This window comes from Bacteroidota bacterium, from assembly GCA_016183775.1.
Lineage (GTDB): Bacteria > Bacteroidota > Bacteroidia > JABDFU01 > JABDFU01 > JABDFU01.
Map to the genome: position 1 here is coordinate 1 of JACPDY010000126.1, position 50247 is coordinate 50247.

General features: G+C 40.1%; 45 protein-coding genes. 27 read left to right on the forward strand and 18 right to left on the reverse strand.

Annotation, left to right across the window (positions count from 1 at the left end; genetic code table 11):
- The first annotated feature begins 53 nt into the window (after nucleotides 1–53).
- The 4 genes from HYU69_14790 (at nucleotide 54) to lpxD (ending at nucleotide 3882) form a co-directional block, all read left to right on the forward strand.
- Entirely contained in the window at nucleotides 54–671 is a 618-nt protein-coding gene (locus HYU69_14790; GenBank protein ID MBI2271608.1) for a CBS domain-containing protein, read from the forward strand.
- A 110-nt stretch (nucleotides 672–781) separates the two neighbouring features.
- Nucleotides 782–1705: a hypothetical protein gene (locus HYU69_14795; protein MBI2271609.1), complete on the forward strand. Its 924-nt coding sequence runs from the start codon at nucleotides 782–784 to the stop codon at nucleotides 1703–1705.
- Nucleotides 1706–1737: 32 nt separating this feature from the next.
- Nucleotides 1738–2745, forward strand: coding sequence for an alpha/beta hydrolase (locus HYU69_14800; GenBank protein ID MBI2271610.1), 1008 nt, complete (start codon nucleotides 1738–1740; stop codon nucleotides 2743–2745).
- A gap of 114 nt (nucleotides 2746–2859) precedes the next feature.
- On the forward strand, nucleotides 2860–3882 hold the full coding sequence (gene lpxD / locus HYU69_14805; protein MBI2271611.1) for a UDP-3-O-(3-hydroxymyristoyl)glucosamine N-acyltransferase: 1023 nt from the start codon (nucleotides 2860–2862) through the stop codon (nucleotides 3880–3882).
- 31 nt (nucleotides 3883–3913) lie between these two features.
- On the opposite strand, the gene HYU69_14810 is transcribed toward lpxD, so the two are convergent.
- On the reverse strand, nucleotides 3914–4945 hold the full coding sequence (locus HYU69_14810; GenBank protein ID MBI2271612.1) for a hypothetical protein: 1032 nt from the start codon (nucleotides 4943–4945) through the stop codon (nucleotides 3914–3916).
- Nucleotides 4946–5200: 255 nt separating this feature from the next.
- Between HYU69_14810 and HYU69_14815 the strand changes: the two genes are divergently transcribed.
- The 3 genes from HYU69_14815 to HYU69_14825 all read left to right on the forward strand — a co-directional run bounded on the left by HYU69_14815 (nucleotide 5201) and on the right by HYU69_14825 (nucleotide 8901).
- Nucleotides 5201–6730 (forward strand): gliding motility-associated C-terminal domain-containing protein, encoded by a 1530-nt coding sequence (locus HYU69_14815; GenBank protein ID MBI2271613.1) that lies wholly within the window; start codon nucleotides 5201–5203, stop codon nucleotides 6728–6730.
- 69 nt (nucleotides 6731–6799) lie between these two features.
- Nucleotides 6800–7270 carry a dCMP deaminase family protein gene (locus tag HYU69_14820; GenBank protein MBI2271614.1) on the forward strand — a complete coding sequence of 157 codons (471 nt, stop codon included), beginning with the start codon at nucleotides 6800–6802 and terminating at the stop codon, nucleotides 7268–7270.
- A 44-nt stretch (nucleotides 7271–7314) separates the two neighbouring features.
- A complete protein-coding gene (locus HYU69_14825; GenBank protein ID MBI2271615.1) occupies nucleotides 7315–8901 on the forward strand; it encodes a S41 family peptidase in 1587 nt (528 codons plus the stop codon).
- Nucleotides 8902–8928: 27 nt separating this feature from the next.
- Here the strand turns inward: HYU69_14825 and HYU69_14830 are convergent, their stop codons facing one another.
- Nucleotides 8929–9129 (reverse strand): hypothetical protein, encoded by a 201-nt coding sequence (locus HYU69_14830; protein MBI2271616.1) that lies wholly within the window; start codon nucleotides 9127–9129, stop codon nucleotides 8929–8931.
- A gap of 240 nt (nucleotides 9130–9369) precedes the next feature.
- Between HYU69_14830 and HYU69_14835 the strand changes: the two genes are divergently transcribed.
- The 4 genes from HYU69_14835 to HYU69_14850 all read left to right on the forward strand — a co-directional run bounded on the left by HYU69_14835 (nucleotide 9370) and on the right by HYU69_14850 (nucleotide 12050).
- Nucleotides 9370–9975, forward strand: coding sequence for a superoxide dismutase (locus HYU69_14835; protein MBI2271617.1), 606 nt, complete (start codon nucleotides 9370–9372; stop codon nucleotides 9973–9975).
- Between the two features lie 74 nt (nucleotides 9976–10049).
- Nucleotides 10050–10475 carry a TM2 domain-containing protein gene (locus HYU69_14840; protein ID MBI2271618.1) on the forward strand — a complete coding sequence of 142 codons (426 nt, stop codon included), beginning with the start codon at nucleotides 10050–10052 and terminating at the stop codon, nucleotides 10473–10475.
- A gap of 162 nt (nucleotides 10476–10637) precedes the next feature.
- Entirely contained in the window at nucleotides 10638–11612 is a 975-nt protein-coding gene (locus HYU69_14845; protein ID MBI2271619.1) for a polyprenyl synthetase family protein, read from the forward strand.
- Between the two features lie 3 nt (nucleotides 11613–11615).
- Nucleotides 11616–12050 carry a toxin-antitoxin system YwqK family antitoxin gene (locus HYU69_14850; GenBank protein MBI2271620.1) on the forward strand — a complete coding sequence of 145 codons (435 nt, stop codon included), beginning with the start codon at nucleotides 11616–11618 and terminating at the stop codon, nucleotides 12048–12050.
- Nucleotides 12051–12063: 13 nt separating this feature from the next.
- On the opposite strand, the gene HYU69_14855 is transcribed toward HYU69_14850, so the two are convergent.
- The 4 genes from HYU69_14855 to HYU69_14870 all read right to left on the reverse strand — a co-directional run bounded on the left by HYU69_14855 (nucleotide 12064) and on the right by HYU69_14870 (nucleotide 15999).
- Nucleotides 12064–12507 (reverse strand): hypothetical protein, encoded by a 444-nt coding sequence (locus HYU69_14855; protein ID MBI2271621.1) that lies wholly within the window; start codon nucleotides 12505–12507, stop codon nucleotides 12064–12066.
- 6 nt (nucleotides 12508–12513) lie between these two features.
- Nucleotides 12514–13419 carry a hypothetical protein gene (locus HYU69_14860; GenBank protein ID MBI2271622.1) on the reverse strand — a complete coding sequence of 302 codons (906 nt, stop codon included), beginning with the start codon at nucleotides 13417–13419 and terminating at the stop codon, nucleotides 12514–12516.
- Nucleotides 13420–13504: 85 nt separating this feature from the next.
- A complete protein-coding gene (locus tag HYU69_14865; GenBank protein ID MBI2271623.1) occupies nucleotides 13505–15445 on the reverse strand; it encodes a 1-deoxy-D-xylulose-5-phosphate synthase in 1941 nt (646 codons plus the stop codon).
- 155 nt (nucleotides 15446–15600) lie between these two features.
- Nucleotides 15601–15999, reverse strand: coding sequence for a helix-turn-helix transcriptional regulator (locus HYU69_14870; GenBank protein MBI2271624.1), 399 nt, complete (start codon nucleotides 15997–15999; stop codon nucleotides 15601–15603).
- Nucleotides 16000–16101: 102 nt separating this feature from the next.
- Between HYU69_14870 and HYU69_14875 the strand changes: the two genes are divergently transcribed.
- Entirely contained in the window at nucleotides 16102–16311 is a 210-nt protein-coding gene (locus HYU69_14875) for a hypothetical protein (protein MBI2271625.1), read from the forward strand.
- A gap of 38 nt (nucleotides 16312–16349) precedes the next feature.
- Here the strand turns inward: HYU69_14875 and HYU69_14880 are convergent, their stop codons facing one another.
- From HYU69_14880 to HYU69_14920, 9 genes are all read right to left on the reverse strand, one after another.
- Complete coding sequence (locus tag HYU69_14880) at nucleotides 16350–17033, reverse strand: ABC transporter ATP-binding protein (protein ID MBI2271626.1); 684 nt, start codon at nucleotides 17031–17033, stop codon at nucleotides 16350–16352.
- A gap of 84 nt (nucleotides 17034–17117) precedes the next feature.
- Nucleotides 17118–18401: an ABC transporter permease gene (locus tag HYU69_14885; GenBank protein MBI2271627.1), complete on the reverse strand. Its 1284-nt coding sequence runs from the start codon at nucleotides 18399–18401 to the stop codon at nucleotides 17118–17120.
- Between the two features lie 65 nt (nucleotides 18402–18466).
- Nucleotides 18467–19558 carry an efflux RND transporter periplasmic adaptor subunit gene (locus HYU69_14890; GenBank protein MBI2271628.1) on the reverse strand — a complete coding sequence of 364 codons (1092 nt, stop codon included), beginning with the start codon at nucleotides 19556–19558 and terminating at the stop codon, nucleotides 18467–18469.
- 10 nt (nucleotides 19559–19568) lie between these two features.
- Nucleotides 19569–20441: a DUF4249 domain-containing protein gene (locus tag HYU69_14895; GenBank protein ID MBI2271629.1), complete on the reverse strand. Its 873-nt coding sequence runs from the start codon at nucleotides 20439–20441 to the stop codon at nucleotides 19569–19571.
- Between the two features lies 1 nt (nucleotide 20442).
- Entirely contained in the window at nucleotides 20443–22803 is a 2361-nt protein-coding gene (locus HYU69_14900; protein MBI2271630.1) for a TonB-dependent receptor, read from the reverse strand.
- Nucleotides 22804–23009: 206 nt separating this feature from the next.
- On the reverse strand, nucleotides 23010–26471 hold the full coding sequence (locus HYU69_14905) for an efflux RND transporter permease subunit (protein MBI2271631.1): 3462 nt from the start codon (nucleotides 26469–26471) through the stop codon (nucleotides 23010–23012).
- 49 nt (nucleotides 26472–26520) lie between these two features.
- A complete protein-coding gene (locus tag HYU69_14910; GenBank protein ID MBI2271632.1) occupies nucleotides 26521–27642 on the reverse strand; it encodes an efflux RND transporter periplasmic adaptor subunit in 1122 nt (373 codons plus the stop codon).
- Between the two features lie 74 nt (nucleotides 27643–27716).
- Nucleotides 27717–29069, reverse strand: a complete 1353-nt coding sequence (locus HYU69_14915) for a TolC family protein (protein MBI2271633.1) — start codon at nucleotides 29067–29069, stop codon at nucleotides 27717–27719.
- A gap of 47 nt (nucleotides 29070–29116) precedes the next feature.
- A complete protein-coding gene (locus HYU69_14920) occupies nucleotides 29117–29743 on the reverse strand; it encodes a TetR/AcrR family transcriptional regulator (GenBank protein ID MBI2271634.1) in 627 nt (208 codons plus the stop codon).
- 162 nt (nucleotides 29744–29905) lie between these two features.
- On the opposite strand from HYU69_14920, the gene asnS reads away from it, so the two are divergent.
- The 13 genes from asnS (at nucleotide 29906) to HYU69_14985 (ending at nucleotide 43167) form a co-directional block, all read left to right on the forward strand.
- Nucleotides 29906–31324: an asparagine--tRNA ligase gene (asnS, locus tag HYU69_14925; GenBank protein ID MBI2271635.1), complete on the forward strand. Its 1419-nt coding sequence runs from the start codon at nucleotides 29906–29908 to the stop codon at nucleotides 31322–31324.
- 27 nt (nucleotides 31325–31351) lie between these two features.
- Nucleotides 31352–32425: a DUF1016 domain-containing protein gene (locus tag HYU69_14930; protein ID MBI2271636.1), complete on the forward strand. Its 1074-nt coding sequence runs from the start codon at nucleotides 31352–31354 to the stop codon at nucleotides 32423–32425.
- A gap of 86 nt (nucleotides 32426–32511) precedes the next feature.
- Complete coding sequence (locus HYU69_14935) at nucleotides 32512–32844, forward strand: protein tyrosine phosphatase (GenBank protein MBI2271637.1); 333 nt, start codon at nucleotides 32512–32514, stop codon at nucleotides 32842–32844.
- On the forward strand, nucleotides 32831–33070 hold the full coding sequence (locus HYU69_14940) for a hypothetical protein (protein ID MBI2271638.1): 240 nt from the start codon (nucleotides 32831–32833) through the stop codon (nucleotides 33068–33070). The genes HYU69_14935 and HYU69_14940 overlap by 14 nt, the downstream gene beginning before the upstream one ends.
- A 122-nt stretch (nucleotides 33071–33192) precedes the next feature.
- Entirely contained in the window at nucleotides 33193–34659 is a 1467-nt protein-coding gene (gene rpoN, locus HYU69_14945; protein ID MBI2271639.1) for an RNA polymerase factor sigma-54, read from the forward strand.
- A 24-nt stretch (nucleotides 34660–34683) separates the two neighbouring features.
- Nucleotides 34684–35319 carry a phosphatase PAP2 family protein gene (locus HYU69_14950; protein ID MBI2271640.1) on the forward strand — a complete coding sequence of 212 codons (636 nt, stop codon included), beginning with the start codon at nucleotides 34684–34686 and terminating at the stop codon, nucleotides 35317–35319.
- A 141-nt stretch (nucleotides 35320–35460) separates the two neighbouring features.
- Entirely contained in the window at nucleotides 35461–36240 is a 780-nt protein-coding gene (locus tag HYU69_14955; protein ID MBI2271641.1) for an enoyl-CoA hydratase/isomerase family protein, read from the forward strand.
- 48 nt (nucleotides 36241–36288) lie between these two features.
- On the forward strand, nucleotides 36289–37773 hold the full coding sequence (locus HYU69_14960; protein ID MBI2271642.1) for an oligosaccharide flippase family protein: 1485 nt from the start codon (nucleotides 36289–36291) through the stop codon (nucleotides 37771–37773).
- Nucleotides 37763–38197 carry a dUTP diphosphatase gene (gene dut / locus HYU69_14965; GenBank protein ID MBI2271643.1) on the forward strand — a complete coding sequence of 145 codons (435 nt, stop codon included), beginning with the start codon at nucleotides 37763–37765 and terminating at the stop codon, nucleotides 38195–38197. The genes HYU69_14960 and dut overlap by 11 nt, the downstream gene beginning before the upstream one ends.
- Before the next feature lie 94 nt (nucleotides 38198–38291).
- Nucleotides 38292–39299, forward strand: coding sequence for an NTP transferase domain-containing protein (locus HYU69_14970; protein ID MBI2271644.1), 1008 nt, complete (start codon nucleotides 38292–38294; stop codon nucleotides 39297–39299).
- Nucleotides 39300–39331: 32 nt separating this feature from the next.
- Entirely contained in the window at nucleotides 39332–41083 is a 1752-nt protein-coding gene (locus HYU69_14975; protein ID MBI2271645.1) for a tetratricopeptide repeat protein, read from the forward strand.
- Nucleotides 41076–41954, forward strand: coding sequence for a DUF4292 domain-containing protein (locus HYU69_14980; GenBank protein MBI2271646.1), 879 nt, complete (start codon nucleotides 41076–41078; stop codon nucleotides 41952–41954). Before HYU69_14975 ends, HYU69_14980 begins: the two co-directional genes overlap by 8 nt.
- Nucleotides 41955–41970: 16 nt before the next feature.
- Nucleotides 41971–43167, forward strand: coding sequence for a peptidoglycan DD-metalloendopeptidase family protein (locus HYU69_14985; protein ID MBI2271647.1), 1197 nt, complete (start codon nucleotides 41971–41973; stop codon nucleotides 43165–43167).
- On the opposite strand, the gene HYU69_14990 is transcribed toward HYU69_14985, so the two are convergent.
- Entirely contained in the window at nucleotides 43168–44445 is a 1278-nt protein-coding gene (locus HYU69_14990; GenBank protein MBI2271648.1) for a metallophosphoesterase, read from the reverse strand.
- 198 nt (nucleotides 44446–44643) lie between these two features.
- Here HYU69_14990 and HYU69_14995 point away from each other — a divergent pair, with 198 nt between their 5' ends.
- Complete coding sequence (locus tag HYU69_14995; protein MBI2271649.1) at nucleotides 44644–47163, forward strand: adenosylcobalamin-dependent ribonucleoside-diphosphate reductase; 2520 nt, start codon at nucleotides 44644–44646, stop codon at nucleotides 47161–47163.
- Between the two features lie 29 nt (nucleotides 47164–47192).
- On the opposite strand, the gene HYU69_15000 is transcribed toward HYU69_14995, so the two are convergent.
- Nucleotides 47193–48752: a hypothetical protein gene (locus HYU69_15000; GenBank protein ID MBI2271650.1), complete on the reverse strand. Its 1560-nt coding sequence runs from the start codon at nucleotides 48750–48752 to the stop codon at nucleotides 47193–47195.
- 155 nt (nucleotides 48753–48907) lie between these two features.
- Here HYU69_15000 and HYU69_15005 point away from each other — a divergent pair, with 155 nt between their 5' ends.
- Nucleotides 48908–50074: a 2-isopropylmalate synthase gene (locus HYU69_15005; GenBank protein MBI2271651.1), complete on the forward strand. Its 1167-nt coding sequence runs from the start codon at nucleotides 48908–48910 to the stop codon at nucleotides 50072–50074.
- Between the two features lie 41 nt (nucleotides 50075–50115).
- Here the strand turns inward: HYU69_15005 and HYU69_15010 are convergent.
- The coding region (locus tag HYU69_15010; GenBank protein ID MBI2271652.1) for a transposase at nucleotides 50116–50247 on the reverse strand (132 nt) is incomplete at its 5' end.

The window sequence follows — 50247 nt, forward strand, 5'->3', positions numbered from 1 at the left end:
TCAGTATGCTCGGTATAACAAAACTGCCCGAGGGAAACTTCACCATAGTTGCCATGGCAGGTATATTATCCGGCATATTTCATGCTCCCCTAACCGCCATATTCCTTATCGTTGAAATTACAGGAGGCTATGACCTGATGATACCACTCATGATCGTATCCGCTATCAGCTTTACTGTTGCAAAATATTTCGAACCATTTTCAATGGACGCGAAAAAACTCGCGAAAAAAGGCCATATACTTACACACAGCAAAGATAAGAGCATCCTTGCATCACTTAAAATATCTACGATCATCGAAACTGATTTTCATAAAGTAATGCCTGACTCAAAGCTCCGCGAACTGGTAGAAGTAGTCGCGCATTCCAACCGTAATATTTTCCCCGTTGTGGATGCCGAGAATCATCTTCTGGGAGTGATCCTGCTTGACAATATCCGGGAAGTGATGTTCAAATCAGAGCTCTACGATACTGTTCTTGCAAAGGAACTCATGCGAAAACCCGCTGCAACAGTTACCTCCGATGAATCTATGCACGCCGTTATGAAAAAATTTGATGAAGCCGGCGTGTGGAACTTACCGGTGATCGACCATGATCAGTATGTAGGATTTATCTCGAAGTCCAGTATTTTTACAAAGTACAGGAAGGTTCTGATAAAAAGTAATATTGCTTAATTTAGTCCATTGCTCGCTGACGGTATACATAATTGATATTTTTCAATTTATGCCATATCTTCGAAGTGTGAATGTTTCTGCGAACAAGTCTACCACGATCGTATTAAACTATGCATATACCAATTAAGCGTATTTTAATAAAAGCAGTGCTTGCGCTGTTTTTTATCCCCACCATCAATGGCATGGCGCAGGAGGAAGAAACAGTCAATTCAGTAATTAAAAACGTAAAGGGCTTTCATGCAGGATTAATGGTCGGCACTTTATTTGCCAATAAATACACGGCGAATCTGTATGATGGATATGGTTACGATATAAATAGTGCCAAAAATGATTTCGCGAACAGCTGGATGTACCGCAAAATAATCATTGAATACGGAGGCGGTAACGGGCAGCCCGACAGGATAGCGCAGGCACTGAACGTGAATCACACCGACTGGAGTTTTAGTGAAAGTGACATGCCGGTAAATGTAAGATACAACCTTGCCTTAATGGTGGGCGCTCAAACACGCTATTGCTTTAATAACAGGGATGCGATCATATTAAACGTGAATGCTTCCAAACTTACAGTAAGCGGCGATTTTACCATTACGTTAACAACACCAAATATTAGCCCCACAACACCCGGCTATATCAATTACAAAACATTCTCAATAATTGGCGCTGAACAACGCCTTATGTTTCAACTCGGTTATCAGCGAATTTTGGGCGAAGAGGAAAATCCCCTTAATTTTTTCGTTGAAGGAGGCGCGGTTGTTTCCATGGCAAAGTTTGATAAAAATCAGATCCTGATCAATTACCTTCAGATAGAATTAACAACTTTTTACAACAACATAGGTTACGTAACCTACCGGGCTAAAAATCTTACCGGAGTTGGATTTGGCGCCTTCGCCGGGCTTGGTATAAACCTTAACGCCACCGCAAAATGGACCCTGCAACTGCTTTATAATCCTTCTTACGAAAATATTAAGATCGGAACTGATCCAAAGCTTACATTACAGCATGTTGCGGGATTGAGAGCATATTATAACCTTTAGATAAGGATACAAGCAATTCACCATTTTTGTTAATGTCAGGAAAAAAAACTGTTCTCCGTGTATTCATTACAGCAGCTATACTTTCTGCAGGGTATTTCCTTGGTCCTAAACCCAATGATCCTGAACTTGATAACCAGTTGCAAAAACTAAATATGACACCCCGAATGGTGGAACAGAACATCATCAGGCGGGAGACTCTTATTAAAAACATAAAACCGGATAATGAGTCGCGTATAGTATGGAACGACAGCGTTAAAAAAGATAAAACTCCCTATTGTATTGTTTACCTGCACGGATTTTCCGCAAGTCCCGAAGAAGGCGATCCGGTGCATCGCGATATAGCCCGTAAATTTGGCTGCAATTTATACCTGCCCCGTTTATACGCTCATGGACTTAAAGAACAGGAACCACTGCTTGAACTTGATGAAAAAAAATACCTGGCCACCGCCAAAGAAGCAGTAGCTGAAGCCGCATGCCTTGGCAAAAAAGTCATTATTATGGGAACTTCCACCGGCTGCACATTTGCATTGTATATCGCTTCAGGAAATCCTGATATTGCAGGATTGATCCTTTACTCCCCGAATGTTGACTTGCGCGACTCCCGGTCATTCCTGCTAACCCGTCCCTGGGGATTGCAAATTGCAAGGATGATTGTAGGTGGAAATTATTACGCATTTCCGGGCCCCGCGAGTGCCGAAAAATACTGGAACATGAAATACAGGATAGAAGCAATTGTGTGTTTGAAAAATATATTAGAACACACCATGACAAAAGATGTCTTTAATAAAATTAAACAGCCCGTATTAATGTGCTACTATTATAAAAATGAAAAAGAGCAGGACAATATTGTTTCAGTTCCTGCTATGCTCAACATGTTCGATCAATTAGGAACAGTTAACACTTTGAAAAGAAAAGTGGCAATACCGAATGCCGGCACTCATGCTATAGCCTCAGGTTTATGGAGCAAGGGCATTGCAGATGTGGAACATGAAACAACAGGTTTCCTCGAAGAGACATTGAAAATGGAAATTTGGAAGTGACTTCCAATGTGATCATTAACTATTCTCTGCATACATATCAAAGTGCATCAGTACACAGGTCAGAAATAAAAAAATTATCAATAGCTTTACGTATATCATTAAAAATAGTTTAAAATGAAATTCACCGCCAGGCAAATTGCAGACCTTATTAAAGGACAGATCGAAGGAAATGAAACCGCAGAAGTAACTAAATTATCAAAGATTGAAGAAGGCGAACCCGGCTCCATTTCGTTCCTCGCCAATCCCTTATATACACAGTATCTTTATACAAGTAAGGCCACTTTAATAATTGTCAATAAAGATCTTGTTTTAACGGCTCCTGTTACTGCTACACTTATACGGGTTGACAGTGCCGAAAATGCATTTGCCAAATTATTGGAAATGTATAACCAGGTAAAACTCAATAAAACCGGAGTATCTAAAATGGCCTTCATTTCTGAAAGCGCTAAAGTGGGCAGCAATATTTATGCGGGTGAATTTGCCGTTATTGGCGAAAACGCGCGGATAGGAAACAATGTGAAAATATATCCCCAGGTATATATTGGCGACAATGTTGTAATTGGTGACAATACAACTCTGTTTGCGGGTGTAAAAATATATTCGGATTGCATGATCGGCAAAAACTGTATTATTCATTCGGGAGCAGTAATTGGAAGTGACGGATTCAGGTTTGCTCCTCAGAACGACAATAAAAAAATTCCGCAGATAGGTAATGTTATTATTGAAGATGATGTTGAGATAGGCGCCAACTGTGCCATTGACAGAGCCACACTGGGATCGACCATCCTTCGCAAAGGAGTAAAGTTCGACAACTTAATTCATATCGCGCACAATGTTGAAGTTGGTGAAAATACATACATAGCAGCTCACGGTGTTGTGGCGGGCTCAACTAAAATAGGGAAGAATTGTATGTTCAGCGGACAGGTAGGAGTTGTTGGTCATTTACAGATCGCAGATAACACAATGCTTGCTGCACAGGCAGGCGTTTCGAAAAGTATAACAAGAACCGGACAGACCTGGATGGGCTCTCCCGCATTCGAAGCTAATAAATACCGGAAATCATTTGTTCACTTCCGCAACTTAGATGCTATTGTGGAACGGATCGATAAACTGGAAAAGCAGGAAAAATCGGCTTGATGCCCTGGTAAAAGTGTTCTATTGTTGTTATTCAATATGTCTTACCATTCAAATAAAAGTGAATATCGTTCAGTCCTGTTCTATACATCAATACATTATTTGTCAGCGTATAATTGTTAATTCTAATGTTAGAGACCTGCGTCGTCTGCCCGTCACAGAATAATTTCAGGTAGCCATACCTGTCAATGTAGGCCACAGAGTTAAAATCTTTCTGATAATCTGTTGGCGTATTTTTTTCAAGTAAATGAATCTTCCCTTTGTAAAACACACTGAAATTTATATTCTCTGTTCCAAACACAACCACATTATCCGCAACCGAATAGAATTCAGGCTCAACGGTGCTTATCGTATAAACATCTCCCTTGTAAAAGATCTTAAAGTTTCCGCCGGCATCAACATAGGCAATCAAATTATCTCCAACCTGCATCGATCTGGGAGCAAGGTTTTCCAATGTGGCAATAATACCATCATAAAAAACTTTGAACGACTGACTATAATCGTCCATAAAAGCAATGAGGCCTGCGCCCGCTTTGTAAGCAGTTGTATTATTTGTTCCAAGGTCATAAAACCTGCCATGATAGAAAGCCTTCAACCTGCCGGCACTATTTCTATATGCAATGGTATTATCTCCTGCAGTAAAGCTTGTCATTGAGTTCACGTCAAGCGCATCAGGCAGTATAATTAGCTCTCCCTTATAATATATTTTATAATACCCGCTGTTTTCATCAAAAAAGCCGGCAATACTATCTCCGACAACATAATTAACCGCCCATCCGGGTAAACGCATCGCATTTCCATTATCAAATACATAAAGTATTTTGTCATTATAGTAAGCCACTATATTATCAGTAGCCTGAAAATTGGATGGCGGAATATCAGCCAGAGTGTATACCTTGCCATTGTAAAAAACTTTAAAATTGTCGCTGTTATCAATATATGCAACACTGCTTCCACCTGTTTTTAAAGTTTTTATAGGCATAAATTCCGCCTGGTTATATACCCCATTGTCAAAAACATAGAAATAATTCCGGTAGTCCGAATAAGCTCCAAGGTTTTGACCCATGGAAAATTGACAGACAATCAAAAATATATATATGGTATTTATCCTCATTTATAGCTTATTGGGCGAAAACTACAGAAATTCATTAAAATTAAGAGGAACGAACTTACATGAAAAATCGCATCCGGCAAATTATTTATCAAATGTGTATTTGCGTTAATTTTGGATTATCTTTATAGATTGTGGCGATTAGTAGGGCAATTGCCTATGTTATGATTTTTATAATTAAGTATTTGAAACTCTAAAAAATAAATAGTGATGGGCAAAAAAATATTTATTGTAGCATTTTTATTTGTTGGATCGATCGGGGGATTTGCACAGGAAAAAAATACTTCTTTTAAACCAATTCCATTCGATGAAGCAACCTGCAGGGCTGAAGCCATAAAAGCCGGCATTCTCAAAACCGAACTGGATGGGTATGTTGAATACAGAAAACTGCTTTATTATTACTCGCAGGAACAGAAATCCAGGCCATCGGTTATGTCCACTCCAGATGTGCAAAACCCATTAGCCGATGACCCCTGTTTAAATACTGATTTTGAAGCGCAGAACTTTAATACCTGGGAAGCTGATACCGGATCAATTAATTCAATTACTGATGTTGCGACTTATGCCACTGGTTTTTCAAATGCAGGGCCTAATGCTTCTTTTCGTAATCCATTGGCCCGGCACACAATTATGACAACAAAAGCTGCCGTTACCGTATTGCCTGTGCCTTCTCCTTATACCGGATATGATGACAGGCTTGACTTCATTGATAAGGTAATGCCTATTGACTCAGCAGTAACCTATATTGCTCCCGATGGAAATAATATTTCCGTGAGATTAGGTAACGCTGTTTCAGGCGGGAAAACTGAAAGACTAAAGAAGACTTTTATTGTTGATAAAAACAGTTCGGCGTTTACCTATAGCTATGCCGCCATACTGCAAAATCCAACAGCACATTCAGCAACTGAACAGGCAAGGTTTACTGTCCGGTTGCTTGACAGCATAGGAAATCAACTGCCCGGCCCTTGTTCTTTTTATGAAGTATATGCTGGAAAAGATAGTTCCTATATTTCTCTTAATGATACCATATGTACTAAATCTCTTTTTTCGGGCAACTTCACTTGCTCTAATACTAACTTCAATTATAAAAACTGGACAACTGTTGGTGTAGATCTATCCGCATACATGGCACAAAAAATAACAGTTGAGTTTACCACCCGGGATTGCTCATTGAGCGGACATTTCGGATACGCTTATATTGATGCGAAATGTTCCACTTTTGATATCAAGTCGAGTTTTTGTCCGGGCGAAAAAAAAGTAAAGTTAATTGCGCCTGCCGGTTATGTGAGTTATCTATGGAAAGATCCTGCAGGAAATGTAATTGGAAACCAACAAACAGTTGAAGTGAATAGTCCTAAATTGGGGGATGTTTATACTGTACAAATCGTATCCGTTACCGGTTGCCAGACATTATTAAAATCTATAATTGAGCGCGACCCTCCACCGATCATGCCAAGCTATGAAATAACACAAAACATTATCACTCCGAATGGCGACGGCAAGAATGACCTGTTTAGAACCAACCAGTTTGATTACATTGGTTCCTTTAATATTGAAATATATAACAGGTGGGGCTTAAGGGTTTTTGAATCGGGTGATCCAACCAAGGAATGGGACGGCAAAAGCAATGGCAAAGAGGTGGATGATGGTATATATTACTGGATTGCAAAATACCAGTCAACCTGCTTCGAAGACCCTAAGGACGTCCTGAGTAAAGGATTTGTGCACGTCTTACGGTAATTATATACATTAGCGGTTGAAAAACCCGTTGATTAGTTTTTCAAACTCCGAAATTTAAAAAGGATTTTTATGCAAAAAACACGTCCGCGTTTTGAAGATATTTATATGGATCTGGCGCAAAGCCTCGCTTTACGTTCACATTGCGTGAAACTGCAGGTGGGCGCAGTACTTACAAAAGATACACGTATCATTTCGCTTGGATATAATGGTCCGCCTGCAGGCACGCATAACTGCGATGAGGAGTGGCCGGGAGTCGGCTGCCCACGCGACAGCAAGGGCAGTTGTTCGCTGGCGTTACATGCCGAGCAAAATGCAATCCTTTATGCGGCAAAAAACAATGTTTCATTGGAAGGGGCTACAATATATGTAACATTATCTCCCTGTATTGCCTGCTCCAAAGTGTTGTTCTCATTAGGCATTAAAAAAGTATTTTACCTGAACTCTTATGCCGAATACAAGGGTATAGCAACTGACGAAGGCGTTGATTTTCTGAAAAAATTTGGCGTGGAAGTGGAGCGCTATCGGCCAAAAAATATTTAATCCTACATTTGCGGTCTGTTTTTACACATACCGATCGAATTAAAATGAATTCTTCAAAGCGATTTATATATCTTCCTTTGGTTTTTGCACTTCTGCTGGTGCTCGGTATATATATTGGCTATCGCTATAGCTTTATCAATAATCCAACAACCACTGCCAACAATGATAAGATCGCGAAATTACTCAGTTACATCCAAAAGAGGTATGTAGATACAGTAAACCAAACCCAACTGGAAGATAAAGCGCTGAATACTTTACTTCAGAATTTAGATCCTCATTCATCGTATGTCACAGCAAAAGAAGCGCAGGCTATGAACGAACCCTTGCAGGGCAATTTCGGCGGTATCGGTATTGAGTTCAATATCATTAAGGATACTATTCGGGTGGTATCGGCTATATCGGGAGGTCCATCGGAAGCATTAGGTATACAGGCGGGTGATATGATCGTGAAGATCGAAGGAAAGAGCGCGGCAGGAGTCAGAATAACCAATCAACAGGTTATCGGGAAATTGCGAGGAGAAAGCGGAAGTAAAGTAAATATCAGTGTTAAGCGCAGAGGTGTAAAAAAACTCATTGACTTTTCCATCATACGCGGGGAGATCCCGATCTATAGCATTGATGCGGCATACATGATCGATACAAAAACAGGCTATATTAAAGTCAGCCGGTTTGGCGCCACTACCTATGATGAATATATGAAAGCCTTCAGAGACTTGAGAAAAAAAGGCCTGTCATCTCTTATTCTTGATCTGCGTGGTAATCCGGGAGGATACCTAAACGCTGCTGTGATGCTTGCCGATGAATTCCTTGAGGCAGGAAAAGAGATCGTTCATACCCAGGGCCGTTCCGAACGAAAAAAAGTACACACAGCAACAATCAAAGGCGAATTTGAAAAGAATAAGTTGATCATACTCATAGACGAAGGCTCTGCCTCGGCCAGTGAGATCGTCGCGGGAGCGATACAGGATAATGATCGCGGGACAATAATCGGAAGGCGCTCATTCGGCAAAGGCCTGGTACAGGAAGAAAAAGAATTCGATGACGGCTCGGCAGTTCGTTTAACAATTGCACGCTACTATACCCCTACCGGACGCTGTATACAAAAATCTTACGAAGGCGGAGTAGAAGCTTATTACAGTGAAGAGATCGATCGCTACAATACCGGTGAACTTCAAAATGCCGACAGCATTAAGTTCAATGATTCGTTAAAATATAAAACTCCTGCCGGAAAAATTGTGTATGGCGGCGGAGGTATTATGCCTGATGTATTTGTTCCGCTTGACACAACAGGCCGCACTATTTACTTAAGCGAAGTAACTTATTCGGGTTTACTCACCCAATTCGCGTTCGATTATGCCGACCGTAATCGTACACAACTTAAAGAATATGGCACCTTTGAGCGATTCAATAAAACATTTATTGTAAGTGATCAGCTATTGGAGGAGTTCATTTTGTTTGCAGAAAAAGGCAAAGTGAAACGAAGAGAAACTGAGATCAAAAGATCCGCTGCAATAATAAAAATCCAATTGAAAGCACTTATCGCCCGAAATACATGGAACAGCAGAGGCTATTACCCGGTGGTACACTCGATCGATAATGCCTTCCGCAAAGCCGTGGAATTAGCTCAGTAACCTTCCTTATAAAAGAGTACCACCTTATTATTTTTTTTGAGCACTGTCTACGGCACTATCCACATTTTTACTGGCGGCATTAAATAACGAATCCAGATTTTTTTGTTCCTGCACACTGTCTGTCTTTGCCTGAGTGTCAGGCGCCGTTTGTTCTTCAACTTTACCAGTACCGCATGCAGCTATTAACATGAATGTTGAGGCTGAGAACAGAAGGAATACTTTTTTCATTTGCGTATATTTTTAAAATTTATAATTGTCAGACGGAACATCCATGATGTCATCTGTGTTTTTGATACTGAAGGTATCATGGATGTTTCATTTGTAGTATGATTTTTAAATTATTATTTATGAACGAATTACTTGTTTTTTCTAAAAATAATAAATATGCTTCAATCCATTGTCATAGTACCGGTCATTTGGTATCTTTGATATCTGTTTATAAAAATACTAACCTTAAAACTTACTAAAATGGCTTTCGAACTACCAAAATTACCTTATGCGTACAATGCGCTGGAGCCGACTATTGATGCCCGTACGATGGAGATCCATCATACCAAGCACCACAACGCATATGTAACGAATCTTAATAATGCCATTGCCGGCAAACCCGAAGAGAAAATGAGTATTGAAGATATTTGCAAGAACATTTCAAAATCTCCGGTTGCTATACGCAATAATGGCGGCGGACATTTCAATCACAGTTTATTCTGGACGATCATGAAGCCAAAAGGCGGCGGAGAACCTTCCGGAGAGCTGGGAGATGCGATACAAGGAACTTTTGGCAGTTTTGCTGATTTTAAAACTCAATTTGGGAATGCCGGTGCTACTCGTTTCGGCTCAGGCTGGGCCTGGCTAAGCGTTTCAGCCGGAAAACTGGTGATCAGCTCCACCCCCAACCAGGACAATCCACTCATGGATGTGGCGGAAGTAAAAGGCACCCCGATTTTAGGACTTGATGTGTGGGAACACGCATATTATCTGCATTACCAGAACAGGCGGCCCGACTACATTACAGCATTCTGGAGTGTGATAAACTGGGACGAAGTAAGCAGGCGTTTTATGGCTGCTAAATAATTAAATACTTTGAGTACATAGGGATGGCCTCAAATAACTGATTTGGGTTCATCCCTTTCAATTTTACATTGACCATGTTCCGGATTTGTATATTTATTCACCTTCTTTTATCCAGCATATGCCTCAATGCTCATATTAACAGGCGTTCCGAAATATCATTTTTAAATACTCACGATGACGTATTCCAAAACATCAATGATTACGAATTCACACAACAGATCGGTATTAAAAGTCCTAACAGACTTTTGCTGAAAATAAAACGCCGTATTGAAAAATCCGGAAAAATTACAGCAGCTGTAATGGCGTTTCCTGTTCCCTTCGGGATAGTGGGGCTGCACAGAATTTATCTTGGTACAGACCCTTATGTTCCCGTTGTTTATATCGCAACCGTTGGAGGGTGCTTTGGAATACTTCCGCTGATCGATTTCTTTGTTATTGTCTTTGAAAAAGACACCGGGCAATACCTGAATAATCCACGTGTTTTTATGTGGGCCAGGTGATCTTGTCTAAATTAATATTACCACTTTATTTCCGCCCGCAAATTAATCACGGTTTGAATATTTTTTACCCCCTTTTAATTGACAGCGTTTAAAAAAGTGAATTGTAGTACCACAGATTCCATTAACTTTACTCTACAAATCAATAATTAGGTTCAACCGGGAATGCTGACCATTGACCAGATAAAAACGCCTGTAAAACTTGAAATGGATGAATTCGAGGATAAGTTCCGCGACTCCATGCGCAGCTCTGTGCCCTTGCTGGATAAGATCACCAATTATATTGTAAAACGAAAAGGCAAACAGATCAGGCCGATGTTTGTTTTCCTCTCTGCCAAGATTTGTGGACAAATGAATGAATCAACTTACCGGGCAGCAGCCCTTATTGAATTATTACATACTGCCACATTAGTCCACGATGATGTAGTGGATGACTCAAACTTACGCCGCGGTTTTTTTTCGGTGAACGCCCTCTGGAAAAACAAGATCGCTGTATTAGTCGGAGATTATTTGTTGTCGCGCGGCCTTATGCTTTCGACTGATAATAATGATTTTCATTTATTAAAAATTGTGAGCAATGCCGTTCGGGAAATGAGTGAGGGAGAGTTGTTGCAGATCGAAAAAGCGCGGAAACTGGATATAGATGAGAAAATATATTTTGATATCATTCGTCAGAAAACCGCCGTGCTTATTGCTTCCTGCTGTTCGTGCGGAGCAGCTTCAGTTACAAATGACGCGGCGGTAATCGAACGGATGAGGCTGTTTGGAGAAATGGTGGGGATCGCCTTCCAGATAAAGGACGATCTTTTTGATTACGGATCAGGTGAGAATATTGGCAAGCCAACAGGTATTGATATTAAAGAAAAAAAAATGACTTTGCCGCTAATTCATGCCCTTAGCAAAGCCGGGTACCTGGAAAAACGAAAGGTCATAAATATTATTAAAAACAATAATAATGATCCTGAAAAAGTAGCCGAAGTAATTAATTTTGTGATTGGAAGCGGAGGCATTGAATATGCGGGACGACTCATGAATGAATACAAAAAAAGGGCACTCGACATCCTGGACACTTTTAGCAACAGTGATTCGAAAACTTCTTTACAACAACTTGTTATATTTACTACAGAAAGAAAAAATTAAATCATGAACCGAATATTTCTTTTTTTTATCCTGGTATCCCTTCTTGCAGCATGTAAAGGTCCTGCAAATGATCAGGCTGAACAAACAACAGCAAAAGACACTGTTGCCATCGACAACCCTATGTTAAAACCTCCAACAGATCCGTTTCAAAAGAACGGAGAAGAGAAAACCAAATATTCTAACGGCGTATTGCGCACACAGGGGAATTACAGGAACGGGAAGCGCGATGGACAGTGGTACAGCTGGTACAGTACAGGGAAACCCTGGAGTGAAACCTATTTTGAAAATGGGATTAAAAATGGGCCGACTAAAACCTGGTTTGAGAGCGGAAAACTACGCTATGAAGGACAATTTACAAATGATGTCAAAACAGGGACGTGGAAATATTATGATGAAAACGGGAACCTGGCAAAGGTTATAGATCATACCGGCAAATGATCATAGCAGGGTATTACAGCTTCTTAAACCCAACCAATATTGAAACGCAGCCTTCCGGAATTATTTTGTTAGGAGAATCGGAGGGTGGAATTTCTACCTGTACACTTAAGGCTTGGGTGGCGGCCACATTAAAATCCCATTGTTTTGCCGCGGCCTTTTTGCTGTTGAATAATTCGTTTTTTTCCGCATCAAATACCTTAAAATTAACATTTCCCAAAACGGCTTCAGAACAAACCATCAGACGGTAATCCTGGCCGGCATAAAATGTCATCTGCACTTCCGCAGATTCCCCTGGTGCCAGTTTCGCGCTGTTAAATTGTCCGTTTTGAGTGTATGGCAATAGTGCCGGAAAGCATTGCTTCTTAGCGATATTGCGACACTGAGCCGATACATCCATGGTAATAAATAACAAAGATGTCACAAGCAGCACAAGTGTTCTGAAATAAGCGTTCATCATGTATTTTTATTTAATGATTTTTGCTCTTGTAGCGTTGATCTTTTCGGTGATCGTTTTAAGCTGCTCCGGAGTAATTGTAATTTTATTACCCCCTCCTATTGTGGTCACTCCTGTTTTAGAATCGGTTGTTGATTTGGAAGCAGATTTGGTCACATGCACCTGATCGTAAACTGTTTTCAGATCAACCAGTTCTTTGTGCATGCTTGCGACAGTTTCATCAAAATCATATTTTTTGAGCATTTTAACAAGGTTGTCCAGCGTGAATTTTTGTTCCGCTATTCGGGTTTCAATCTCCTTATTGCTGCTGGCCGCAGCAATTTTTGTAGCAATGTACAGTCCTTCAACCCATCCTCCGGCTATGATCAGTGAGGATGTTCCGGGCCGCTCATTGTCTTTCAAATAAGAGTCCGCGGTCCAGAATGATTCGGAAATAATTCCAAGAAGAGAATCCTTATTACTCTTATTAGCTTCCAGCCTGTTGGCTGTATTTTCATCGAACGCACCACTTATTCCAAGCCCATTAGCTAAATTATTGGCACATTTTAAATACAACATCGACTCCTGAGTCTGATCGTAAATACTTGTAAAACTCAGATCCGATCCATAAACGCCAAGGTTAAGAGCCTTATCCCCGGTAGTGGTGTATTTCGACACATTCTGAATATCATTCAAATAATCTTTGTTATATGGCACACCGGCTCTCTGGATGAGTGTAGCCGTTTCTATAGGGGATGGAACAGAATAAAAAATATTTTCTACAATGGAATCTTTTTCAACAGCGGGCAGCCCGGATTTGTCATCACCATCAACATTATCTGTTTCCCCTTTATCGCCACCGCCATCACAGCTAACAAGTGCAGCAATTACAAAAGCCGGAGCAAAAACAGCGGCAAGTTTTTTTTTGAAATACATTACGGCCATAATTCAAGTGTTTATACTTCAAATATAGTAATAAAGCCAATTATATATGCAATATCGAATGAAATAGGAATAAGGCCTATCCGGCAATGGCTTTTGAAGATATTTCTTTGGTTTCCAGTAATTCATGAGTGGCGGCAATTATTGCCATGCTATCATAACCACACTCAGCGTAAAGCTCTTTTTGTTCACCATGTTCAACGATCCGGTCAGGGATCCCAAGCCGCTTTACCCGGGCTGAGTAGCCTTTATCTGCCATAAATTCGATCACCGCACTACCCATGCCACCCATAATACATCCATCTTCTACAGTAATTACCTTGTTGAATTTGGTGAAAACCTCATGTAGAAGTTCTTCATCAATTGGTTTTACAAAACGCATATCATAATGAGCAATACTTAGCCCTTCCTTTGCAAGCTCGGTAATAGCTTTCGCTGCATAATTTCCAATATGGCCAATGGTCAGGATAACTAATTCATGTCCTTCTGTCACTTTACGACCTTTGCCAATTTCAATTTTCCGGAATGGGCGTTTCCAGTCAGGCATAACACCATTGCCGCGCGGGTAACGGATGGAGAAGGGTGCTTTTGTTTCTTCGAGCTGGGCGGTATACATCAGGTTACGGAGCTCCTCTTCATTCATAGGGGCCGAAACGATCATATTTGGTATACACCGGAAATAAGCAAAATCATATGCTCCATGATGCGTTGGGCCGTCAGAGCCGGCAAGTCCGCCACGATCCAAACAAAATACAACATGTAAATTTTGTAAGGCAACGTCGTGTATCACCTGGTCGTATGCACGTTGCATGAATGAGGAGTATATATTGCAGAAAGGCACAAGTCCTTGCGTTGCAAGGCCTGCCGAAAAAGTTACCGCATGCTGCTCAGCTATTCCCACATCGAAAGCCCTGTCGGGCATGGCTTTCATCATAATGTTGAGTGAACAGCCGCTGGGCATGGCAGGGGTGATTCCCATTATTTTTAAATTTTTTTCGGCCAACTCAACTATGGTATGACCAAATACATCCTGGTATTTGGGCGGTTGAGATTCATTAGAAACCACTTTAATTATTTCCCCTGTATGTTTATCAAATAAGCCCGGAGAATGCCACGTGGTTTGATTTCCTTCTTCAGAAAATTTATATCCCTTACCTTTTACAGTAAGGCAGTGTAAAATTTTAGGGCCGGGAATGTCCTTCAGGTCTTCAAGTACTTTTTTCACGCGTATCACATCGTGCCCATCAATCGGTCCAAAATAGCGGAACTTAAGCGACTCAAATAAATTACTTTGTTGAAGCAATGTTGTCTTAACTGCGTTCTCCACTTTTGAAGCTATTTCCTGGGCATTAGGTCCGAATTTGCTAATTTTCCCAAGTAACCGCCAGATGTCATCTTTGACTTTATTGTAGGTATGTGATGTAGTAATGTCTGTAAGATACTCTTTAAGCGCGCCAACGTTAGGATCAATTGACATGCAGTTATCATTCAGTACCACGAGCATATCGGATTTGTCGAACCCTGCATGGTTCAGGCCTTCAAAGGCCATACCCGCTGTCATTGCTCCATCACCGATAACGGCAATTATTTTACGGTCCCTTTCATTTTTATACCGCACAGCAGCAGCCATACCTACTGCTGCCGAAATAGAAGTGGAGGAATGGCCAACACCAAACGTATCATATTCGCTTTCCTTACGTTTCGGAAACCCGCTTATGCCATTGTAAATCCTATTGGTTGGAAAAACTTCTCTGCGTCCGGTAAGTATCTTATGCCCATAGGCCTGGTGGCCAACGTCCCATATCAACTGATCGTAAGGGGTATTGAATATATAATGTAATGCCACCGTAAGTTCAACTACACCTAAACTTGCCCCAAAATGCCCGCCTTTTGCGGAAACTACGTCAATAATAAACTGGCGCAATTCATCACAAACCTGAGGTAATTGATCTTCGCTTAATTTACGCAGATCCGAGGGAAAAATGATCTTTTCGAGTAGTGTACCGGGCTTAAACTCCATATTACTATTGAGGGTCAGGCAAATGTAGTGATATTTCGGGAAATGCTAATTTAACGTTATCCCACTAAGTTAGTGCAATAAGGCCTATAGATATGAATATAATTTAATGAAGCTTTCCCACTCTCTAAAAAAGACACGAAAAAGGGCACCCGATTTCACTTTTTGCGATTAATTCGCTTCTCGTTTTTTTTCTTCTTCAGCAAACCGATAATTTCTTTCAGATAATTGATCTCCTTCTTTTGATCCTCTACAATGCGTTGAAAATCTGAAATTTTTTCAGCAAGATCATTCAGCTGTTTTTGAACAGAATGATATCCGCCGGCAGACTCATTTACTTCATTTTTTGTATCGGGATTTACATCAAGAAGTTGAGCGGGACTTATTTTTAAAATTTTAGCTATCCGGTAAAGCCGGGAAACACTTATCTCTGTTTTCCCCCGCTCAATATTTGAGTACGCTCCAATTGACAAATCCAATTCATCTGCTATATTTTCCTGACTGAGGCTTTTGCTGACTCTTTGTATACGTATTCTCTCTCCTATTACTTTATTCATGTTAACTAAAGTACTAGTAGAAGCACTACAACTAGTTTAGTTTAACTAGTTATTATTTTATTTTAACTAAAAATGTTATATATTTAATGAAAAATATTAAGTATGACAATGCAAAAAGCACCTGAAAAAACCGGCCCTGGTATTACAAATGACGAAACATCAATCAAAAAATTTGTTGTTGAAATAAATCATTTTACATTAAATGAGTCATTCTACACTATGCTCTCCGCATCAAATGCAGAGAGTGCGGAGAAATTGGCAAAAATGAAATTCAAAACCTATGTTGTAAATGTAGTCAGGGAAGTTAATTGATTGTTTTCATTTTATTCCATGATCAAAGGCATCTGAGTTCATTTGGTTACTACTTCTCCGTCGTGTAACGTAATGATTCGATCCGTACGCTCCGCAAAGTTCATATCGTGTGTGACAATAAGTATGGATTGATTGAACTCCTTTTTAAGTTCCTGGAATATTTCGAAAACGTTCTCTGAATTTTTTGAGTCGAGGTTTCCTGTAGGTTCATCGCCAAAAATTATTTTGGGTTGATTGATAAGTGCCCGTGCAATGGCAACACGCTGCTGTTGTCCGCCCGAAAGCTTGTTGGCCTTTTTTAATGCCTGGTCACGCAAACCTAACAGATCGAGTTTTTTATACGCAAGTTCACTTATCTCTTCATTACTATATCTGCCCAGTTTAAGCGCTGGCAAACAAACATTTTCAAGGACAGTAAATTCAGGCAGCAAATAATGAAATTGAAAAACAAACCCTATTTTTTCGTTTCGAATTTCAGCCAATTGGTTTTTTGTCTTTGTGCTCAGGTCGTCTCCGTCAAAATAAATATGACCCTTATAATCAGTATCCAATGTACTTAGCACATACAGTAAGGTCGACTTTCCGCTGCCTGATGAACCCACAATCGCCACAAATTCACCCTGGTTAATTTTTACCTCAACATTCTTCAGGGCCTGAAATTCTACGGGGTCGTGGAAGAACTTATTAAGGCTTTGGGTTTCTATTATTGGTTTATCATTCATTAGCTTACGCACCGACTTTAGTTAGCAAAGGGCAATTGGCAGTTGGCAAACGTTTGTCTTTGCCAACTGCTAACGCCAACCTTTTTATTTACTTCTTATTATATCTATCGGATCAACCTTAGAAGCCTTGCGTGCGGGAATATACCCGGCAATGGCTGTTACAACTAATCCAAAACAATATGCAAAAATGAAAAATACAGGAGATGAATTGAAATGTAAATATTCCATCGACACAAATCCTTTAATATCCATGCGTATACTGCCTACAATTTTTTGAAGTGCGCCGCCAAGCAGCAACCCGAGCAGGCCGCCAAAAAAACCTATGATAAGGGACTCGATCAGAAAAATAGCGCGTATGTCTTTATCTTTATACCCAATCGACTTGAGAATGGCAATATCCGGCATCTTCTCATAAATGATCATCATCAGGATGTTGAAAATGCCAAATCCTGAAACAACAAGTATGGAAGTAATAACAAGGTAGGTTATCATATTCTGGATCTTGAACACGCCGAAAATATTTGCATTCGCTTCTTTCCAATCCATAGCACGGAAACCAAATTTTCTCTGATAAAGTTTCGCCAGTTCTCCAGCCTTCTCGATATCCTTCAATTTAATATTTATATCAGTTATATATGATCCATCTACCTGGAGTAAACGTTGAGCATTTCTCAGGTTTATATACGCCCTGCGATTATCAACCTCCGTAATTCCTGTGCGGTTAATCCCCACTACCTTCATCTCAAGTGTCACTCCTAAAGGAGAAGTTATATTCACATTGTCATTCATTTTCGCGCCGAGTTGCCCTGCCAAACCTTCCCCGAGAATAACCCCGTTCGAAGTGGTCTGCAACTTCAACATATTACCCTGGGTCATATACTGATCAACGTTAAACAAAATATTTTCACGGAGAATATCCACACCGGAAATTTTTCCGGCCACTTCCGCAATGCCCACTTTGAAAATTGCCTGTGCCCCGAGGAACGGTGACGCACCCGCCACTTCCGGATCCTTTTCAAGCAGTTGCATGATCTGCAAACCATTCCTGATCTTCGGCAATTCATCCTTTGGTTTTTGATTGTTTACAACTATCCAGTGATCGGATACCGGATACATTTTTGAAAGAATACTTGGCCGGCTCTTCTCCGCTTCATTATAAATACGAATGTTAGCGGTCGTATTTATTGTCTGGTCAATAAACGTGCTTTGAAAGCCCGACATTAATCCTGCCTGGAAAATAAACATGGCAATACCAAACGTCACTCCCAGCATAGCCACAATGGTTTGACGCTTCTTGGAAAACAAGTGCGTTAACGCGATCTTTATGACGGGTGATTTATAGTTCAAAGTTCCAGGTTCCGCGTTCAAGGTTAAAGATCAAAGTAGACGATTGAAAACAAACCTTGAACTTTGAACCCCGAACCCGGAACATATTATGGTTTAACAATTTCAGTGCTTTCATCCAACCCCTCCAATACTTCTACAAATTGCAGATCTTCCGCTCCCTTTTTTATTTCCCTTAATTCGCCGGAAGAATTAATTTTTACTTTACGGCTATCAATTAAAAACTCGCGTGGTATAACAAGCGCATTTTTTTTCTCAGCAATTATAATATTCCCTTCAACTGACATACCTGAGTAAACATTTACAGATCCCGGCAGCTCAATGGAGGCGACTATTTTAGATGTCTTATTTACCTGGTTGATCCGCGGATATGCTTCCATAACCTTTCCTCTTAAAGTCAATTCTTTGTATGCATCGATGACATAAACAATATCCTGCCCTTTTTTAAGTAACGATATATCCATCTCGTCAACACTAAGTTCAACTTCATAATTGCTAATATCCCCAACTTCCATTATTACATTTTGTGAACTGACTAACTCTCCTTCTTTTGGAATAATGTCGTACACCTTCCCATTCACAAGAGAGGCTATAATATAGTCACTTTTGTTAGACAGCTGCGCTTCATACTGAAGTTTGGCATTACCATATTCAGTCCGTACACGGTCGCGCGTGGTCATGTAATTATTGGCAGCTTTCAAAAATAGTTGTTTGGAAATTTCGAATTGTGTTTTTGACTGATCGAATTGCGCTTTAGAAGCGGCATTGTCCTTTAACAAATTTGTATACCGCGTGTAATTTGCAGAGTCTAATTCATACTTCGACCTTGCCGCTACCACATCCTGCTTCAACGCCATTAATAACGGGGAATTGTCGCCCGCATTCTGTTCGGCAAGCTGCAATTGATTTTTAGCGACATCCACATTTAATGTACTTACTTCACTTTTTATTGTTACCAATGCCTGGCCGATCTTTACCGAATCTCCTACAGATACATGGATCCTTTCGATATAACCGGGCAGCTTGCTAATCACCTTATAATCGTTAAGCGGATAAATTTTACCGGATGCATAAACAGCTTGTGTAAGATCTTTACGCACTGCCATTGTGGTGCTGGCCGATCGTTTACAAGATGCCAGCGTTGTGGCAACTATAAAGATGGCTAAGAATCGTTGTATCATGTTCGTGTTTTTATTTTATTTTGATCCCGTTCGATGCAACTAATGCCGTATTAAAAAAGCCGACAGCTTTGCCAGTTGAACCGGGATTTATGTTTTTAATATTGCTGATAACGTTCGCAGGTGGCGTGGCAAACAATCCTCCATTTTGAGTTTGCTGCATTGTTTGCTGAAAAAAGAAAAATGTTTCCGGGTTAATGGAATGTAACTCCACAGAAATTGTATCGCCTGCCACAAGTCCTTTTTCAGGGTTAATGGACTGCCTGATCGGAAGAATAAACGGGAGCCCGTCTGCTCCTTCACCTCCGAAAGCGCCGTCCTGGGAAACAACAAGATCAGAAGGTTTATTTAAAAAAGCACCATTGACAAATGATTTGATCCAGTAAAAATTAGGCATCCCGCTGATATCCTTTGAATAAAAACTTGCGTAGTTGGCCTCCGCGGAGGAAGGTCCATTGCCTTTAAAAAATTCGTAATTCAATGAATCGACCAAAGGCACAGGAAATGCAAAGGACGTAGCTATGTATTGTTCGCCGTTATAATTAACAGTTAATGTGTATGAATGGGCCAGCCTTAACAAGGTGTCCCCAACGGACGGGATCCACTCATATTTTCCAGTCCCGGAATTATCAATAAAATTATATATGTTACTGTCATTGTCGGTAATGTAAACTGTTGCGCCAATTGCAGCAGGACATGCCTCATTATTAAAATAGCTTGCTGTTTTAGTCAGTTTTATTACCTGTGTCCCGGGTTTGTTATTAATAAACGCATCAACCGCCAATTGTGAGGTTCCCTCATCCAGCTTAATATCAATTACCTTTTCGCAGCTGACAAACGACAGTATTAAAATTCCACTTACCAAAACATTAAAAATACTTCTCATTTTAAAATTTAAAGTTAAATGCAACCGCCGGAATTATTCTTCCAATAATAGAATACCTTACCGCTTCAGTTAATCGGGCGTTATCAGCATTTTGCCTGAAGAAAACCGAGAACGGATTTTCCCTGTTGTAAACATTATAAACAGAAAAAACAAAATTTCCATCCCATTTGCGCTTTTCCTTTTTCTTTAACTGCAGGGTAGCTGAAAGGTCAAGCCGATGGTATGGGGGAATGCGGTAATTATTCCTTGCCTCATCCGAATTGTGCGGAATAATATATCCCTGCACTTCTATACGATTAGTGGGAAATGTGGCCGGCGTACCTGTTGCAAAAGTAAATGTTGCAGATACATCAAATCTTTCAGTAAGGCCATAATTAGCAACAACATTCATATTGTGCAATTTATCAAAGCGATTGGGGTACCAATTGCGGCGGTTTATTCCTTCTACAAGGCGCTCAGTGCGCGCAAGAGTGTAGCTTATCCATCCTGTTAATTTACCATGGGTCTTCCGGACAAAAAATTCAATACCGTAAGCCCGCCCTTTACCGTTTAGCAAGTCCGCTTCCAGTTGTTCGTTCAAAAGTAAATTCGCGTTATCAATATAGTCGATCTGGTTTTGTAATATTTTATAGTATGTTTCAACAGAGCTTTCATACATATTGTCCTTCCCGAAATTTTTAAAATATCCTATAGCCACCTGGTCGGCAAGCTGTGGTTTAACATTGTTCGTTGTAGGAGTCCATACATCAAGCGGCGTAGAAGCCGTGGTGTTTGAAATTAAATGCAGGTATTGAACAGTACGATTGTAGCTGGCTTTAACTGAACTTGTTTCGTTTACATCTACCTTTATCGAGAAGCGGGGTTCAATATTGCTGTATGTTTTTATAACCTCATTATTACCATAATTTTTTGTGGAAACAAGCGAGCGTCTTACATTAGGTGTTGTATCATTGTAAGTAAAAGCTTTTCCCTCGCCCAAATATTGCCAGGCAGAATAACGAAGTCCGTATTGCAAGACCACTAAAGCCCCTATCTTTTGTTCATTCTCTAAATAAACCGCGGATTCAAGCGCAAACTTATCCTTAAGGCCGAAGCTGCTGTATACGCCACTGCTTAAAGCTGTAGCCGTACCAGGTACAAAATCAAAATAGGTCGATTGAGCGCCAAACTTAATAGTGTTGTTTGTATTGGGGAAGTATGTAAACTCAGGCTTTACGCTATAATTGATGATCTTCGATTTCCACTCAAACGAATCGGTTCCTTTGCTGGTGAATAAAATGGAATAATCGTAATTGCTGTATATCAATGAAGTGTTAAGGAACAGCTTGTCGCCGAATACATGATTCCAGCGTAATGTGCCCGTTGCATTTCCCCAGTTAAAACTGAATTCGGTTGCGCCGAAAACATCACGACCAAAATAGCCGGAAAGGAAAAACCTGTTTTTATCATTAATTGTATAATTTGCCTTTACTGTCAGGTCATAAAAATAAAATTTTGACTCCTTAAGTTCTTCCGACAAAAATGGTTTTGCCAACACATCAATATATGACCGGCGTCCCGCAATTATAAAAGATCCTTTCCCTTTTACTATGGGGGCCTCAATTGATAAACGGCTGAATATCACGCCAACCCCTCCGTTCACTTCCAGCTTTTTACTGTTCCCGTCCTTCATTCGTACATCAAGAATGGATGAAATACGTCCTCCATATTGGGCAGGAATACCACCTTTAATAAGTTTTACATCTTTAACTGCATCGGGATTAAAAACAGAAAAAAAACCAAACAGGTGCGATGAATTATAAACCGGGGCTTCGTCAAGCAACACCAGGTTCTGATCAACACTGCCACCCCGCACATTAAACCCGCTGGCGCCTTCACCAACAGTGGTCACGCCCGGCAATAGCTGTATACTGCGCACCAGGTCTATCTCTCCCAAAAGAGCGGGAATTTTTTTTATTGTTTTAATATCGAGTTTATTAATACTCATTTCCACGCTCTTCACATTTTCATCCGGACGATCGGATTGAATTTCAACCGCTTCTAATTGCCTGGCCTCTTCTGAAAGTTCAACACTTTGAGTGATGTCCGCAGTAAGTTGAATTGATTTTATGATTGGTTGATATCCCAAGGATGTATAGGTGATGGTATAATTTCCCTCCGGAATTGAAACGGAGTAGAAGCCGTATACATTTGCCGCGGCACCTGTTTTTAACTCATTTACAAAAACAGTTGCGCCAATAAGTACCTCGCCGTTCTTTGCATCTTTAAGATAACCGCTGATAGTATATTTTTTTTGCGCGAAAAATATGGTGGTGACAAATAAGAAAATCAAAACGATTAATAATTTTTTCCTTATAAACATTTCTGTGTTGGGCTAAAGCCCAATTGAGGGGTTTTTGTTTCCCCCGACCTAAAGGTTGGGGTTATGAAAAGATGAATCCATTTTAAACCATGAACGCAGACGAAATTGATTTCTCATTACCCCGTCCGCCTGAGGTGGAGGGGGTATAACAACCAACAAACATTCGGCTTTAGCCCAAATAGGGGATGCCACTTATTTCCGTCAACTTAATAAGCTTCGCGATAAATATTTTTACCAACGAATATCTTACATATCAAAATAAAGAATGGTACATACATCAACAGGTGCGGCAAATGCAAGTGATCAAGTATTTTAACGGATTGTCCTTTTAATCTATAGCTGATCATGTACATCGCGGGAACCAATATTAATGTCAAAAATGTTGCAAATCCTAACCCGAATATCATTGTCCATGATAAAGGGCCCCAGAAAGCAACACTGTCACCACCAAAGAAAATTTCAGGGTTGAGATGTGTAAATAATTTAACAAAATCGATATTCAGCCCGACGGCTAAAGGGATCAATCCGAGTATTGTGGCAGATGCGGTTAATATAACAGGGGTCATACGCGTGCGCCCCGCTTCCATTATTGCATCGCGGGCGCTCATTCCCTGTGCCAACATCAGATCTGTAAATTCTACTAAAAGAATACCATTCCGAACAACAATTCCTGCCAAAGCGACAATTCCGATGCCGGTCATAACGATCGACATGTCCATATTGAAAATGGCTGTTCCGAGCAATACGCCAATTATGCTGAAAAATATTTCAGTAAGAATAATAAAAGGTTTTGAAACCGAATTGAATTGCATTACGAGGATTACAATGATCAATCCGATCGAAGTAAGCAATGCTCCCCCCAAAAAGTTCATCGTTTCAATTTGCTCTTCCTGTGAGCCCACCATTTTTACCTCTACTCCATCCGGGGCATGAAACTTTTCCACTTCCTTTTGTACTTTCAGCGCTACTTCATTTTCTGTTCCCTGCACAAGCACATTGGATGAAAGTGTGATAACACGTTTCTGATTTTTTCTTTTAATCCCTCCGAATGTATTTTCATAACGAATGTCAGCAAAGGATGAGATCGGCACCTGGCGGATCATTCCGTTCATCGCCATATCGCGGTAAACAATGGTCATGTTCTTTAACTGGTCGATATTGTTCCTCTGTTTTTCATCATATCTTATTTGTATCGGGTATTCATCATCCAGATCGCGGAATTTAGATGTCCGCAGCTGACCAAAAACGGCATTGCGGATCTCGCTCCCGATCTGTCCGACAGAGATCCCCTCCCGGTTAGCCCGTTCACGGTCAATGTCAAAAACTATTTCCGGTTTGTTATCCTCAAAATCTGATCTTAATTCCTCGACACCTTCAATGTGCAGACTATCGAGGTATCTTTTTACCTGCTTTGAAGTTATATTCATCGCCACCAGATCATCACCCGAAATCTCGACTGTAATGGCCTTTGGCTGAGGTGGACCGGCCTGTTCCTGGGTTACTGCAATGTCCGCTCCTGCAATTCCTTTCACTGCATCGCGTATTTCAGCAAGATAGGGCATAGTAGATATTCCATTTCGTTCTGCAAAAGGAACAAATGATATTTGCAGCTTACCTCTGTTCGGATACTGTCCCTGATCTTCATCGGATGGATCGGTAACAGCAATAGTTACGTTAGAAATTACTGAAGAGACAACGGGATTTTCTTTTCCATCGGGATATAAAACGGTACTCACTCTTTTTTCCACTATTTTCAGCACGCTGTCTGTATATGCAGGGTCGGTACCAACAGGAAGAGATACATATACAAATGCAAAATTAGGATCAGAACTCGGGAAGAATGTCGGGGCTTTTCCGCGAGCCATTGTTAATATAATTGATAAAACAAATAAGCCGAATGTAATGGATAAGGTTGAATAAGGTTTTGTCAAAGCCCATGCCAGAATTTTGGAATAGCGATCAATGACCGCAGGCCAGATCTTTTGCTGAAATTTTTTCACCCAGCCAAGCAATACAAACCTGTAAAGCATATTTAATAAAAACATCATTACCAGAAAATTGGCAAAACCAAAATTTCCCCCAACATAAAAGAGTATTGCAAAGCCGAGCAAAACGGCGCTTGTTATTTTAACACCTCTTGTCAATTTTGATTTTCCTGTTTCGTGTTCAACCTCCGGTTTCATAAACGAAGCGGCGAAAACCGGGTTGATGATATAAGCAACGAAAAGTGAGGCGAGTAGAGTAATGATCAGCGTAACAGGCAGAAAGAACATGAATTGACCGATAACTCCATCCCAGAAGGCAAGAGGAATAAAAGGAGCGAGTGTGGTCAACGTACCGGAGAGGACAGGTAAAAACACTTCTCCTGCAGCCATTTTAGCCGCTTCAACAATACTTCGTTTTCCATTGGCAAATAACCGGTGCGTATTCTCGATCACAACGATCGCATCATCCACTACAATTCCGAGTGCGAGCAATAAGCCGAACAATACGATCATATTCATAGTAAACCCAATACTTGGCATTATAAGAAATGCAATGAACATCGATAAAGGAACCGACATAGCAACGAAGATGGCGTTGGTGGCTCCCATGAAGAACATCAAGATGATGGTAACAAGAATAAAACCAATTACTATTGTATTGATAAGATCATGAAGTGTGGTTCGGGTTTGATTACTTTGATCTCCCGTAACAACAACATTCAGGCCCTTCGGAAAATCTGATTCCTGCATTTCCTTTACAATAATTTTTATCTTATCCGAAGCTTCGATCAGGTTAAATCCGGCCCGCTTAACAACGCTAAGTGTAATTACATTTTTGCCGCCAAGGCGGGCAAAACTCTCCTGTTCCTTGAATGTGTCTTTTATCTGAGCAATGTCCTTCAGGTAAATAGGAGCCCCGTTCGGTGATTTTACAATAAGGTTTTCAAGTTCAGTAACATTTTTAAATTCCTTTTTTACGTTGATCGTTCTCCGCATCCCATCCATTTTAACAGTACCTCCTGTAATGGTCATGTTCTCATAGCCAATCGCACGCTCAATATCGCCCAATGAAATCTGGGCTACCTGGGCTTTGTACATATCCACATTCACCTGTATTTCCCTCTCAAGGGCTCCGATCAGGTCAACACGGGTGATCTCTTTAAGCGACTCTATACGATCCTGCAATTTATCAGCATAGTTTTTAATTTTATTCAGATCAAAATCTCCTGAAACATTCACGAACATGATCGGTATTTCAGAAAGATTAATATCCATAACATTCGGATCAGCAGGAAGGTCGATCGGGAGGTCGGCTTTGGCTCTGTCAACAGCATCCTTTACCTTTTGCTTCGCAATATTTATTTTAACATCTGTATTAAATTCGATGATCACATTCGAATAGTCCTGGTAGGAATTACTTGTAACTTTTTTCACCCCCGCAATTGATTTCATTCGTTTCTCCAGCGGCTTGGTCACCAGGTTCTCCATATTCTCCGGTGATGTTCCGGGATAAACCGTGCTGATAAATATTTTGGGGATCACGATCACCGGAAAGTTCTCTTTAGGAAGGCTGTTGTAAGTAGAATAGCCCCACAACGCTATAATGATCGTGAAAATATAAATGCTTGTGCGGTTATTGATCGCCCAGCTGCTTGGTTTGAATTCTTTGAATATTTCTTTCATATTTTTTGGTTGAAAAAGTTTCAGGTTCAGACAACCCGAAACCAGTAACCTAATATTTAATTATCTCCCCTTCATTCAGTTCCTGGTATCCTTTTACGATCAGCTGATCTCCTTCTTTCAACCCCTCTGTGATTTCCGCCCTGCCGTTATACATTTTCCCAACTTTTACCTTTATCTTTTTCACTTTAGTTCCTTCGGCAATAAATATAAAATCGCCTTCGCCTGCATGCTGAATAGTTCCAACAGGCACAATGAGCGCCTTGGGGTTTGAATAATCAATAATTTTCAAAACAGCTATCTGGTTGGGATGATATTCTTTGTTATTATCGAGGTTAACTGTTACAGTAAATGTCCTGTTCAATGGAGAGATCACTTTCGCGGAATAGGCGATTTTTGTTTTCACCGTATCCTTCATATCAGGGACAATGATCACTACATCATTACCGGTTTTAACTTTTGCCCCGTATGATTCAGCTACTTCCGCTTTTACCTTTAAGTTGTTCATATTTACTACCCGGATCGCAGGAACGCCGGGAGCGGCGGCTTGTCCGACTTTAATATCAACCGCATCAACTATTCCATTAATAGGCGAAATAATCTTTGTCATTCTTAATTGTTCCTGCACAGAAGCTATTCTTTTTTCCAGGGACTCTTTCTGATTCTTTGCCTGAAGGTATTGCATCTCGGTTCCGATTTTCTGATCCCAAAGATTTTTCTGTTTTTCAAATAGTGTCCTGGCCAGTTCAAGGCCATTTTGCAATTCAGCGAGTCCTTGCTGAATGGACTTTGAATCAAGTTCGGCTAAAACCTCACCGATAGTTACAGCATCACCAACTTTTGCTATAACTCTTGAAATCGTGCCGGGCATTTCCGCAGTAATGGAAACATTTTCCTCCGCATCAACCCTTCCCTGTACATCAACGTAGTTATTAAATGTTTGTGCCGAAACAATTTGCAGTTCAACAGTTTTAATTTTTTCTGATTTCGAAGTGTCGTCCTTCGTAATTTCTTCTTCAAGGCTTGCAATTTTAACCTGGAGGCCGGACATTTCCTTTTTCAGGCTGTCCAGTGTTCTTACCCTGTTGTCTTTCGATAGACTCTCGCTGTCACTATCTTTACAAGCGATCAGCAAAATTGAAATTGTTACGGCTGCGAATAGAATTTTCTTCATTTTTATTTTGGTTTCAGGTTCAGGGTTACAGGTTACAGGTTCAGGTTAAATTAACCTGAACCTGTAACCTTAAACTATTTTATTAACGTTCCAATAGATTTCTGATAATCAACTTTTGCTATCAATGCATCATACAATGCACTGAAATAATTGGTTTGCGCTTCCTTTAGTGCGGTTTCGGCAGTTAACACTTCTAAGTTTGATCCGACGCCCTGTTCATATTTTAATTTCGATACCTTATAAATCTCTTCTGCCAGAACAATGTTCTTCTTTTGCGTTTCTAAAGATGCCAGTGCATTTTGAAGCTGTGCGCTTGCATTGGCAACCTCCAGATCAATACTTTGCTGAACAAACTTCAGATCATTTTCCGCTTTTTGCATTCCGAGTTTCGATTGTTGTGCTTTATAATGTCGCTGCAGGCCGTTGAAAATGGGCATATTTAAGTTAAGACCCAGGATGGCAAAGTTATACCATGATTTATTCGAATTGTAAAGGTCGAATTTGATGCCGCCTGTATTTGTACCTACGTTTGCAAACCCAACAAGTGTTGGCAAAAAACTGTGTTTGTCATTTTTGTACTGCAGATAAGCCGCCCGTTTTTGGACTTCTGTCATCGAGTATTCGATCCGGCTGGGATAATTTACTTTTTCAAGCAAAGGTTCGGGCTGAAAAGCAATTGATGTAATGTTGTCGGTCAAAGTAAGAGCCGATTTCTGATCAAGCCCCATCTGATATTTCAATAATGAAACACTCAGCCCGGCCAATCGGTTTGCCTTTTCCTTTTCTGTTACAATAGAATTATAAACAAGGGTAATGCGGTCGAGATCTATTTTCTCAACAAAGCCGTTATCATTCAGTGCTTTTGTATCATCCATCAGTTTTTTCAAACGTACAACATTTGCATCCAATAACTTTAGCCGCTCCTGTGCCACCAAAACCGAGTAATATGCCTTTGAAACAGTTTGGACTGTTTCAATTTTAGTGCGTTCGGCGGCCTTTTGCAAAAGCTGCTGATATGTTTTCGCCGCCTGCAATCCGATCAAAAACGAATTGCTGAAAATAAGCTGGCTGGCTGTTATACTTGCGCTTGAAGTATACTGAACACCGAAAGCAAGCGCGGTAATAACATCGGGGGGGGCTGCCGGATTGAATGCGTTCGCCGGAACAAACATTGTTTGAATTTTTTCCATGTCGGTTAAATTCAAGGCTCCGTTAATTTGCGGTAATCCCATGCCGAAAACTTCATTCACTTTATTTTTCGCGATGTCTTCATCAAAAGCTGCATTTTGTATCCTTGTATTGTTTTTTAACGCGTAATCGATCGCCTGCTGCAGTGAAAAGGAATAATTTGCCGTATCCTTTTGTTGAGCATTGGCACTCAATGCGAATGTGATTACAGCCATCCATAGCGAAAATTTTTTCTTCATTTTGTATCTGTTTGCAATTGATGAGACGTTCATGAACAAATAATATTTTATATCAATGTTTTTAACTTCAAGTCCTTCTCTTTACGCTTATTGATCAATTTGTGCCCTTTTAATGTACATATCCCATATAAAAAATGCTCGGCCATATTCAACTGCACTTCAGTTATATTGTATTTATCCAATGGAAAAATAGTCTGACTGAAACCCATTTCAATTTCCTCGATCCGTAAACGGGCAAGTATCTTTACATTAATATCTTCACGGACATAACCATCTTTAATACCCTTCCGGAGCGTTTCTTCAACCATTTTTAAAATAAAGTTTGTTTTAAAATCACGGAAAAGCTTCCATGTTTGAGGATAATACTTTTGCAGATCATAAAACATAACCGGATTTCTGTTAGAGAACATGATCTGCATTTGCTTCATACACAAAAAAACCTCTTCAATAATATCCTTTGATTTGCGCTGTATCTCCGAAAATATTTTACAATTTCCCTCCAACGTTTGAGTCATAAGCTGGTGCACTACATCATCCTTGTCCTTGTAAAACCGATAGATCGTTTTTTTTGACATCCCCAAATGCTGGGCGATTTCGTCCATTGTAATGCTCTTTATCCCCAAACGGATAAAGAGCTCCTCTGCTCCTTTCAATATCCTTTCTTTCGTTTTCATGCACCTTCCGTAAAATACGGGTGCAAAACTATGGAAACAGTTTCTATTTCCAAAGTTTCCATTAACTATTAGCTTGGATTACAGATTTTACCGATATAATTCACTTATTCATTGATAAATCGCTTAATTTTTGTTTTTTTGTACCCCTTTAATATTCAAACTATGGAAAAATATAAAGTAGCTGATCTGCTCAGATCGACTGAATACGGGAAAGAAGTATCTATTAAAGGCTGGGTGCGTACCAAGCGCGGGAATAAGAATGTTGCTTTTATTGCGCTGAACGATGGTTCTGTTATTCACAATATACAGGCTGTTGTTGACCTTGCAAAAATTTCCGAAGAGGAGTTGAAACATGTCACTACAGGCGCATGCATAGCTGTAACAGGAACGCTGACAAAATCGCAGGGACAGGGACAAAGTGTGGAGATTCAGACAACGAAATTAGACGTACTGGGAATTGCAGATGAAACATTTCCATTGCAAAAAAAGGCTCATACGCTTGAGTTTTTGCGGGAGATAGCCCATCTACGGCCTCGTACAAATACATTCGGCGCTATTTTGCGCATCCGCCACCACATGTCATTCGCCATTCATAAGTTTTTTAACGATCAAGGATTCTATTATCTCCACGCGCCTATCGTTACAGGTACTGATGCAGAAGGCGCAGGCGAAATGTTCAGGGTAACCACACTCGACATAGACAAACCTCCACGCAACCCCGATGGCACAATTGATTATAAGCAGGATTTTTTTGGCCGTCAAACCAACCTGACTGTTTCCGGGCAGTTGGAATCCGAATTAGCAGCAACCGCTTTAGGTTTGGTATACACTTTTGGCCCTACATTTCGCGCTGAGAATTCGAACACTCCACGTCATTTGGCAGAATTCTGGATGATAGAGCCCGAGATGGCGTTTTACGAGATAAAAGATAATATGGACCTTGCTGAAAGCATGTTGAAATATCTTGTTCAATATGCCCTTGACAATTGCGGTGATGACATCGCGTTTTTAAACAATCGTGCAATTGAAGAAGATAAAACAAAAAAAGAGCACGAACGAAGCAAAACTACATTATTGGAACGCCTGAATAATGTAAAAAATGAGCCGTTCAAACGTATTACATATACAGAAGCAATAGAAGTTCTTAAGCTGGGTAAAAAATTTGAATTCCGTCCCGAGTGGGGAAAAGACCTGCAAAAGGAGCACGAAAACTTTTTAGTAGATCATTTTAAAGTACCCGTTATTGTTACCGATTACCCAAAAGGCATAAAAGCTTTTTATATGAAACAAAATGAGGATGGCAAAACAGTGCGCGCCATGGATGTTTTGTTCCCTTATGTGGGCGAAATGATCGGCGGTTCACAGCGTGAAGAAAATTACGATAAGCTACAGGCAAGGATAAAGGAAATGGGCATTCATGAGCAAAGCCTTTGGTGGTACATGGAAACACGCAAATATGGCACATGCCCTCATAGTGGGTTTGGGCTTGGCTTTGAGCGATTGATATTATTTATTACCGGCATGACCAATGTACGGGATATCATTCCGTTTCCAAGGACGCCGAAGAATGCGGAGTTTTAGTTGAAGCAGAAATGCTTAATGGCATACATGGGAAAAGCAAAAAAGAAAATAACACCTGGTAGAATTAAGAAAACAGACGTGCTGTTTAGCGAAATAAAATCGCGGATAGAACAAGCGCGGAAGGAAGTAGCTGTCCAAGTGAATCAATCATTGACACTGCTTTATTGGAACATTGGTAACATTATTCATCATCATATTCTGGACAGCAGCCGTGCAGGATACAGCAAAGAAATTGTCGTGACACTGTCGCGACAATTGACGGCAGAATATGGGAATGGCTATAGCATTTCTGGATTATGGCGCATGGTTCAATTCAGACAATCATTTGCCAATTCTCAAATTCTCGCGACACTGTCGCAAGAATTGAGTTGGAGCCATTTCACGGAACTGGTTACCATTGAAACAGAGGCTCAACGAATGTTTTACGCCCAAATGGCAATTATTGAACGATGGAGCGTGCGTCAGCTTCGGGAACGTATAGATAGCATGTTGTTTGAGCGGACCGCCCTTTCAAAAAAGCCTGAAAAACTTATTAAGCAAGAGTTGAGAAAACTTCCATCCGGCAGTATTGCCAATCCTGATCTGGTTTTCCGCGATCCATACCTTTTAGATTTTCTTGGCCTTAAAGAAACTTATTCCGAAAAAGACCTAGAGGACGCAATACTGGCACAAGTACAACAATTTATCATTGAGCTTGGCAGCGATTTTGCATTTCTGGCAAGGCAAAAACGAATCGTTATAGACGGTACAGATTATAAAATTGATCTGTTGTTTTATCACCGTGGCTTAAAATGCCTCGTGGCGATTGATTTGAAACTGGGAAAATTCCGTGCCGCCGATAAAGGGCAAATGGAATTGTACTTACGCTGGCTCGAAAAACATGAGCAACGTGAAGGTGAAAATGCCCCAGTTGGCCTGATACTTTGTTCCGATAAATCGGATGAGCATGTTGAGCTTTTATTACTGAAAGAAAACCGGATAAAAGTGGCGCAATATTACACTCAATTGCCTTCCATGAAAATACTGAAAGATAAATTACATAAAGCAATACTCATAGCCCGGCAAAAAGAAGAAATAAAACAACAGAAAAAGGGTAAGTGAGAACAATTACTGTGAATGAAACAAAATCGATTCCGTTTCCAAGGACGCCGAAGAATGCGGAGTTTTAGAGGAGCGAGCCAAATGACATGAATATTCTTTTTATATGTAGTAGAAATAATTGGCGAAGCCCAACTGCTGAAAAAATTTATAAGAACAGACAAGACTTTAAAGTAAAATCAGCTGGGACAGAGCCTTCTGCACGAATAAGAGTGACTGCAAAGCTTATTGACTGGTCTGATATAATATTTGTAATGGAAAAAACTCATAAACAACGATTGACCGAAAAATTTCCTGACAACATCGTCAACAAATCTGTTTTCATTCTTGACATATCAGACGATTATGAATACATGGATACAGAACTTATTGAAAGTATTAAAGCATCAGTTTCCCCATATCTAAAAAATGTCAAAAAGTAGAGAGAAGGACCTTTATTTAAAAGAATTCCCTGAAATACGCAAGTGGTTAAATGAATGTCAGATTTGCCATGCCATTGGTTACAAACCAGAACTGCCGGTCAAAATATATCCTAGGCTTATGGCTGAAAATATTCGCGGGTTGTTTGGTCCCTTAACGGTTAACTACATTAGTATTTGCGAAGATTGTGCCCGTCATTGGGAAGGCTTAAAACAAAAAGACCTATAACAATTTGTTTTTCAAATGAAAGATGACAGTAGAAAAAATCATACCCCCATTTTGATTTTTGTCACACATTGCATAAGTACTCAAGATATTCGTAAATTCGTAACCATTCGTTATTCGTACCAATGTTAAGACAAAATTTAAGTCAAAAGCTACTTCAAAAACTGTCCCCGCAGCAAATTCAGCTCATGAAAATGCTGCAATTGCCTACTATTGCCCTTGAACAACGTATTAAGGAGGAAATGGAAGCCAATCCGGCATTGGAGGAAGGCGAAGAAGTAGAGGAAGAAGAAAACAAAGAAGACGAAGACATTCTCAGCGAGGAAACAGGTGATGATGAAAATGAAGATGGCCTGGAGAAGGATGATTTTTCAATGGACGACTATATGGATGAGGATGAAGGAGAATCCTACAAGCTAAAAGTCAACAACGCGAGTGCGGATGATGAACGCAAAGAGATCCCGGTTACATCGGCCATAACATTACAGGAAATACTCGAAAACCAGCTTGGCTTGCAGGACCTGGATGACCACAAATACCAAGTAGCGTTGTATTTGATAGGAAATATTGATGATGAAGGATATTTACGCCGGGATATTGTTTCGATCGTTGATGATATCGCTTTTTCACAAAATATTATTACTACGGAGCAGGAGTTATTGGAAATGCTGCATATTATTCAGCGGTTCGATCCGCCGGGAGTCGGTGCCCGCGACCTGCAGGAATGTTTGCTGCTACAGCTACAGCGCAAGGATGATCGGTACATAGAGATCTCGCTGGCCATTGAGGTGGTTAAAAACCACATGGAAGAATTTTCCAAAAAACATTACGAGAAAATTCAGAAAAAGCTTGAAATAGACGAAGAGCAGCTAAAGGAAGTAATTCACGAAATTGTAAAACTCGATCCCAAACCAGGCAATTCAAGCGGCGACAATCAAAAAAATATTCAGGAAATTATCCCTGATTTTATCTTAACCAACAGTGATGGCATCCTTGAACTATCCCTGAACTCGCGTAATCAACCGGAACTGCGGGTGAGTAAAGATTACCAGCAAATGCAGGATGAATACTCCAAAGCAAAAGATAAACAAAGCAAAGAAGCCTCTTCTTTTGTCAAACAAAAAATAGAAAGCGCCCGTTGGTTCATTGATGCCATTAAGCAGCGGGAAAATACATTAATGGCTACCATGCGCACCATCATGGAATACCAGTTCGAATATTTTTTAGAAGGCGATGAGGCAAAGCTGAAACCCATGATACTTAAAGATATTTCTGATCGTACAGGGCTCGATATCTCCACTATTTCACGTGTTACCAACAGCAAATACGTTCAAACACAATTTGGCACGTTCCCGTTAAAATCTTTTTTCTCCGAATCCCTTTCCACCGATTCGGGTGAAGAAGTTTCATCAAAAGAAGTAAAAAAAATATTGCAGGATAACATCGCCGCCGAAAGCAAAAAGAAACCGCTTACTGATGATGCCCTCACTAAACTGCTGACAGAAAAGGGTTATAACATTGCCCGCCGCACTGTTGCCAAATACCGCGAAATGCTGGGGATACCGGTTGCCAGGATGAGAAAGGAGCTGTAAGGAATTAAAAATTAAGAATCGAGAATGACAAATGAAATTCCCCCCAGTCGCTCTGTATTAGCAAAAACCATTTCGTATATATTCCACCCTCTTTTAATTCCAACCATTGGCCTTTGGTTTATTTTTAATTCCCGATCATACATCAGCTTCATTATCACCCCTGAACTGCAAAACGCCTTATATGTAGTAGTGTTTATTGCCACTTTTGTATTTCCGGTCTTAAGCAGTATACTTCTGCTTATTATAGGACGCATTAAGAGTCTGGAAATGGAAAGCCCGGAAGAAAGACGTATACCATATCTGCTCACTGCCATCTATTATTCACTCGGCTATTATATGCTTACCACAAAAGTTCCATTACCGGAGCAGATAAACCTGATGCTTTTAGGGGCAAATATATCGGTCGTGCTCACTATGCTTATTAATATTAAATGGAAAATAAGTGCGCACACCATTGGTATTGGAGGCTTAATCGGCACACTACTTGGTTTTGGGTACCAATTACAGGTTAATGTTATTAATGAATTAATATTAGCATTCCTTATCGCAGGTTTAATTGGTTATGCCCGGCTACGCCTCCATGCACATACTCAATCACAGGTTTACGTGGGTTACCTTGTAGGATTTTTGTGTGAGTTTTTATTGTTTGTTTCCTTATAGCCCTCCCCTCTGTGTGAGAGCCAGTGAGAAAGCGAGAGAGGGTGCGATAGGATGTAAACAGGAAGGGGTATGTTTCTGATGCAATTACGACTCCTTCCCCATCAAAGTTTTACGTATTTTTAGGCAACAAAAAACTCTACTATGCCATTTGAAAACCTCCTCACAAAAACTGAAAACGGGGTCCATACTATTATTATCAACCGGCCCGATAAACTAAACGCTTTAAATAAAAAAACTGTACAAGAGATCGGTGCTGCTGTTAAAGAAGCCATTGCTGATAGTATAGTTAAAGGCATTATTATTACGGGTGCCGGGCCAAAATCATTTGTCGCCGGGGCTGATATATCCGAATTTGTCGGTCTTAGTGTTGAACAAGGCAAAGCAATGGCAAAAGCGGGGCAGGATGTATTTAAACTCATCGAAGAGTCGCCAAAACCTATAATTGCTGCCGTAAATGGCTTTGCTTTAGGAGGAGGCTGTGAACTGGCTATGTCATGCCATTTAAGGATTGCAAGTGATAATGCTAAATTCGGTCAGCCCGAAGTAAATCTCGGATTAATAGCCGGCTATGGAGGAACGCAACGATTGACACAATTGATAGGAAAAGCCAGGTCACTGGAACTGCACATGACAGCCGATATACTGACAGCGCAACAGGCACTGCAATTTGGCCTAGTCAATTACGTTATATCACCTGATCAATTGATGACCAAATGCCTTGAATTGCTCGAAAAAATAAAAACGAAAGCCCCCTTAGCCATTGCCGGAGTTATAGCAAGTGTTAATATGTATTATACAGATGGAGTAAATGGGTTTGACGCTGAAGTAAATGAATTTGGCAAATGCTTTTCCACAACTGATTTTAAAGAAGGCACAGCCGCCTTTTTAGAAAAACGCAAAGCAAATTTTGCCGGGAAATAAATAAAAAAACTCTGTCAGGGTTTAGAACCCTGACAGAGTTCTATAAAATTGAGTACACTTAAAAAATTAGCGGGACAAACAGCGGTATATGGTTTAAGCACCATAGTCGGACGACTATTGAATTACCTCCTTGTTCCGCTTTATACATATAACTTCAGTACCAGCGAATATGGCGTGGTTACAGAAATGTACGCCTATATTTCATTTCTTATTATTGTTGTTACATATGGAATGGAAACTGCTTTGTTTAATTTCTCCGCTTCAGAAGAAAATAAAGATAAAGTATACAGCACCGCACTTATTTCAGTACTTGTAAGTACTGCAGTCTTTATTAGCCTGGTCATTTTATTTGCCGATCCGCTCGCAGTAATGATAAAACATCCGCAACATGCTGATTATGTTTTATGGGTCATCCTTATTATCGGGCTTGATGCATTTACATCTATCCCTTTCGCCAAGCTGCGGGAACAGAATAAAGCAGGACGGTTTGCTTTTATAAAGATCATCAACATTGCTATAAATATCGCGCTCAATATATTCTTTATCGCCATTTGTAAGAACGCGTACAATAACCCTTCAAGCACCTTTTATTCCATTGCTAACGCGGTTTATAGCCCTGAAATAGGAGTGGGTTACGTATTCATCTCCAACCTGGCAGCAAGCTTCGTGGTGTTATTGCTATTGTTCCCAGAAGTTGTAAGGATCAAATACACGTTCGACCGCGAATTGTGGAAACGGATGATGACCTATGCGTTACCACTTTTACTTGCAGGTTTAGCGGGAATGACCAATGAAACGATGGATCGCATCCTGCTTAAATATATGCTGCCAAAAGATATTGCTGAATCGCAGGTAGGTATTTACGGAGCCTGTTACAAAATATCTATACTTATGACCATTTTCGTTCAAACGTTCAGGTATGCTGCAGAACCTTTTTTCTTTTCCAATTCACGTGAAAAAAATTCAAAGGAATTATATGCTGATGTAATGAAATATTTCATTATCGCCTGTTCTTTTATTTTTCTTGCCACCATGCTAAATTTATCGTGGATACAATATTTTGTTGGCAAAGAGTTCCGATCAGGACTTGATGTAGTACCGATACTTCTGATCGCCAATCTTTGTCTTGGCGCATTCTTTAACCTTTCCATTTGGTATAAGCTGACCAACAAAACAAAGTTTGGCGCTTATTTAACAGGTCTCGGCGCCGTAATCACGCTAACACTTAATTTTCTGCTTATTCCCGTTATGGGCTTTATGGGCTCGGCATGGGCAACATTAACTTGCTATGTCACCATGATGATTGCCTCCTATTTTCTTGGCAATAAACATTTCCCTGTTAATTACAATCTGAAACGCATTTTGGGATACCTCACATTATCATTAGCTTTGTACTTTACTGGTTATTACCTCATTCCGGGAAATTCGGCCCTCACAATTGCGCTGAACAACTTGTTGGTTTTACTGTTTATTTCAACAGTATATTTCCTTGAACGTGATGGTATTAAAAAACTGATCAACAATGAAAATTAAGGTTATAAATAAGTCAAAGCATCCTCTGCCACAATATGCAACAGGTTCATCGGCAGGAGTTGACCTGCGTGCGAATATTGATTCGGCAATCGTTTTAAGATCATTGGAACGGGCAATTGTTCCTACCGGTTTATTCATTGAATTACCTGCCGGGTATGAAGCACAGATCCGTCCCCGCAGCGGATTGGCAGCGAAAAATGGCTTAACTGTACTTAACTCACCCGGTACTATTGATGCCGATTACAGGGGCGAGATTAAAGTCATTTTGGTTAATCTATCCAAAGAAGATTTTACTATTAATGATGGTGAACGCATCGCACAAATGGTAATCGCAAAACATGAACAGGCCGAATGGATTGAAGTGCAGGAATTAATCGATACCGAACGCGGCGCGGGAGGATTTGGACATACGGGAACGAAGTAAAATGGTTGTTAGTTGTTGGTTGTTAGTTGTTAGTTATAAAAGAACAAACAATCTAATAACTGACAACTTTTAACTGACAACTTTTAAAACAACTATGAAAATAATCATTCCAATGGCCGGCATGGGTAAACGAATGCGGCCGCATACACTTACCACTCCCAAGCCTCTTATTCCCATTGCCGGAAAGCCAATGGTACAGTGGATCGTGGAAGACATTACAAAGGTTTGTGACGAAAAAGTTGATGAGATCGCTTTTGTTGTTGGGCGCTTTGGTAAAGAGGCAGAAGGGCACTTAATTAAAGTCGCTGAAAAACTGGGAGCTAAAGGCACTATCCATTACCAGGACGAAGCGCTGGGGACTGCACATGCAATTATGTGCGCGAAAAGTGCATTGACCGGAAAAGTGGTTGTCGCTTTCGCTGACACTTTATTCAAAGCTGATTTTAAACTTGACTCTTCGAATGAGGGTATTATCTGGGTGCAAAAAGTTGAGGATCCCCGCCCATTTGGCGTGGTCAAGCTGAATAAAGACAATGTAATAACTGACTTTATTGAAAAACCGCAACAATTTGTCTCCGATCTGGCCATTATAGGCATCTATTATTTTAAAGACGGTGGGTACCTTAAAAAAGAGCTGCAGTATTTGCTGGATAATAACATCAGGGAAAAAGGAGAGTACCAGCTTACGAATGCCCTCGAGAACATGAAACAAAAGGGAACAAAATTTGTACCGGGAAAAGTAACAGAATGGCTTGACTGTGGCAATAAAGATGCCACCGTACATACCAATCAACGTATACTTGAGTTTAATAAAGGAAACACCGCGATGATTTCAAAAACACATACCGAACAAAACAGCAGCATCATTGAGCCCTGTTTTATTGGCGAAAACGTTAAACTGATTAACTCAAAAATTGGTCCGTATGCTTCCATTGGTGATAATTGCGTGATCGAGAATTCTGAAGTTAAAAATTGCATTGTTCAAACAAATACCAGGATCATAGGGGCTGTCCTTAGCAATTCAATGCTCGGAAATTTTGTTGAATTTTATGGAAAAAGCAGTGACGCGAGCATCGGTGATTATACTACAATTAAAAATTAAAAACCTGAATCTTTTTGGGAAGGCCAATTAATATGAAAAAGTTATACCTCTGCATACTGGTTATCAGCACGCTGATCTTTACATCGTGCAAGACCACTACAAAAACCACTGCAGGTGCGGCGAAGGTGTCAGGCGCTTCTTCAAAAAAGGAATTAAGTGAAAAGGAACGGATTGACTTTGATTACCTGTTTTTTAACGCCAATAAAGAGCTGATGCTTGGCAACTTTGAATTAGCCACCAATCTTTTTTTACAATGTATTAAGCTCGACCCCACTAATGCGACTCCAATGTATGAGCTTGCAAAAATATACAGCTATGCCGGAAATAAAGATAAGGCCCTTGAGCTGAGCGGTAAAGCAGCTAATATCGATCAAAAAAATATCTGGTATCAACTTTTGTATGCCGATGGCCTAATGGCAAAAAAACAGTATAGCCAGGCAATAGAAATATATCAACGCATTATTAAAATCAACCCCGATCGGATCGATATGTATTTTGAATTGGCAGAAACATACATGCTCGCCAACAAACCTCAGGAAGCTATCAAAGTATATGATCGTATTGAAGAAAAAACGGGTATTACTGAAGAAGCTTCGATTCAGAAGGTAAGAATTTATACTCAGCTAAAGAACACTGAAAAAGCCGTTAAAGAACTGAATAAACTGATCCGGCTTAATCCCAGAGAACCCAAATACTATGGTATGCTTGGTGAAATATACCAGAATACCGGTCAGAAGGATAAAGCTATGCAAACCTACAACGACCTTCTGAAAGTGGATCCCGAAAATCCTTATGTACATCTTTCCATTGCCCAGCACTACTTCGAGGCAAAACAAGATGCGAAAGGCTTTGAGGAATATAAACTCGCTTTCCGTAATCCGAAACTGGATATTGACACAAAAATAAAGATCCTGCTTTCCTATTACGCTATCTCTGAAAACAAACCGGCTGTGAAGGACGACGCGCTTCAATTATGTAAGGCACTGATCGAAGCTCACCCTGACGAAGCCAAATCTTACGCGATGTACGGCGACTTCCTGTACCGCGATAAAAAAATGACTGAGGCACGCGATGCATACCGGATGGCAATTGCCCGCGACAAAACAAAATATGCTATCTGGAGCCAGGTATTACTCATTGATTCTGACCTCGGTGATTTTGACGCGATGCTATTCGACAGCAAACAGACCATTGAGCTTTTCCCCGCGCAACCTCTCGGATACTTTTTTAACGGAATAGCCAATATCCAGAAAAAAGAATACAAAAAGGGAGTGGAGGTATTAAGCGAAGGAAAAGATTATGTAGTGGATAACGCTCCCCTGCTCTCCCAGTTCTATGCAAGCCTTGGTGATGCGAATCACCAGCTTAAAGAATACAAAGCCTCTGATGAAGCATATGAAAAGGCTCTTGAACTCGATGCTAAAAATACTTACGTGCTGAATAATTACGCCTATTATTTATCTCTGCGAAAAGAAAAGCTGCTTCGTGCCGAAGAGATGTCAAAGAAAACGGTCGACCTGGAGCCCGCCAACAATTCTTTCCTGGATACCTATGGATGGATCCTTTATCAAATGGGAAATTATGAAGAAGCGAAAAAATGGATAGGAAAAGCTCTCGACAACGAAGCCCGTGGAAATGGCGTCATACTTGAACACTATGGCGATATTTTATTTAAGTTGGGAGAAACAGAAAAAGCGATGGGATATTGGAACGACGCGAAACAAAAAGGGGGAAATTCGGAGTTCCTTGATAAAAAAATTGCGGATAAAAAATTATATGAATAATTCAATACTCCCTGCCAGACCAATTCCTTCTCTTTTCTTTCGCGCACTTTTATATTTCAGCTTTACACTTATCGTATTCTCTTCCTGTAAAACAGGAAAAAAAATTACTGCAACCCATTCGCAGCATATCACCAAAAAATCGGCAAAGGAATTAGAACAACTGCTCAAAAAAAATGAATTCAGGTTCGATTGGATCAGCGCCAAATTCGCCGCAGAGATAATACTAGATAGCATGCAAACTTCATTCAATGTGAATCTGCGGGGTCGTAAGGATAGCCTCCTGTGGATGTCAATTACCGCTCCCCTGATCGGTATTGAAGCCGCAAGGGCAGTTATTACAAAGGACTCAGTAAAGTTCATCGATCGGATCCATTCTGAATATTTTGCAGGCGATTTTATATATGTCAACAAGCTGCTTCATGCCGACCTTGATTTTGAACTTATACAATCCTTATTGATCGGCAATAGTGTTGATTTTTATGAAGACGATGACAAGCTTCACTCATCCGTAAGTGACGGTCAGTATGTATTAAGTACGGTCCGGAAACGTAAACTGCGAAAAGTCATTGAACGCAATAAAGAACTGAGAGACCCCGCTCAAACCATCTGGCTTGATCCGCAGACATTTAAAATTGTGCGCGTGTTATTTAATGACTTTAATCAGAACAGAACCTTTACCGCCAATTTCGATAAGTTTGATAAAGTAGACTCATTGCTATTTCCCAATAGCATGCATTATAATATTAAAGCGGAGAAGAACGTTGATATAAAAATTGAGTATTCGAAAGTCGGTATAAATACTGTTCAGACATTCCCTTTTAGTATTCCTGCAAAATATGAACGCATTGTTTACAAAGAAAAAGAGAAATAGCCGCTTCATCTGCATTATGTTACCGATAATACTTTGTGCGGCTATTGCTATTCCTGTATCCGCTCAGAAACAATCAAAAACCGATCTTGAAGAAAAAAAGAAAAAACTTCAGCAGGATATCGAATACACAAACCAGTTGCTGAGTGAAACAAAAAAGAATAAAAAACTCTCGCTTAATCAGCTTCTTACACTCAATAAAAAATTATCCGACCGGCAGGAGCTTATCAACACTATAAGTGGACAGATATTTTTATTGAACCGAAGGATAAATGAAACAAATAAAAATATAACCGCACTTCAGGCCGAACTCAAAAAGCTTAAAGACGATTATGCCAAAATGATCTATAACGCGTATCGCAACCGCGATGAGTACAGCAGGTTGATGTTTATTTTTGCTTCCACAAATTTTAACCAGGCTTATATCCGCCTTAAGTATCTTCAGCAATACAGCGACTACAGACATAAGCAGGCGGAACAAATCGAGCTCAAACAAAAAGAACTTAATGAAAAACTACAGGAACTTGAAGTGCGCAAAACTGAAAAAAGGGAACTCTTAGGATCGCAGGAAAACGAAAAGGAAGCACTCACAAAAGAGAAATCGGAAAAGGAGGAAGTATTGACTGAGCTTCAAAGCAAAGAGAAGCAGCTTAAAGCCGACCTGGATAAAAAGAAGAAAGATGCTGAAAAATTACAGCAGGCGATTATGCGTATCATAAAAGAAGAAATTGAAAAAGCCAATGCCAATAAAACCAGGCCAAGCAATAAACTTGTACTTACACCGGAGGCGCAACAGCTTTCAAGTTCATTCTCTAACAACAGAGGTAAACTTCCCTGGCCGGTGATACAGGGAGTTATCATTGACCGTTTTGGTGCGCATCCGCATCCTTCCATGCCCGAGATCACCATATCAAATAACGGAGTCGATATTGCGACTTCCAAAGGCGCGTTGGCCCGGGGTGTGTTTGACGGAGAAGTCACAGGCGTTGTGAATATCCCATCTTCCGGGCATGTCGTAATTGTACGTCATGGAGAGTTTCTCAGTGTGTATGCCAACCTGAAGGAAGTGTATGTAAAAACAGGTGATAAAATAAAGACAAAACAAAATATCGGCTCCATTTTACTGGATGAAGAAGATGGAAAAACCGAATTACATATAGAAATCTGGAAGGGCCAAACCAAACTTGACCCCGAAGAGTGGTTATATAGAAATTAGTTACGCTTTTTGAAGTGTGATTACAGTAATCTCCGGCCATATCCCTACTCTTCCCGGGAAGCCAATAAAACCAAAGCCACGATTTACATACAGGTATTTATTTTTCTCCTCATACAACCCGGCCCAATTAGGATAGCGGTATTGAACAGGACTCCATTTGATGCCCGGAATTTCCACCCCAAACTGCATTCCATGAGTATGGCCCGACAAGGTAAGGTGGATATGTTTGGAATGATCAAGTGTTTGAGCTGTCCAATGTGACGGGTCGTGCGACAATAGTATTTTAAATGAATCGTTTGCAACATTACTTAATGCTTTTTCCAAATCACCATATTTTGCAAAACCTCCGCTTCCCCAGTTTTCAATTCCCATCAGGGAAATTTTTTGTCCGTCTTTTTCTATATCAAAACTTTTATTCAACATCAGCTTAAACCCAAGTTCTTTATGAATTTCCTTAATCTGGTTAAAGTTTTTTTGCTTCATCTCCTCCGATTCCCAGCTGACATAATCACCATAATCGTGGTTGCCGAAAATGGAAAACATTCCCATTGGAGCATTCAACTGTTTGAATAAAGGAATCCATGGCTCCATTTCACTGGCAAGGTTATTCACCAAGTCCCCTGTAAAGAAAAGCAGGTCCGACTTTTGTTTATTTATCAGGTCAATGCCATGCTTTACTGCTGCTTCATCATCAAAACTGCCTGAATGTATATCCGATATTTGCGTAATAGTAAGTCCGTTAAAAGCTTCCGGCAGATCTTTAAACTTTAACGAAACGTGATGAACTTTATAATTATATTTCCCCTTTGTAATACCATACAAAATTGAAAAAAACGGAATACTCGCCAATGCCAATGCCAACTGACTTAAAAACGTTCTTCTGCCTTCAAAATAAGGTGTGTCCGCGAAACTATCAGAAACCATTTTCCCGACACCTACCCCGCCTGCACGCAAGAGCCGACCAATATCTTCTATCAGCAAAAATGTGATCAGTATAAGTTTAGGAATATAAAGCAAAAAAAAGATTGTCATAATAAGAACAAATACTCCCCCCCTTGGCCCGGTAAAGCGGTTGAATATAAATAATCCATATGTGGTTAAAAGCATAAAAAACACGTTGACTCCCCAGTAAACCCAATTGATCACCTGTTTCGTTCGTTCCGATTGAATATCCGAATACGAAGTCTTTATGCTTCGGAATGCATAAAAATCGATGGCAACTAAAATCAACATTACCAGGATTATCCTGAAAATGACTGTCGAAGGGGACGCGTGCATAATTTAATAGACGTGACTGTTAGTATAATATTTTAATAATTGTTTGTTAAAGGGTATTATTCAGACTCAGTATGCAATTTACTGCCTGGAATGAGGTTGTATTCTGTCAAATTAATACGCAAAGGACTAATTCCATATTCTATACTCCATTTATATTGACAAAATTCAATTTGCTAAATTTACGGCAAATAGCCCATGATGAAAAAGAAATATTCACCTAATAAAATATATCCTTATAATGAGGTCTTAAAAGAATGCCTTACTTATTTTAACGGGGACGAGTTGGCAGCAACCACCTGGATAAATAAATATGCAAGCCGTAATAATAAAGAAGAATTGCTTGAGATAACTCCAGATGCAATGCACATGCGTATGGCAGCAGAGTTTGCCCGGATAGAAAAAAAGTTTTTCCGGAAAAAAATTAATAAAAAATTTTTTTCTGTCTACGGCCAAAAAAGAAAACCGCTAACCAAAGAGCGTATTTTCAAATACTTTGAAGCATTTAAATACATTATCCCGCAAGGCAGTGTTATGGCATCGCTTGGCAACAAAAATGTAATTGCTTCCTATTCCAACTGCGTTGTATTACCCAAAATATTTGATTCGTATGGCGGCATATTATATACCGACCAGCAATTAGCTCAATTATTTAAAAGGCGATGTGGTGTAGGCATAGATATTTCATCACTTCGTCCTGAAGGAAATCCTGTATCTAATGCGGCTCGCACCACCTCGGGCGCTGTTTCATTTATGGAACGATACTCTAATACTACACGTGAAGTAGCCCAGAAAGGCCGAAGGGGAGCGTTGATGATCACAATGGATATTGCCTATCCCGATATCGAAAAATTTGTAACCGTAAAACAGGATCTTACAAAAATCACCGGTGCCAATATTTCTGTCCGCTTGTCGGATGAGTTTATGCAGGCTGTAGACAAGGATAGTATTTTTACGCTCCGTTGGCCGGTCGATTCAAAGCAGCCAAAAATAAAAAAGACAGTTAAGGCCCGCGACCTATGGCAAACCATTGTGCGTTGTGCCCATAATACTGCCGAACCTGGACTTATTTTTTGGGACAAACAACACAATTATTCCACCTCCTCTATTTATCCGGGGTATGAAAATGTGTCAACTAACCCCTGTTCTGAAATTGCTATGCAGGGCGGTGACAGTTGCCGCCTGATCGCGATCAATTTATATAGCTTAATCGAACAGCCTTTCACCCCACAGGCAAAATTTAATTATGAGAAATTTTATGAAGTGGTTTATGAAGCCCAGCGGTTGATGGACGACCTTGTCGACCTTGAACTGGAAGCCATTGAACGTATACTGAAAAAAACAGAAAGTGATCCTGAGCCAACATATATTAAACAAATTGAATTGCAAACCTGGAAACTGCTTTATGAAACAGGCAAAAAAGGTAGAAGGACAGGTCTCGGCTTTACCGCGCTGGGCGATGCGATAGCCGCACTGGGACACTCATTTGATTCAAAAAAAGTGTTGATAGAAGTCGAGAAGATCATGAAGACCAAATGTGAAGCTGAATTCGAAAGTTCAATTGACTTAGCTATTGAACGTGGTAAATTTAAAGCCTTTGACCCCAGAATAGAAAGCAAATCCAGATTTGTTCAAATGTTGAAAAAAGAATTGCCTCATGTGTACAAACGTCTGCTAAAGTATGGCCGAAGGAATATTTCCATAAGCACTGTAGCGCCCACAGGCAGTTTGAGCATTCTCACCCAAACTTCTTCAGGTATTGAACCTGTTTATATGTTATCGTATAAACGACGAAGAAAAATAAACGCAAATGATAAAAACACAAAAGTTGACTTTGTTGACCAGTTGGGTGATGCGTGGCAGGAATTTACTGTTTATCATCCAAAACTAAAACAATGGATGGAAATAAGCGGGCAAACAGATATTTCCAAAAGCCCCTACCATGGCTCAACGGCATCTGAAATAGATTGGGTAAGACGCATTGAATTACAAGCTGTGGTACAAAAATATGTTACGCATTCCATCAGTTCTACCATCAACCTGCCTTCAAATGTAAGCATCGAACAGGTCGGGGCAATTTATATGGAAGCATGGAAACGCGGATTAAAAGGCATTACTGTTTATCGTGATGGCGCAAGATCAGGAGTTTTGATAGCTGAAAGCCAAAGAGCCGGCATTGTTGAAACTCCTGCGCGGCCAAAAATATTGGAGTCGGAAGTTGTTCGTTTTACAAACTTTGATGAACAATGGGTAGCTGTTGTAGGTCTTATGAACGAGAGGCCTTATGAAATATTTACCGGCAAAGAGGATGGTCAGTTCTTTATTCCGGCAACTATTGAAAAAGGTTGGGTAGTAAAACATAAATCGGGCTCCGTTTCCAGATATGATTTCAATTATACCGACGAAAACGGTCAGACAAAAACCGTTGAAGGGTTATCACGGGCATTTAACCAGGAGTATTGGAATTATGCCAAATTGATCTCGGGCGTATTGCGACACGGAATGCCATTGACGCAGGTAATTGATCTTGTAGAGAATTTAAAACTATACAGCGATAATATTAACACCTGGAAAAGCGGGGTAACACGTGCATTAAAACGTTATGTGAAAGATGGTGCAGTGCCTGCTGACCGCCAATGTCCATCATGTGGAGATACTGATGGATTGATTTATGAAGAAGGGTGCCTGAAGTGTAAAAGCTGCGGGTATAGTTTGTGCTAAGCATAACTCTGACAGAGTTTAAACCCCTGTCAGAGTTTTTTTAATTTGACCCGAACCTTCTCCCTAATAATTTCCTGTACCGGCCTTTTTTCAATTTTACTTTCCAGCCAGGAAATAATATCAAAATAGATGAACGCTTTTTTATCGTAAGGACTGGTTACAAGAGGCAATAATTCTCTTTTCAAATTCCTGAATGCCATGATCAGCGCCCTTTCATTGGCGGTTTTATAGGTAAGTTTTTTCAGAAAACCAAGGATGATCTTCTGAAATTTTCCGAGGTTGCCTCTCTTCAAAAGAAAACGGTAAGTAGATTTGATCTGGTATTCAACCAACTCTCCATGTCCTAATTCATAGTGGGAAATGAGATTCAATATTCTCGAAAAAGAGTGAATATCCTGCCGAAGATCCACGTCCTTACTATTGATGATCTTATTCAACCATATCAGGGCTTTCTTGTAATTATCATTTCCAAAATAAAGGCAGGCGATCTTATAATAAAAAATAATAAGGGAATGTTTATTGAGTCTTAACATAAATTTTTCAAGCCCTTCTTCCAGGCCTGATACAAGGGAAATACCTCCTTTAAAATCACCGCGCATATAATACAGGTTGATCGCATTCACGTACGAATATTTAAAAAGTATCATTCTCACGTGATCGGTTATTTTAACCCTCGGAATGTCAGGGATGGCCTGCAATCGTTTATTCATTTCAGCAAACTCCTGGTGCTTTAAAAGCTTAAACTGCGCCACCATGAGGTTGTTAATTCCTTTAATATACATCTCCAGCTTGGGACTAATCATTTCGGGGGTTTCATCGAATAGATACACCCATTTTTTTGCATACTGGTACCCGGTTTTAAAATCCTGGATGAAAAAATAATATCCCACATAAGAAAAATAGAGGTAAAGTTTTTCGTGAAATGAAAGTTCCTTCTCCTTGTACGCAGGCAAACTGGAATGAAAAAAATTTTGCACAGCATCAAAATCCTTCTTATTCCGTATAAAACCCATGCTGGAATAATAAGAATTCAATTTAATACTCAGGTTAGAAAAAATATTAATGTTTTTAATGCTTTCCGCCACATGTTCTGTCTCATTTACAATCACGTTAACACGGCTCACATTATTACTTTCAATGGTTTGACTCACTACATTTTTCTCCAGTTCCAACAAATCCATCAGCAGAATGGACCGGTCGCTTTCGACAGCAACTTTTTTTGCCTTGTCGATCATTTTTACACACTGCTTGTACAGACATTTGTTAAAAAGCAACTGGGCATAATCGATCATATCGCGGATCTGCATATCGATCACATTGTTCGAATTAGACAATTTGAGTACCCGTAGTATCTGCTGGTATAGGTGGGCCTTCATGTTCGAAAGCTGTCCCGGCTTGAGCGCTTTTTCCCTGCTCATTATTTGTATTTCATCATATACTTTTTGTTTGTCAAGCAGGTTGAAAAGAAGCAGGTGTTTTTTTTCTTCACTACTATTTATACGGGCAACATACAGCTTAAAAGAGCGTTTCTCACTCTTGGAAAGTGATTTAATGAGCTGAAACAGGTAGTCGGAACTCGGTTTGGACATCGTAATTATAATACATATAACGTCGTAAAATTAAACTTTTTACATAAATATAGCCTTTGAACACCGTATAAATGTATTTTTTTAATTTGTCGCAGGCAAGAGGCCGAACTACCTTTATTGCTCATTATATCAATACCACCTTTAATCTTTAAACTATGAGCGACAAAAATAAAGTCCAAATTTTCGATACCACCCTGCGGGATGGAGAACAGGTTCCAGGTTGCCAGCTGAATACTACCGAAAAAATTGAAGTTGCCAAAGCACTTGAAGAGCTTGGCGTGGATATAATTGAAGCAGGATTTCCCATTTCAAGTCCCGGCGATTTTAAATCGATCGTTGAAATTTCAAAAGCGGTTACAAGACCCGTTATATGTGCTTTAACACGCGCAAAAAAGGAAGATATCGATTGTGCTGTTGAATCATTGAAATTCGCTAAAAGAAAAAGGATCCATACGGGGATTGGAAGTTCTGATATTCATATTGAACATAAATTCCGCTCATCGCGTGCAGAGGTACTGAAGCAAGGAGTTGAAGCAGTACGTTATGCCAAAAAGTTTGTAGAAGATATAGAGTTTTATGCAGAAGATGCCGGCCGTGCTGATCTGCCATTCCTTGCAAAAATGATTGAAGAGGTAATTGCCGCAGGAGCAACAGTTGTAAATATTCCTGACACTACCGGATATTGCCTGCCCACCGAATATGGTGCCAAGATCAAGTACCTGGTGGATAATGTAAAAAATATCGACAAGGCCATCATCTCCGTTCATTGTCATAATGATCTTGGGTTGGCTACCGCCAATTCAATATCCGGGGTGATGAATGGTGCAAGACAAATAGAGTGTACGATCAATGGAATTGGCGAAAGGGCCGGCAACACTTCGCTTGAAGAAGTGGTGATGATCCTGCAAAGTCATAAAGACCTGCAGTTAACAACCGGAATAAATTCCAAAAGGATTTATCCAACAAGTAAACTGGTTTCCAGGTTAATGAGAATGAATGTTCAACCAAACAAGGCTATCGTCGGCAAAAATGCGTTCGCACATTCTTCGGGCATACACCAGGATGGATTTTTAAAACACCGTGATACCTATGAAGTGATCAACCCGGTTGATGTCGGTGTGGATAAATCCATGATCGTGCTAACTGCAAGAAGCGGAAGAGCCGCACTTAAGCACAGGTTAGAAGCCCTCGGGTATTCTGTTTCCAAAGATGAATTGGCTGAGCTTTATACAAATTTTATTGTAATGGCCGACGCTGAAAAACAAATTGAGGACAACCATCTACATGTTCTTTTTGAGAAATTTCACGCTAAAGTTAAATGATCACTGGTAAGTGAAAGGCTGCCACAACACTAAGAAACTGTTTAAAATTTATTCAATAATATTTTTATAGCTGCAAAATGAATCATTGCCTCACTTGTTTCAAGCAAATATTCAAAATCTTTACTCAATCTTCGTTGGTTTTCAAACCAAGAAAAAGTTCTTTCAATAATCCA

What these genes read in the sequence shown, in the direction of transcription:
- HYU69_14865 (MBI2271623.1), bottom strand. Translation starts at nt 15,445, where the DNA reads ATGGAGTTTAAGCCCGGTACACTACTCGAAAAGATCATTTTTCCCTCG.
- HYU69_14855 (MBI2271621.1), bottom strand. Translation starts at nt 12,507, where the DNA reads ATGATGAACGCTTATTTCAGAACACTTGTGCTGCTTGTGACATCTTTG.
- HYU69_14840 (MBI2271618.1), top strand. Translation starts at nt 10,050, where the DNA reads ATGTTCCGGATTTGTATATTTATTCACCTTCTTTTATCCAGCATATGC.
- HYU69_14995 (MBI2271649.1), top strand. Translation starts at nt 44,644, where the DNA reads ATGAAAAAGAAATATTCACCTAATAAAATATATCCTTATAATGAGGTC.
- HYU69_14835 (MBI2271617.1), top strand. Translation starts at nt 9,370, where the DNA reads ATGGCTTTCGAACTACCAAAATTACCTTATGCGTACAATGCGCTGGAG.
- lpxD (MBI2271611.1), top strand. Translation starts at nt 2,860, where the DNA reads ATGAAATTCACCGCCAGGCAAATTGCAGACCTTATTAAAGGACAGATC.
- HYU69_14900 (MBI2271630.1), bottom strand. Translation starts at nt 22,803, where the DNA reads ATGTTTATAAGGAAAAAATTATTAATCGTTTTGATTTTCTTATTTGTC.
- HYU69_14800 (MBI2271610.1), top strand. Translation starts at nt 1,738, where the DNA reads ATGTCAGGAAAAAAAACTGTTCTCCGTGTATTCATTACAGCAGCTATA.
- HYU69_14830 (MBI2271616.1), bottom strand. Translation starts at nt 9,129, where the DNA reads ATGAAAAAAGTATTCCTTCTGTTCTCAGCCTCAACATTCATGTTAATA.
- HYU69_14970 (MBI2271644.1), top strand. Translation starts at nt 38,292, where the DNA reads ATGAAAATAATCATTCCAATGGCCGGCATGGGTAAACGAATGCGGCCG.
- HYU69_14810 (MBI2271612.1), bottom strand. Translation starts at nt 4,945, where the DNA reads ATGGGTCAAAACCTTGGAGCTTATTCGGACTACCGGAATTATTTCTAT.
- HYU69_14875 (MBI2271625.1), top strand. Translation starts at nt 16,102, where the DNA reads ATGACAATGCAAAAAGCACCTGAAAAAACCGGCCCTGGTATTACAAAT.
- HYU69_14990 (MBI2271648.1), bottom strand. Translation starts at nt 44,445, where the DNA reads ATGCACGCGTCCCCTTCGACAGTCATTTTCAGGATAATCCTGGTAATG.
- HYU69_14980 (MBI2271646.1), top strand. Translation starts at nt 41,076, where the DNA reads ATGAATAATTCAATACTCCCTGCCAGACCAATTCCTTCTCTTTTCTTT.
- HYU69_14905 (MBI2271631.1), bottom strand. Translation starts at nt 26,471, where the DNA reads ATGAAAGAAATATTCAAAGAATTCAAACCAAGCAGCTGGGCGATCAAT.
- HYU69_14860 (MBI2271622.1), bottom strand. Translation starts at nt 13,419, where the DNA reads ATGTATTTCAAAAAAAAACTTGCCGCTGTTTTTGCTCCGGCTTTTGTA.
- HYU69_14935 (MBI2271637.1), top strand. Translation starts at nt 32,512, where the DNA reads ATGAATATTCTTTTTATATGTAGTAGAAATAATTGGCGAAGCCCAACT.
- HYU69_14870 (MBI2271624.1), bottom strand. Translation starts at nt 15,999, where the DNA reads ATGAATAAAGTAATAGGAGAGAGAATACGTATACAAAGAGTCAGCAAA.
- HYU69_14890 (MBI2271628.1), bottom strand. Translation starts at nt 19,558, where the DNA reads ATGATACAACGATTCTTAGCCATCTTTATAGTTGCCACAACGCTGGCA.
- HYU69_14940 (MBI2271638.1), top strand. Translation starts at nt 32,831, where the DNA reads ATGTCAAAAAGTAGAGAGAAGGACCTTTATTTAAAAGAATTCCCTGAA.
- HYU69_14955 (MBI2271641.1), top strand. Translation starts at nt 35,461, where the DNA reads ATGCCATTTGAAAACCTCCTCACAAAAACTGAAAACGGGGTCCATACT.
- HYU69_14915 (MBI2271633.1), bottom strand. Translation starts at nt 29,069, where the DNA reads ATGAAGAAAAAATTTTCGCTATGGATGGCTGTAATCACATTCGCATTG.
- HYU69_14950 (MBI2271640.1), top strand. Translation starts at nt 34,684, where the DNA reads ATGACAAATGAAATTCCCCCCAGTCGCTCTGTATTAGCAAAAACCATT.
- HYU69_14985 (MBI2271647.1), top strand. Translation starts at nt 41,971, where the DNA reads ATGTTACCGATAATACTTTGTGCGGCTATTGCTATTCCTGTATCCGCT.
- rpoN (MBI2271639.1), top strand. Translation starts at nt 33,193, where the DNA reads ATGTTAAGACAAAATTTAAGTCAAAAGCTACTTCAAAAACTGTCCCCG.
- HYU69_14820 (MBI2271614.1), top strand. Translation starts at nt 6,800, where the DNA reads ATGCAAAAAACACGTCCGCGTTTTGAAGATATTTATATGGATCTGGCG.
- asnS (MBI2271635.1), top strand. Translation starts at nt 29,906, where the DNA reads ATGGAAAAATATAAAGTAGCTGATCTGCTCAGATCGACTGAATACGGG.
- HYU69_15005 (MBI2271651.1), top strand. Translation starts at nt 48,908, where the DNA reads ATGAGCGACAAAAATAAAGTCCAAATTTTCGATACCACCCTGCGGGAT.
- HYU69_14975 (MBI2271645.1), top strand. Translation starts at nt 39,332, where the DNA reads ATGAAAAAGTTATACCTCTGCATACTGGTTATCAGCACGCTGATCTTT.
- HYU69_14920 (MBI2271634.1), bottom strand. Translation starts at nt 29,743, where the DNA reads ATGAAAACGAAAGAAAGGATATTGAAAGGAGCAGAGGAGCTCTTTATC.
- HYU69_14895 (MBI2271629.1), bottom strand. Translation starts at nt 20,441, where the DNA reads ATGAGAAGTATTTTTAATGTTTTGGTAAGTGGAATTTTAATACTGTCG.
- HYU69_15000 (MBI2271650.1), bottom strand. Translation starts at nt 48,752, where the DNA reads ATGTCCAAACCGAGTTCCGACTACCTGTTTCAGCTCATTAAATCACTT.
- HYU69_14795 (MBI2271609.1), top strand. Translation starts at nt 782, where the DNA reads ATGCATATACCAATTAAGCGTATTTTAATAAAAGCAGTGCTTGCGCTG.
- HYU69_14825 (MBI2271615.1), top strand. Translation starts at nt 7,315, where the DNA reads ATGAATTCTTCAAAGCGATTTATATATCTTCCTTTGGTTTTTGCACTT.
- dut (MBI2271643.1), top strand. Translation starts at nt 37,763, where the DNA reads ATGAAAATTAAGGTTATAAATAAGTCAAAGCATCCTCTGCCACAATAT.
- HYU69_14930 (MBI2271636.1), top strand. Translation starts at nt 31,352, where the DNA reads ATGGGAAAAGCAAAAAAGAAAATAACACCTGGTAGAATTAAGAAAACA.
- HYU69_14910 (MBI2271632.1), bottom strand. Translation starts at nt 27,642, where the DNA reads ATGAAGAAAATTCTATTCGCAGCCGTAACAATTTCAATTTTGCTGATC.
- HYU69_14880 (MBI2271626.1), bottom strand. Translation starts at nt 17,033, where the DNA reads ATGAATGATAAACCAATAATAGAAACCCAAAGCCTTAATAAGTTCTTC.
- HYU69_14845 (MBI2271619.1), top strand. Translation starts at nt 10,638, where the DNA reads ATGCTGACCATTGACCAGATAAAAACGCCTGTAAAACTTGAAATGGAT.
- HYU69_14850 (MBI2271620.1), top strand. Translation starts at nt 11,616, where the DNA reads ATGAACCGAATATTTCTTTTTTTTATCCTGGTATCCCTTCTTGCAGCA.
- HYU69_14815 (MBI2271613.1), top strand. Translation starts at nt 5,201, where the DNA reads ATGGGCAAAAAAATATTTATTGTAGCATTTTTATTTGTTGGATCGATC.
- HYU69_14790 (MBI2271608.1), top strand. Translation starts at nt 54, where the DNA reads ATGGCAGGTATATTATCCGGCATATTTCATGCTCCCCTAACCGCCATA.